This is a genomic window from Turicimonas sp. TL08 (genome assembly GCF_054660695.1).
Genome location: NZ_BAAGDP010000003.1, coordinates 113,770 through 171,440, shown reverse-complemented (window position 1 = coordinate 171,440; position 57,671 = coordinate 113,770). Strand labels below are relative to the sequence as shown.

42 protein-coding genes (2 of these 42 only partly in view) are annotated in these 57,671 nt (G+C 45.5%); 30 read left to right on the top strand and 12 right to left on the bottom strand.

What is annotated here, in order from left to right; translation table 11 throughout:
- Positions 1-2,090, bottom strand: the 5' portion of a protein-coding gene (locus ACYQ4O_RS02855; protein ID WP_277030478.1) for a DNA topoisomerase III. It extends 439 nt beyond the left edge of the window; only the first 2,090 of its 2,529 coding nucleotides appear in the window; it begins with the start codon at positions 2,088-2,090; its stop codon lies beyond the left edge, outside the window.
- Positions 2,091-2,351: 261 nt separating this feature from the next.
- Between ACYQ4O_RS02855 and def the strand changes: the two genes are divergently transcribed.
- Entirely contained in the window at positions 2,352-2,882 is a 531-nt protein-coding gene (def, locus tag ACYQ4O_RS02850) for a peptide deformylase (protein WP_066594509.1), read from the top strand.
- Here def and ACYQ4O_RS02845 read toward each other — a convergent pair whose 3' ends face one another.
- Positions 2,883-3,779: an alpha/beta fold hydrolase gene (locus ACYQ4O_RS02845; RefSeq protein WP_460174685.1), complete on the bottom strand. Its 897-nt coding sequence runs from the start codon at positions 3,777-3,779 to the stop codon at positions 2,883-2,885. It lies immediately after the preceding gene.
- Positions 3,780-3,891: 112 nt separating this feature from the next.
- Here ACYQ4O_RS02845 and fmt point away from each other — a divergent pair, with 112 nt between their 5' ends.
- The 10 genes from fmt (at position 3,892) to ACYQ4O_RS02795 (ending at position 14,156) form a co-directional block, all read left to right on the top strand.
- A complete protein-coding gene (fmt, locus tag ACYQ4O_RS02840; protein WP_277030480.1) occupies positions 3,892-4,863 on the top strand; it encodes a methionyl-tRNA formyltransferase in 972 nt (323 codons plus the stop codon).
- Positions 4,860-6,161 (top strand): 16S rRNA (cytosine(967)-C(5))-methyltransferase RsmB, encoded by a 1,302-nt coding sequence (gene rsmB / locus ACYQ4O_RS02835; RefSeq protein WP_282196229.1) that lies wholly within the window; start codon positions 4,860-4,862, stop codon positions 6,159-6,161. The genes fmt and rsmB overlap by 4 nt, the downstream gene beginning before the upstream one ends.
- Positions 6,161-6,739 (top strand): DUF4390 domain-containing protein, encoded by a 579-nt coding sequence (locus ACYQ4O_RS02830; RefSeq protein ID WP_277030484.1) that lies wholly within the window; start codon positions 6,161-6,163, stop codon positions 6,737-6,739. The genes rsmB and ACYQ4O_RS02830 overlap by 1 nt, the downstream gene beginning before the upstream one ends.
- Positions 6,740-6,741: 2 nt before the next feature.
- Positions 6,742-9,009: an ATP-binding protein gene (locus ACYQ4O_RS02825; RefSeq protein ID WP_308512948.1), complete on the top strand. Its 2,268-nt coding sequence runs from the start codon at positions 6,742-6,744 to the stop codon at positions 9,007-9,009.
- Positions 9,010-9,073: 64 nt separating this feature from the next.
- The gene (locus ACYQ4O_RS02820) at positions 9,074-9,826 is read left to right on the top strand and encodes a response regulator (protein ID WP_217983968.1); all 753 of its coding nucleotides are present in this window, start codon (positions 9,074-9,076) and stop codon (positions 9,824-9,826) included.
- Between the two features lie 23 nt (positions 9,827-9,849).
- Positions 9,850-11,265, top strand: coding sequence for a Trk system potassium transporter TrkA (gene trkA, locus ACYQ4O_RS02815; RefSeq protein ID WP_304703171.1), 1,416 nt, complete (start codon positions 9,850-9,852; stop codon positions 11,263-11,265).
- A gap of 33 nt (positions 11,266-11,298) precedes the next feature.
- Positions 11,299-12,750, top strand: a complete 1,452-nt coding sequence (locus ACYQ4O_RS02810) for a TrkH family potassium uptake protein (protein WP_460174684.1) — start codon at positions 11,299-11,301, stop codon at positions 12,748-12,750.
- Positions 12,751-12,820: 70 nt separating this feature from the next.
- Positions 12,821-13,438 (top strand): thioredoxin domain-containing protein, encoded by a 618-nt coding sequence (locus tag ACYQ4O_RS02805; protein ID WP_304703173.1) that lies wholly within the window; start codon positions 12,821-12,823, stop codon positions 13,436-13,438.
- Between the two features lie 170 nt (positions 13,439-13,608).
- Positions 13,609-13,875, top strand: a complete 267-nt coding sequence (locus ACYQ4O_RS02800; protein ID WP_304703174.1) for a type II toxin-antitoxin system RelB/DinJ family antitoxin — start codon at positions 13,609-13,611, stop codon at positions 13,873-13,875.
- Positions 13,875-14,156 (top strand): type II toxin-antitoxin system RelE/ParE family toxin, encoded by a 282-nt coding sequence (locus tag ACYQ4O_RS02795; RefSeq protein ID WP_304703175.1) that lies wholly within the window; start codon positions 13,875-13,877, stop codon positions 14,154-14,156. The genes ACYQ4O_RS02800 and ACYQ4O_RS02795 overlap by 1 nt, the downstream gene beginning before the upstream one ends.
- A 193-nt stretch (positions 14,157-14,349) precedes the next feature.
- Here ACYQ4O_RS02795 and ACYQ4O_RS02790 read toward each other — a convergent pair whose 3' ends face one another.
- Both ACYQ4O_RS02790 and ACYQ4O_RS02785 read right to left on the bottom strand, forming a co-directional pair.
- Positions 14,350-14,706, bottom strand: coding sequence for a DUF1840 domain-containing protein (locus ACYQ4O_RS02790; RefSeq protein ID WP_304703176.1), 357 nt, complete (start codon positions 14,704-14,706; stop codon positions 14,350-14,352).
- 254 nt (positions 14,707-14,960) lie between these two features.
- Positions 14,961-15,833: a hypothetical protein gene (locus tag ACYQ4O_RS02785; RefSeq protein ID WP_460174683.1), complete on the bottom strand. Its 873-nt coding sequence runs from the start codon at positions 15,831-15,833 to the stop codon at positions 14,961-14,963.
- A gap of 775 nt (positions 15,834-16,608) precedes the next feature.
- On the opposite strand from ACYQ4O_RS02785, the gene ACYQ4O_RS02780 reads away from it, so the two are divergent.
- Together ACYQ4O_RS02780 and ACYQ4O_RS02775 are read left to right on the top strand one after the other, a co-directional pair.
- Positions 16,609-17,703, top strand: coding sequence for a HEAT repeat domain-containing protein (locus ACYQ4O_RS02780; protein ID WP_304703178.1), 1,095 nt, complete (start codon positions 16,609-16,611; stop codon positions 17,701-17,703).
- Positions 17,704-17,758: 55 nt separating this feature from the next.
- The gene (locus ACYQ4O_RS02775) at positions 17,759-18,547 is read left to right on the top strand and encodes a Sir2 family NAD-dependent protein deacetylase (protein ID WP_304703179.1); all 789 of its coding nucleotides are present in this window, start codon (positions 17,759-17,761) and stop codon (positions 18,545-18,547) included.
- 149 nt (positions 18,548-18,696) lie between these two features.
- Here the strand turns inward: ACYQ4O_RS02775 and ACYQ4O_RS02770 are convergent, their stop codons facing one another.
- Positions 18,697-19,674: a helix-turn-helix transcriptional regulator gene (locus tag ACYQ4O_RS02770; RefSeq protein WP_304703180.1), complete on the bottom strand. Its 978-nt coding sequence runs from the start codon at positions 19,672-19,674 to the stop codon at positions 18,697-18,699.
- 348 nt (positions 19,675-20,022) lie between these two features.
- Here ACYQ4O_RS02770 and ACYQ4O_RS02765 point away from each other — a divergent pair, with 348 nt between their 5' ends.
- The 4 genes from ACYQ4O_RS02765 to ACYQ4O_RS02750 are packed head-to-tail and all read left to right on the top strand — an operon-like array spanning position 20,023 to position 23,147.
- Positions 20,023-20,412 carry a PTS sugar transporter subunit IIA gene (locus ACYQ4O_RS02765; RefSeq protein WP_304703181.1) on the top strand — a complete coding sequence of 130 codons (390 nt, stop codon included), beginning with the start codon at positions 20,023-20,025 and terminating at the stop codon, positions 20,410-20,412.
- Positions 20,399-20,668, top strand: a complete 270-nt coding sequence (locus tag ACYQ4O_RS02760) for an HPr family phosphocarrier protein (RefSeq protein WP_304703182.1) — start codon at positions 20,399-20,401, stop codon at positions 20,666-20,668. Before ACYQ4O_RS02765 ends, ACYQ4O_RS02760 begins: the two co-directional genes overlap by 14 nt.
- 3 nt (positions 20,669-20,671) lie before the next feature.
- Complete coding sequence (ptsP, locus tag ACYQ4O_RS02755) at positions 20,672-22,489, top strand: phosphoenolpyruvate--protein phosphotransferase (RefSeq protein WP_304703183.1); 1,818 nt, start codon at positions 20,672-20,674, stop codon at positions 22,487-22,489.
- Entirely contained in the window at positions 22,479-23,147 is a 669-nt protein-coding gene (locus ACYQ4O_RS02750; RefSeq protein WP_304703184.1) for a UPF0149 family protein, read from the top strand. Before ptsP ends, ACYQ4O_RS02750 begins: the two co-directional genes overlap by 11 nt.
- On the opposite strand, the gene ACYQ4O_RS02745 is transcribed toward ACYQ4O_RS02750, so the two are convergent.
- Genes ACYQ4O_RS02745 through ACYQ4O_RS02735 form a run of 3 tightly spaced genes read right to left on the bottom strand, consistent with a single transcriptional unit; the run spans position 23,144 to position 26,011 of the window.
- Entirely contained in the window at positions 23,144-24,535 is a 1,392-nt protein-coding gene (locus ACYQ4O_RS02745) for an AmpG family muropeptide MFS transporter (RefSeq protein ID WP_460174682.1), read from the bottom strand. The genes ACYQ4O_RS02750 and ACYQ4O_RS02745 overlap by 4 nt on opposite strands.
- Positions 24,536-24,540: 5 nt before the next feature.
- Positions 24,541-25,233: a pseudouridine synthase gene (locus ACYQ4O_RS02740; RefSeq protein WP_460174681.1), complete on the bottom strand. Its 693-nt coding sequence runs from the start codon at positions 25,231-25,233 to the stop codon at positions 24,541-24,543.
- The gene (locus ACYQ4O_RS02735) at positions 25,223-26,011 is read right to left on the bottom strand and encodes an exodeoxyribonuclease III (protein ID WP_460174680.1); all 789 of its coding nucleotides are present in this window, start codon (positions 26,009-26,011) and stop codon (positions 25,223-25,225) included. Before ACYQ4O_RS02735 ends, ACYQ4O_RS02740 begins: the two co-directional genes overlap by 11 nt.
- 62 nt (positions 26,012-26,073) lie before the next feature.
- Between ACYQ4O_RS02735 and pyrE the strand changes: the two genes are divergently transcribed.
- Positions 26,074-26,745 carry an orotate phosphoribosyltransferase gene (gene pyrE, locus ACYQ4O_RS02730; RefSeq protein ID WP_460174679.1) on the top strand — a complete coding sequence of 224 codons (672 nt, stop codon included), beginning with the start codon at positions 26,074-26,076 and terminating at the stop codon, positions 26,743-26,745.
- A 147-nt stretch (positions 26,746-26,892) separates the two neighbouring features.
- On the top strand, positions 26,893-27,123 hold the full coding sequence (locus ACYQ4O_RS02725; protein ID WP_460174678.1) for a hypothetical protein: 231 nt from the start codon (positions 26,893-26,895) through the stop codon (positions 27,121-27,123).
- 121 nt (positions 27,124-27,244) lie between these two features.
- Here the strand turns inward: ACYQ4O_RS02725 and ACYQ4O_RS02720 are convergent, their stop codons facing one another.
- A complete protein-coding gene (locus ACYQ4O_RS02720; RefSeq protein ID WP_460174677.1) occupies positions 27,245-27,535 on the bottom strand; it encodes a hypothetical protein in 291 nt (96 codons plus the stop codon).
- 170 nt (positions 27,536-27,705) lie between these two features.
- Here ACYQ4O_RS02720 and ACYQ4O_RS02715 point away from each other — a divergent pair, with 170 nt between their 5' ends.
- Positions 27,706-28,086 carry a winged helix-turn-helix transcriptional regulator gene (locus ACYQ4O_RS02715; protein WP_460174676.1) on the top strand — a complete coding sequence of 127 codons (381 nt, stop codon included), beginning with the start codon at positions 27,706-27,708 and terminating at the stop codon, positions 28,084-28,086.
- Positions 28,087-28,820: 734 nt separating this feature from the next.
- Here ACYQ4O_RS02715 and ACYQ4O_RS02710 read toward each other — a convergent pair.
- Complete coding sequence (locus ACYQ4O_RS02710) at positions 28,821-37,955, bottom strand: autotransporter outer membrane beta-barrel domain-containing protein (RefSeq protein WP_460174675.1); 9,135 nt, start codon at positions 37,953-37,955, stop codon at positions 28,821-28,823.
- 1,052 nt (positions 37,956-39,007) lie between these two features.
- Between ACYQ4O_RS02710 and ACYQ4O_RS02705 the strand changes: the two genes are divergently transcribed.
- The 10 genes from ACYQ4O_RS02705 (at position 39,008) to ACYQ4O_RS02660 (ending at position 54,701) form a co-directional block, all read left to right on the top strand.
- Complete coding sequence (locus tag ACYQ4O_RS02705) at positions 39,008-40,453, top strand: amino acid permease (protein ID WP_460174674.1); 1,446 nt, start codon at positions 39,008-39,010, stop codon at positions 40,451-40,453.
- A 662-nt stretch (positions 40,454-41,115) separates the two neighbouring features.
- Complete coding sequence (locus tag ACYQ4O_RS02700; protein WP_308512930.1) at positions 41,116-41,826, top strand: 4Fe-4S dicluster domain-containing protein; 711 nt, start codon at positions 41,116-41,118, stop codon at positions 41,824-41,826.
- A 21-nt stretch (positions 41,827-41,847) separates the two neighbouring features.
- The gene (locus tag ACYQ4O_RS02695) at positions 41,848-43,941 is read left to right on the top strand and encodes an aldehyde ferredoxin oxidoreductase N-terminal domain-containing protein (protein WP_460174673.1); all 2,094 of its coding nucleotides are present in this window, start codon (positions 41,848-41,850) and stop codon (positions 43,939-43,941) included.
- A gap of 18 nt (positions 43,942-43,959) precedes the next feature.
- A complete protein-coding gene (locus ACYQ4O_RS02690) occupies positions 43,960-44,793 on the top strand; it encodes a hypothetical protein (protein ID WP_308512928.1) in 834 nt (277 codons plus the stop codon).
- A gap of 22 nt (positions 44,794-44,815) precedes the next feature.
- Entirely contained in the window at positions 44,816-45,895 is a 1,080-nt protein-coding gene (locus tag ACYQ4O_RS02685; RefSeq protein WP_460174672.1) for a cytochrome c3 family protein, read from the top strand.
- Between the two features lie 45 nt (positions 45,896-45,940).
- Complete coding sequence (locus ACYQ4O_RS02680; RefSeq protein WP_460174671.1) at positions 45,941-46,609, top strand: 4Fe-4S dicluster domain-containing protein; 669 nt, start codon at positions 45,941-45,943, stop codon at positions 46,607-46,609.
- A gap of 1 nt (position 46,610) precedes the next feature.
- Positions 46,611-47,537, top strand: coding sequence for an NrfD/PsrC family molybdoenzyme membrane anchor subunit (nrfD, locus tag ACYQ4O_RS02675; RefSeq protein ID WP_460174670.1), 927 nt, complete (start codon positions 46,611-46,613; stop codon positions 47,535-47,537).
- A 668-nt stretch (positions 47,538-48,205) separates the two neighbouring features.
- Positions 48,206-50,872 carry an autotransporter outer membrane beta-barrel domain-containing protein gene (locus ACYQ4O_RS02670; protein WP_460174669.1) on the top strand — a complete coding sequence of 889 codons (2,667 nt, stop codon included), beginning with the start codon at positions 48,206-48,208 and terminating at the stop codon, positions 50,870-50,872.
- A gap of 178 nt (positions 50,873-51,050) precedes the next feature.
- The gene (locus ACYQ4O_RS02665; protein WP_308512923.1) at positions 51,051-51,707 is read left to right on the top strand and encodes a carbonic anhydrase; all 657 of its coding nucleotides are present in this window, start codon (positions 51,051-51,053) and stop codon (positions 51,705-51,707) included.
- 297 nt (positions 51,708-52,004) lie between these two features.
- Positions 52,005-54,701, top strand: a complete 2,697-nt coding sequence (locus tag ACYQ4O_RS02660) for an autotransporter outer membrane beta-barrel domain-containing protein (protein ID WP_460174668.1) — start codon at positions 52,005-52,007, stop codon at positions 54,699-54,701.
- 54 nt (positions 54,702-54,755) lie between these two features.
- Here the strand turns inward: ACYQ4O_RS02660 and gatB are convergent, their stop codons facing one another.
- A complete protein-coding gene (gene gatB, locus ACYQ4O_RS02655; RefSeq protein ID WP_460174667.1) occupies positions 54,756-56,204 on the bottom strand; it encodes an Asp-tRNA(Asn)/Glu-tRNA(Gln) amidotransferase subunit GatB in 1,449 nt (482 codons plus the stop codon).
- 14 nt (positions 56,205-56,218) lie between these two features.
- On the bottom strand, positions 56,219-57,671 hold the 3' portion of the coding sequence (gatA, locus tag ACYQ4O_RS02650; RefSeq protein WP_308512920.1) for an Asp-tRNA(Asn)/Glu-tRNA(Gln) amidotransferase subunit GatA. The gene runs 5 nt beyond the window's last position; the window shows 1,453 of its 1,458 coding nt (coding positions 6-1,458); its start codon lies beyond the right edge, outside the window; the stop codon is at positions 56,219-56,221.

Genomic DNA, 57,671 nt, shown 5'->3' with positions numbered 1-57,671 from the left:
GCCGGACCAAGTTTAAGAACGGCAGAGAAAGGACGTCCCATCTTGCTGATAAATCCGTCGAGAGGTCCGATGCTTCCTTTTTCAAAGAGTTCATCAACTTCTTTGGCTTCCAGCATGCGTCCGCCCGGATGTTTAGCAATGCTGTAATCACAGTGAGAGCAGGCAAAACGCTTGTAATGTTCAACCATCGGTGAGTGGCACTTCGGACATTTAGCATGAAGCAGCATCGGTTGTTCAATAGGTACAGTGTCAGCACCATAGCTCTTTGCTTTATCAACGATCTGTGTTGTCAACTCGGCAATGCCCTTCATGAATTCATTGCGGGAAAGCTTTCCTTTTTCAATCTGAGAAAGCTGATATTCCCATTCACCGGTGAGTTCGGCCTCAGATAAGACGTTGATGTTTAAGCCGTGAAGCAGTGTTAAAAGCTGCTGAGCTTTCGCTGTCGGAACAAGTTCACGGCCTTCGCGAATCATGTAGCTTTGCAGAACCAGCCCTTCGATAATAGCTGCTCGTGTAGCCGGCGTACCGATGCCTTTTTCGCGCATTGCGTCGCGCAGTTCTGCTTCTTGGATTTCCTTGCCGGCGTTTTCCATTGCGCTCAAAAGAGTCGCTTCAGTGTATCTTGCAGGCGGTTTTGTAGCGAGTTGCTGAGATTCAATGTGCTCGACGGCAGCAGGTTCATTCTGTTGAATCGGAACCATCACTTCCTGTCCGACGGCATCCGCGCCTTTACCATAAACGGCTAACCAGCCCGGGCTTTCTAATACTTTTCCTTCAGAGAGGAAAGAGTACTTTTCTACCTCGGTGATGCGGGTAATGTTCTTGAACTGTGCCGGCGGGAAGAAAATGGCTAAGAATCTCTTGACCACTAAGTCATAAATCTTCTGTTCGGCTTCGCTTAAAGAAGCAGGAACTTTCTGTGTTGTCGGAATAATTGCAAAGTGGTCGCTGATCTTGGCGTTGTTGAAGATCTTTTTATTGAATGTGACCCAGTTGTTCTTCAGAATTTCTTTTGCAAATTGCCCCCAAGGAGACTCCAGCAGCATGTGCATGATTTCTTTGACGGAAGGGATGTAGTCTTCCGGAAGAGCACGGGCATCGGTTCTCGGGTAGGTCAACACTTTATGTTTTTCATAAAGGGCCTGAGCAATAGCTAAAGTTGTCTTAGCAGAGAATCCGAATCGCTGGTTAGCTTCTCTTTGCAGAGTGGTCAAATCATATAAGAGCGGACAGCTGGTTGTAGAAGGCTTGAACGTTTCGGTTACGACACCGGTCTTGCCCTGACAGGCATTGACGATCTTCTGAGCTTCTTCTGCATTCCATAAGCGATCTGCTTTTAATGTGTTGTCATCGCTTTTCTTAAAGTTAGGGTCAAAATACTTACCGTGGTAAGAGCCTGACTTAACACCGAAATCAGCATGAACTTCCCAATAATCTTTAGGAATGAAGCTTCTGATTTGGTTTTCGCGTTTAACGACCAGGGCCAGAGTCGGGGTCTGCACCCGGCCGACGGTGGTTAAGAAGAAACCGCCGTCCTTGCTGTTGAAAGCAGTCATGGCACGTGTGCCGTTGATGCCGACAAGCCAGTCTGCTTCAGAGCGGCTCTTGGCGGCGTCTGCCAAAGGCTGCATTTCTGCGGCTGTACGCAAATGATGGAAAGCCGTACGGATGGCTTCTTTGGTCATGGATTGAAGCCAAAGTCTCTCCGTCGGTTTTTTAGTCTTTACTGCTTCAATGATGTAACGGAAAATGAGTTCGCCTTCTCGTCCCGCATCGCATGCATTGACAATTTTGTCTACATCTCTTCTCTTAATTAATTTGGAGAGCGTTTTGAGCTTGGCTTCGGATTTCTTTATGGGCTGAAGTTCAAAGTGAGGCGGAATTACAGGAAGATGCGCAAAACTCCATTTTCCTCGTTTGACTTCATACTCTTCAGGAGCTTTGATCTCCAATAAATGACCGACTGCAGAGGCGACGATGTATTCGTCGCCTTCATAATAATCGGTGACCTTTTTGAGGCCGCCTAAGGTTTTTGCAATGTCAGTCGCTACGGAGGGTTTTTCCGCGATAACCAATGTCTTGCCCATCTTTTATCCTGCATAAATGTGGTTTCTTTTTTCTAAATTAGCACCTTTTCAAAGAGTTGTCGAAAATTCCATGGACCCATAACTCTCAATTAAGTCAGGAAATTCAAGAGGTGTGATTGTTTGTAAGAATTCTTCTTTTTCTGATTAGATCTTGTTTCTTGGCCAACGACGAAAGGCTTTTTTGCTTAATAGAGGCGGATCAAAGCTTTTTTCTATCTCGTACCTAGTATGATCTCGAGAAAAATATTATGGAGGCCTTTAATGGCAATACTTCCTATTCTTAAATATCCGGATGAGCGCCTTAAAACGAAAGCCGCTACCGTCACGGAATTCAATGAGGAACTGAAAAAATTAGCTGCCGATATGGCAGAAACGATGTACAAAGCTCCCGGTGTTGGTCTTGCAGCCACCCAGGTTGATAAGCACATTCGTCTGATCGTTATTGATATTACGGAAGAGAAAAACGATTTGAAGGTTTTGATTAACCCGGAAATCGTCTCAGCAAGCGAAGAGCTAAAACCATGGGAAGAGGGCTGCTTGTCTTTGCCCGGCATTTACGACAAGGTTAAAAGACCGGCTGAGGTCGTCGTCAGAGCTCAGGATTTAGACGGCAATACTTTTGAAATGGCCTGCGACGGCTTGCTTGCCGTTTGTGTTCAGCATGAAATGGATCATTTGAACGGTATCGTATTTGTTGATCACTTGAGTTTGCTCAAGCGCAGCCGTATCTGCACAAAAATTAGAAAACAAAGAGCAGAAGAAGCTAAAGCGGCTAAGCACAAAGAAGATTAATCAGTTCTCTGCATCCCAAACATGTTTGGCGATGGCAGAAGAAATCTCTTCGTAGTGTATCGGGGGAAGGTCATGACCCATCAGAGGCATGACCTTTAATTTTGCGTTCGGAATAAGGTCTGCCACCTCTTTACCTGCGCTTAGCGGCAGCAAAGGATCATCCTCGCCGTGAATGACTAAGGTCGGAGTACTGAGGCGGGACAACTGAGCTGATCTGTCTCCGCTGGCTAAAATGGCCAAAAGCTGTCTTTCCGCTCCCTTCGAGTCAAAAGGAATTTGACTGGAGTCGCGCAGGAGTTTTTCTTGTTCTTCTCGCGGATATTCATATTTTGGACTCTTAAGAGTATTGAATACGCGGCAGAAATGCTCGAAGAGCTTCTCCGGATTATCAGGTTGCTCCGGATGCATAAACAGGGAGTAGATGGCTTTGACCTTGCCAGTCCCGGTTCTAGGATTTCCGGAAGCCGACATAATGGAAGTTAAAGATTTCACGCGGGACGGACGGATGGTTGCCGTTACCTGTGCAATCATGCCTCCCATGGAGACACCGACCAAGTGGGCCGAATCAATCTTCAAATAGTCCAGCAGCTCAACCAAATCCAAAGCCATGTTCTCTAATTTATAAGGGGCTTTGACAGGAAGCCTTAATAACGCTCTGCCGATGGCAATCGGAACGGATTGAAAATTCTTATCGGTTGGGAAATATTGCGAGTGACCAACGTCTCTATTATCAAAAGTAATGACCCGAAGTCCTTTTTTGACTAATAGGCGCAAAAGTTCTTTCGGCCAAGAATGATCACTCATGCCGAGTCCCATAATCAGGACGACTGTGGGAAGGTGCTTATCTCCGTACTCGTGGTATGACAAAGTAACGTTTTTTAATTTAGCAACCGGCATGAAAGTAATCCAAATCGAGCCATACTTGATGTATTAAGCTTCCATTGTCCTACAATCTGAGAACAAAATCTCTGTCGGAAAGAAATTCTTTCCTTTTCAAAAGGTGAACTACATGAAGATTGTTTTTGCAGGCACGCCTGAATTTGCCGCTTATGCCTTAAATAAATTAATAGAAGAAGGGCACGACATAAGAATGGTCCTGACGCAGCCCGATCGTCCCTCCGGCAGAGGACGTAAATTAAAAGCAAGCGCAGTCAAAGAAGTTGCACTTAAGGCTGGCATTCCTGTTGAAACCCCTTTGACATTCAGACGAGCCAAAGGGGGAGAAGAAACCGCTGCGGTTTACGACAAACTGCGCGAAATCGATCCGGACTTATTAATCGTTGCTGCTTATGGTTTGATCCTTCCTCAAGAACTGCTTGAACTTCCGAAAGGAATTTGGAGCGAATATCCGAATCTGAAAGCGGTTAATATCCACGGCAGCTTGCTGCCTGATTGGAGAGGAGCTGCTCCCATCGCCCGAGGTCTTGAAAAAGGCGATAAAGAAGCCGGTGTAACGCTTATGCAGATGGATGTCGGCCTCGATACCGGTCCGATGCTTTACAAAAAAGCTATTCCGATCACCGAAGAAGATACCGCCGGAACACTGACTGAAAAAGTTGGAAAGCTCGGTGCGGAGATGCTTGCTGAATATTTGAAAGACCCGACAAAATATCCGCCGGTAGCTCAGCCCGAAGAAGCTTCTTATGCCAGCAAGCTTGAAAAAGCCGAAGGCGTTATTGATTGGAATCAGCCGGCTCAGGTCATCGTTAACAAGATTCGCGCTTTTAATCCGTTCCCCGGGACATCTTTCAAACACGGTGAGACTGATTTGAAGGCTTGGTTTGCCGTATGCGAAAAGGACAAAGAATATAAAGAACCAGCAGGAACCGTGCTTTCAGCGGACGCTAAAGGAGTTCGCGTCTGTGCCGGCGACGGCAAAGTTGTTTGTCTTAAAGAATTGCAGAGACCGGGCGGAAAGAAATTGCCCGCGAGAGAGTTTTTAGCCGGTCATCCCATTAAAGAAAAAGAACTGTTGCAATGAGTAAAGTAGCGTTGTCGACGGCTTTAATGGAAGCCGCTAAAACTTGGCAGAAAATTAAAGAAGGCTCCTCAATTGACGGTGCTCTCGGACAAATAAAGGGCGAAATCAAACCGGCTGTCCAAAGCTTGGTATACGCCGTTGCCCGAAGAAGAGTTCTAACTCAATGGATACTTAGGAAGTTAGCGTCTAAGCCTCCTAAACCCTTGCTCTCTTCACTGTTAGAGGTAGCTTTTGCTCAGGCCGTGCTTGGTGAGAAGAAGCCTTTTACCGTTGTTGATCAGACAGTTCGGGCAGTTAAAAAAGATCCGAGTCTGGCTAACGCGGCAAATTTCGCTAATGCGGTTCTTAGAAAGTTCTTAAGAGAGCAGGAAGCCCTCGTTGCTGAAGCAATGAAGAACGATGAGGTTAAATTTAATGCGCCTGCTTGGTGGATAAAAAAATATCGTTTGATTTTCGGTAAAGATGCCGATGCAGTTTTAGCTTTACAGCAGAAGCATCCTCCGTTGGTGCTTCGAGTTAACCGTAGAAGAATCAGTCCCGAAAACTATCTAAAGAAATTAGAAGAAAACGGGATCAAAGATGCGCTTCGCGTTGGCCAAGACGGCATAGTTTTGCTTTCGCCCAGACCCGTTTCCGATATCCCCGGATTCTTAGACGGAGAGGTTTCTATTCAGGATGCGGGCAGTCAGCTTGCGGCTCAAATCTTAAATCCTTCGGACGGCATGGTTGTGCTCGATGCCTGTGCTGCTCCGGGAGGCAAGACGGGACATCTGTTGGAAATGGCCGATATTGATTTAACGGCGATAGAGAAGGACCCGGTGCGTGCAAAACGAATCGGAGAAAACTTAGGCCGATTGGATCTGAAAGCAGAAGTTCGAGTCGCTGATGTCGGTGATGTGGCATCTTGGAATGTAGAAAAGAAACTTTTTGATCGCATCCTTTTAGACGCTCCTTGCTCAGCTTCAGGGATTTCAAGACGTCACCCCGATATTCCTTGGCTAAAAGATTTGAGCGATGTGAAGAGCTTGGCAAAGACTCAAGCGTATTTGTTAGATAAAATGTGGTCTATATTGGCAAAAAAAGGCAGACTGCTTTATGCGGTTTGTTCTGTTATGCCCGAAGAAGGGATCGACCAAATTAAGGAATTTGCGGCTTCACATCCGGATGCAAAACTTGTACCTTTTAAAGGAGCTCCTGAAGGATGGATAAGACTGTCCCCGCATGACGACGCTCCTGATTTGGAGTTTATCCCTTGGGTAAGAGACGGTTTTTTCTACGCACTTTTTGAGAAAATTTAATGAATACTTTACACAGGCGCTTTGTTCGACTAACAGCTGCGGGGCTGATCGCAGCTGCTATGGCCGTTAGTGCCTGTGCAGAAGGTATTGTGCCCGTGCATGCGGAGGTGTCTGCCATTCAAGATTCCTCCAAAGCCATTTACTTTGACGGCTCCTTTGAGTTGGAGCTGGCTCCTGAGGTCAAAGAAGTTCTTGAAAGAGGAGTTCCTCTTAACTTCAATCTGGAAGTAGAAATCTTTAAAAATCGCTGGTATTGGTTTGACCGTGAGATCAGTAAGGTCACTGAAAGAATTCGTCTCAGTTATAACCCGCTGACCCGTCAGTATCGTGTCAGTCTCGGCGGGATGACGCAGAACTTTGACAATCTCGATCAAGCCATATTTTTCATGACTACGATTTCCAAGCTGTACGTTGCGCCGTACAGGGATATCAACCCGGATGACTATGAGGTCCGGGCCCGCTTCTATTTGGATACGGAAAGACTGCCCAAGCCTTTCCAGGTAACGCTCAAGAAAGATGACGGATGGAATCTAGATTCCGGATGGTTTGATGTGACGATAGTTTCCACTAAGGAGTAACCGTGTCCAAGTACTTGAGGCTTGCGCTCCTGATTATGGTGGGAGTCAGCTGTATCCTGCTCTTTTTGCTTGTGAACGCCAGCCGTAATACCGGCTTCTTTGAAAAGTACTATCAGCTTCTTTTGTGGGTCAATACCGGGGTCGCTGCAATTTTTCTAGGGCTCGTGGCCGTTCTTCTTACCCGTCTCTATCAAAGGGCCCGTAAAAAGAGATACGGCGTAAAAATCCTTTCTAAATTTGCTTTTGCTTTATGTTTGGCAGGCGTTCTCCCGGGTGTTCTTATCTTCTTAGTTTCCGTACAGTTCCTCTATGGTTCCGTAGATTCATGGTTTGACCGAAAGGTTGAGCGAGCTTTAGATTCCGGGTTGACGCTTGGTAGAGAAGTTCTTGAGAACTATCAGTCATCATTATTGAATCGTGCCCGTAATCTCGCGGTTGAATTGGCGGAAAGTCCTCCCGCAGAATGGGTGTCGCGTCTAGACAGTCTTCGCGAAAGAGAAAATTTATCCGAGGCGATGATTGTGACCTCCCGCGGCAGATTAATAGGCGTCAGCGGAGCCTCATTCAATACCTTAGCACCCGTGGTTCCTTCGATAAGAAACTTACAGACCGCACGATCTGAGGGGCACTGGGAGGGGCTGGAAGAAAAAGAAGGCGGCACTATACAGGCAAAAGCCATTGTGCTGATTCCGACGGTTGAGCTGCCGGCTGCTGCTCCGCTGTCTTTGCTTCCCAATGCCAGTTCTCCGAGAAGCGAACGTTTTACGTTCAGCAGAAACGGTTTTGAATCTTCCAGTCAGACAGGAGAAGCAGTTTTTCTGGAGGTGGTAGACAACATTCCGCCTTCTTTGGCTCATAACTCTGAAGTGCTGATGAACGGTTACCGCGACTATCAAGAAATGGTTCTGGCCCGCGGAGGGTTGCGTTCCATTTATTTGATAACGCTGACCTTGGTTCTTTTGATGTCTATGTTCGCTGCGATTGCCTTATCCGTCATTATTGCGACGAGAATCACGAAGCCGCTGATGATTTTGCTTGAAGGTACCCGAAGACTGGGAAGCGGCCATTATGATTTATTGCCGGAATCCAAGACTAACGATGAAGTCTCGGAGTTGACGCGGTCTTTTAACATCATGACCACGCAGCTGGCAGATGCCCGCAGAGACATTGAAAAGCGCGGCGAGGAACTCGAACAAGCCAAGGATTATCTGGAAAGTATCTTGACCAAGATGTCTTCCGGCGTAATTGTCGCGGATGAGTGGTGGAATATCGTTTCTGTTAATGCCAGTGCCTCTTCAATCCTTAAAATCGATTTGGCAGGCCGTCTCGGCGAACCTTTGCAGGAGGTTCTTCCTGATTTTATTGAGCCGATTAGAGAAGAAATCGGCAAGCCGGTTAACGGTAAATATCCGGATGTTTCCGTTCAAAGCGAACTTGTTGTGAAATCCGGTAAGAAACATCAGCGTATTTTCTTGTTCACTAGAGGATCGACCCTCTCCCTCGGAAGCCGTGAAGGTTACCTTTTGTTGTTTGACGATATCAGCTCCTTGGCAGCCGCCCAAAGAACCGAAGCCTGGGCTGAAGTTGCGCGCCGCTTGGCTCACGAAATTAAGAATCCGCTGACGCCGATACAGTTAGCTGCTGAAAGACTTCAGATGAAACTTGAGACCAAAGTCTCGGGTAAGGACGAAGAGATTCTTCAGAAGGCTACGAGAACCATTGTGAACCAGGTAACGGCTATGAAGCAGATGGTCGACGACTTCCGTTTGTACGCGAAGATCGGCTCTCCTCGATTCGAAGAAATCAATTTGGCCGAGTTTGTCCAGGAAGTCACCAACCTTTATTTGGCCGGAGATATTCATCTTCATTTGGACTTGGATCCGACGGTGCCTCTGATCGAGGCCGATGCCAACATGCTCAGACAAGTACTTCACAATCTCATTTCCAATGCGATGGAAGCAGCTCCTGATAAAGAGGCCATGCGTGTGGAAATCAGAGTCGCAAAAGAATATGAGCCCGGAACAAATGTTGTGGACGGCGTAAAGCTTGAAGTCATTGACAATGGGCCAGGATTTGCCGCTCAAATTCTGGAGCATGCCTTCGAACCTTATGTTACGACAAAGACCTCGGGCACAGGGCTTGGATTGCCGATGATAAAGAAAATTGTGGCAGAACACCGAGGTACTGTCGGGGTGGAAAATATAGTGGATGAACAGGGCCAAATATTAGGAGCAAGAATAACGATTATCTTCCGACAGCTTGCGAACTGAAGGAATTAGGAAAATAGTCATTCTTTGTTTAGAATGCCTTATAAATAGTCGAAAATAAAACGATATGGCAGTAATTTTAGTAGTTGATGACGAAGTAGGGATTAGGGAACTTCTTTCTGAGATTTTGTCTGATGAGGGTTATTCGGTGCTCTTGGCAGAAAACGCCGGCGCAGCGAGAATTGCTATCAATAATCGTCCCGATTTAGTATTGCTGGACATTTGGATGCCGGACAATGATGGAGTTTCACTTCTGAAGGAGTGGAGTTCAACAGGCAAGCTGACAATGCCCGTGATTATGATGAGCGGACATGCCACTTTGGATACCGCCATCGAGGCAACAAAATTCGGCGCCGTAGACTTTTTGGAAAAGCCGATCGCTCTTTCCCGCTTAATCTCCTCGGTTAAAGCAGCTCTCGAAAAGAATTCCGTTGAACCCAAGATCGGTACAAACCGTGCTCCTCAGCCTCGTCAGCCGCTTCAGCCTCGTCCTCAGCCCGGCTACGGTACTTATCAGCAGCCAAGACCTGAGCCTCAGCCTCAGCCGGTTCAACCTAGAATTATTGAACATAAGCACGACTCTCTTACTTCTATGATGGCGGCTATTAATTTCAATGATCCGCTAAGAGAAGCAAGAGACCAATTTGAGAGGATTTATTTTATGAATCTTCTTAGAAAAGAAAATAATAGTATGACCAAGGTTGCAAGCGCTGCAGGTTTAGAGCGTACGCACCTTTATCGTAAGTTGAAACAACTTGGTTTAGACATTGGTCGGGCCGGAAGATCTAAAGAGCGCAACGACGAGTTTTCTGAAGGCTGAAGCCAAAGCCATTTGAGGACAACATGAGAATACTGATCCTTGGAGCGGGGAAGGTTGGTGCTTCAGTAGCTGGAAACCTAGTTTCCGAGTCTAACGACATCACTATTGTCGATAAAGACAAAAACAAAATCAACGAAATCCAAGGAATGTATGACCTGCAGGGGATTGTTGGAGACGCGACGTCCCCGTCGGTTTTGGCGGACGCCGGCGCGGCAGATGCCGATATGCTCGTGGCTGTGACTGCGAGCGACGAAACCAATTTAGCCACAACCTTAATTGCTGAACAGCTTTTTAATATTCCGGCACGTATTGCCCGCGTTAGAAACGAGGAATTAAGAGAGTATCCGGCACTTTTATCGACTTCCGGCTTCAGAGCAACTTCCGTGATTTGGCCGGAAGAGGCGGTAACCAACTCTATCGTTCAGCTCATTCATTATCCGGAAGCTCTTCAGGTTATTGATTTCTCAACGGCTGATTTGATTTTGGTCTCCGTCAAAACGGATGCCGGCTCCAAAATGGCCGGCAAGACCGTGGCTGATATTCATCAGGTTCTGCCTGATGCCAAGGTGCAAATTGTCTCTATCAGCCGTCAGAAGTTCCGTGTTACCAACATTAGGCCTGACACCGTCATTAATCCGGGAGACGAAGTTTTCTTCCTGACGCTTAAATCCGAGGCGTCGAATATTATTCGTGTATTCAGACAGAAGGTCAGAAGATATGACCGAATCATGATAGCCGGCGGCGGCTCTCTCAGCCTGCAGTTGGCACGGGCTCTCGACAGCTCCGAGACTGCTAACGGAGATAACTACAACATTAAAATTTTGGAGGGCGATCCTGCACGCTGTCAGTATCTTTCCGAGCATTTGTCGAGTTCCGTTCTAGTCTTAAACGGCGACATGACCGATGAGACGCTTTTCATTAATGAAGGCATTGCCAACATCGACGTGTTTATTGCAGTCAGCAACGATGATGAAGATAATTTCATGAGCTGCTTGCTGGCTAAGCGCCTTGGTGCCCACTGTACTATCGCACTGATCAACCGTTCGAGCTACATTGACTTGATTGACTCGACCGATATTGATATTGCTTTTTCACCGACAGAGTCAGTACTCTCTGACTTGCTTCGCCATATTCGTCAAGGAGACGTAGTTTCGGCTCATACCTTGAGAAGAGGAGCCGCGGAAGCAATGGAGATAGTTGCTCACGGAACGCCTAAAAACTCTAAGGTCATTGGTAAGCCTGTCACAAGACTAAACCTGCCGCATGGGGTGACTATCGGCTGTATTGTTAGAAAAGAGAATGACACTCAAGAAGTCTTGATGGCTTCTGAAAAAGATTTAACCATTGAGGACGGCGATCATGTCATTATTTTTGCTGACAGCCGCCAACAGGTGCCGGAGATAGAAAAGCTCTTTGCTCCATCTGTAGGATTCTTCTAAAGGGAGTCACAGATGCATCCTATCCTCCGTCTAATGCTCTTACCGGTCCTGAATGTTTTAGGTCCGATTATTGTGGGATTTTCCTTTGCGATGCTGATCCCGCTCATCTTGTCTTTTTGGAAACAAGACGGGGCATTTAACGGATTTTTGATTTCTTTTCTTATTACATTTTTTTCCGGTGGACTTCTTTGGTTATCTACAAGAAGTTTTAGAAGAGAGCTGATTCCTCGAGACGGATTCCTGTTGGTGACAATGGCGTGGGTTTTCTTAGCCTTTTATGCCACGCTGCCCGTTTATCTCACTATTCCGGATTTGCCTTTTACGCATGCTTTCTTTGAAGCCGTTTCGGGGATTACGACCACTTGCGCGACGATTCTTCGAGGACTTGACGATCTGCCGATGAGCGTGAATTTCTGGAGATGTTTCCTAGCTTGGTTGGGAGGCATCGGTATTCTGGTGATGGCCGTGGCAGTTCTTCCGCTGTTGGGCGTCGGTGGTGCACAGATCTTCAGGGCGGAAAGCACGGGGCCTTTGAAGGAGGGGCGCCTCACTCCAAGAATCTCGGACACAGCTAAGGCCTTCTTCAATATTTATTTTGCGATTTCCGTTCTTTGCGCAATCTGCTATCACATGGCCGGAATGGACTGGGACGATGCCATTATGCATACGTTCACCACGGTGTCTTTGGGAGGTTTCTCCAGCCATGATGCCGGGTTCGGATATTGGTCAACCAGAGCCGTTGACTATGTGTGTGTAGTCTTTTTGCTTATCGGCGGCATTAACTTCTCCATGCACTTCCTCGTATGGAAAAAGCTGTCTCCGATGCTCTACTTCAAAGACGTTGAAAGCTGTGCATGGCTTTTAACAGCGTTAGTCCTTACTCTTTTATCGACGTTCTTATTGGTTTCTTTTGAGACCTACGTCAATGTCGGAGATGCTTTTTACTATTCGGTGACCAACGTCATTTTCGTGATAAGTACCAGCGGTTTTGCGAACACAAACTATGGCGACTGGCCTTTAGTAGTTCAGCTACTGGCTTTGTTCGGCTCGAGCTTTGCCACTTGTGCCGGTTCTACCGGCGGCGGCATCAAAATGATCCGTGCGATTGCTTTGGTAAAACAGGGCGGTCTCGAATTTAAGAAGATTTTGCATCCCCGCGTCATTGCTCCGTTGGTGATTGGGAACAAACCGATTAGCAACCAAGTTATATTTGCGATTCTGGCCTTTTTAATGCTCTATATTGCGATTGCCTTCTTGAGCACGATGGTCTTTCTGTTAACAGGTTTTGACGGTCTTACAGCGTTTTCTACCGCAATTAGCTGCTTAAATAATCTTGGTCCTGCGTTAGGAAATTTGGGGCCCGCCTATAACTTCTCGTCTTTGACGGATTTCCAAGTTCTCTTCTGTACGTTTTTAATGATTATCGGACGTTTGGAACTATTTACGGTACTCGTTCTCTTTACCAGAGGTTTCTGGCGAGCCTAAACTTGAGTTTGGTGCTGGTGAAGATAATCAATGCAAAAACCGGGTACGGAAAACACAATCAGGAGTAAGCATGCTTAGGAGAAACTGTTTAGCTATGGCCTTAATGTCTGTTTGCGGACCGATAGCTCATGCAGCGGAAAAAGTTGGAATCAAGCCGGAGACTGTTCCGGGACGTGCAGATTATCCGGAACTACGTGCCGGTACACAGCTCGACCATCTCTATGAATCTATGTTGGCTAACGGATTCGGAATAAGCAATCCGAATGTCGGTAAAGATAAGCCTGTAGTCGTCATTGTCTCTGACACGCAGTGCCCGTGGTGCAGCAAATTGTGGAGTGCAGCAAAGCCGCTGCAAAACCAAGTGAACTTTATTTGGTTCCCAATTCCTGTCCTACGTGATTTGAGTATTGATCAAGCCGCTCTCATTCTTTCCTCTGAAGAACCTTGGGATGTCATGCAGCACCACGAAGATCACTTTAAGGACAAAGATTTTCGAGGCATAAATCCTGCCGGAACAACGGTCGATAAGAAATATAGAGACGAAGTTTGGACCAATGCCAAAATAGCTCGTTGGTCCGGTTTAACGACTGTACCTCTCGGGGTATTTAAAAATTCCTCCGGCAAATATATTCCGATACCTTCTGGAACCGACACGGAGCAAATAAAAAAGATCATAGGTATTGAGTAACCAAAATAAAAGGATTTATATTGAAAACGCAATACGAACAGACTCTATTCTGAAGTTTTTCTTCTATAGCTCGTTAGTTACGAAAGTGATCTAATTTTCTTTTAAATTGCTTGTTCATTTACATCAGATTGTTTACACTATGTAGCAACATTGTTGCAATGGTGAATTAAATGCCTACTACTGTTTCTGATGACTCTATTCGAGTCAGAGTCAATAAACAGCTCAAAGCTGATGCCTCTGAAGTCCTGAATGCGATGGGATTAAATTTTTCAGATCTCATCCGGCTAACTCTGATCAAGCTGGTTAACGATCGTAAACTCCCTTTCGCAGTTGAGGTACCTAACAACGAAACTATTGAAGCCATTAAGATGGTTGAAAAAGGAGAGGTAACCCGGCATGAAAGCGTTAGCGGGTACTTTAGAAATCGAGGTAAGTGATGCTTGCCTTCAGTACAACGAACATTTTTGACAAAGATTTGGACCGAATGGAGAAGCGTGGAAAAGCTCTTTTCAAAATTGAAAATATTTTGACACTCCTTATAGAAGAACAAGATTTGCCTAGAACGCTTTGTGATCATCCTCTTAAAGGCAATTGGGATGGATATCGGGAACTTCATATCGAGCCCGACTGGCTCCTTATCTACAAAAAGACGGAGAGTGACTTAATTGCGGCGCGGACAGGAACCCATTCCGATCTTTTTTTCAAACAACGTCGTTGACACATTTGAACTTCCTGCCCAAGAGCGATTAACTAATGGTCTTTTGAGGGCGGAATAGCTTCTTGCTACTTTAATCCGCCTTATCTCATTCTTGTCATAAATTGAAAATTTCAGGGTCGGGAGTTCTTATTCAGAAATGATTTTTCTCTGGTTGTGATTCTTTCTAATGAGAATACAGAAAAGTCAGACCTATCTACGGAACCCCCCAAGTAACAGGAACATCTTCCTTAAGGGAGCGCTCAAGCATTTCGACAAAGGGGTAAGCTCTTTGAGTGAAATAGACGGTTTGTTCCATTGCCGGTTTCTTCTCTTTATCTAAATCTTTTCCTTCTCTGAAGGCCTTGTTTTCCTTGGCTTTAACTTCTTTAAGAAGTTCTTTTTCTTTTTCAATTCTTACCTGAAGGGCCTTAAGGGCGGCAGGGATCTCTTCAGGAGTTAAAACTCCGCGAATGCCTAAAGGTTTGCCGAATACTTTAAAAATTTCCTCAGCTGTTTCGCGAAACATATAAATTTCGCCTGCAGCTTTAGAACGGAATGTGACGATTGCCATTCGGAATCCTCCGTAAAACTAAAAATTTTAGGTAGTGCTTCTCGTTTAACGAATTTCCTGAGACGGAAAGCGCTTAAGTGTGTCAGCCCGATTTTACTAGAGGCTAAAGAGGACAATCAAACACTATGAGCTGTTTCAGGTCGTTGTCAGGCATAAAGCATCGTGGAATCACTGCTTTTAGAGAAATCATTTCTTTCGTTTTAAAGAATTTAGGAGATTTCAAAAATCGAAAACTAAGGAGCATTCAATTATTCTTACCTGTAGAAGCCAATAAGCATTGAAAGATCTCCGTCTGTAATTTCTTCCAATATCACTCCGAGCTCTTGAGCGAAGATTCTAGGCTGGCTGCTGCACATTAACTCACAAAACGCTTCCGCAAAAAATTCATAACAATTTTTTCTTGCATACTTGCTTAAACTATTCTCTATGTTGTAACCGTGCTTGAGAACCACTCTTCTGCGCACAGCGGTATTGAAAATAGAAGTCAAAGCAAAAGATCCTTTTCTATCCAAAAGGTTAAAGAGAGCAAAATGCACAGCATGTCCGAGCTCGTGCGCCATAATTTGGTAGACACCTCCTTTGTCAGAAAAAGAAGTCCAGAAATCTTTTTTCACTGCGGCCTCGATTTTGTCCGTGTGATTACCGCAGAAGTATCGCGGATTTAAAGAAATCATTCTTTCTTTGGAACAAGTAGCAATGGCGGCTTTCAGTCTTGAATTAACTTTTATTCCTCGGATCTCTCCGAAAAGTAACGGATATTTTTCACAAACGTCAGCCACTGCTCTGGCGATAGATATGGTTGTTTCGAGCGTACATGCCGTTAAGGTCTGCGGTTTTTCCTGAAGAAGTCCGCAAACAAAAAAAGCTCGCAAAATGTCCGTCGTACTGCGGGCTTTTTCGATTTCGTTCCGAAAAGTCAATAAGTTTTCTTTTTGATTGGCATGAGATTTTTCTCTGATCTCTGCGGCTACTTCTTGCATTTTCGTGAGACGACTTTCGGCAAGACACAGATTAGAGCTAAGTGGTTCACCTTCTTGATTAAGGTGAATATCTTTACGGTGAAGGTGGCTCTGATCACAATAATTCAGTACGGGGGAGGTGGCCAAGGTTATCGTTTTATCGCTCATTTTTCAAGATGGAAAAATATAGAAGAATTTGAATTGCACTGATTTAGTTGTTCTGTAAGTTATTGGATGCTGCTGTTAGACACCTTGAATTTCTGCTGAGAGTTTGCGGTCAGAAGAAAAACAGAATTGCCTTTTCGTGCCGGTCGTTCAGATAACAGACTTCGAGTCTGTCAAGAACCCTCTTTGTCCCATTTCTAGGCTCCGATTAACAGGTCTCCTTAATCTCTTACATAGAACTATTTTGATTCATAACGCGACAGAAAGAGTCGTCAAAAAGGCAGCTATTCATTTGAAAAACGCCTTTGAACAAGTGCTTATGAACTCAAAGTGAAGATCCATTGGAATTGCAACCGAGGAATTCCTTTCTTTTCTTGTTCTGTTTCTCTATTACGGCCTGGGCTATTAAGGCTCTAAGTATTTCTGACAAAGGATAGAAAGCGAGCTTCAAGAAAAACCGCACTGACGAGAAGGAGATAGAAATAGCTTAGATAGTTTCGAAGTTGGTTTCTATTCAAGTAATGTTCATGGATCAAAAGCAATATAACTTATTGAATTGTAGATAAGTTTATCTGTTTCCTTGAGAGAGAAGTAAGCGAAATATGCGGCGTATTTTGTCGCAACAAATCTTAAACTGTTTTTAGTAAGACATTGGAACGGCAGTCAATGTCGCTGCTTATTCCCGTGAGAAGAGATACTGCTGGTGCCAAAGACGCGATGCAATAAAGGTGCCGCAAGTTAACGTTGAAAACGTAGTTGGTTTAAAAGGAAGAGGACTATGAAAGTTATCTTTGACAGAGATGAAAGTAAAAATGACGCTGGAGAAAATGAGTTTTTTGTTAATCTCGAGACTATTTTGCTGGCAGATGGTCTTTGGGATATTCCAACCGAATTAAGTGCGAAGCTTCTTTGTAATGATTCGCGCAAGATAAGAGCAAGAGCTATCAGCAATCCGATTTCAGACTTAAATGCTCTTGAAAAATTTATTGAGAAAGAAACTTGTCGGAATAACTTAAACGAGGTTGTAGGACAAGAATTATTTGAGAAGCTGTCAATTCATTCTTTGTCGCTCTTGTTTAATAAATCCCCGGAGGCGTTGCTGCGGGCCAGTGGTTCTGAGGTTATTGCTCAAAAAGAATCTGAGCTTCTACCTCTCATAAGAAATCCCGAAGTCAGATTTTGGTTGTCTTATTTATCATCCGGCGGCAGTGAGGAAGACTGTTTTTGCGAGTTCCGCTCCAAGGGCATCAGTTGGGAACCAACAAAAGAAGATTTAGATGAAATTATCCGGAGTGTTGACAAACATGGGACTCGTACAGAAAAACAGCGATTACTGGAAGAATTGCTTTCAAATCGGAATCCTTACGTCCGTGCGCTTGCTCTTCCTTATGTGCGCAATTCTGAGTTATTGAAAAATCTCCTAAAGGATCAGTTCTTTTTTGTGAGAGAAGCTGCGTTAAGAACAAAAGCATTTGCTCAAGGTAACTTTTGTGCGCAAGAGCTTGTGGAAATCATCGGCAATGACCCAGAATTAGCCGAGCTTGTTTTAGATAAAGTAAGAGAAAAGAGCGTTCGCAAAGAATTGTGCGATGCATTGAGTAAGAGTGATGTAACCGAAATACGGACGCTTGCAAACGGCTGGGAAAAGATCCCAGAGGAGGAGGAAGATCCATTTCTGGAAGATATTCTAGACAGTTCCGAAGACTTCGATGACATCGGAGAAGACGAAGAAAATGATGATTTCGACGATGAATATGTCGACGAAGACGAAGAATTGGAGGATTCCGCACTAGAGGAAGATTTTTGGGATGAACTCTCGGACCGCGGATCCGTTCCTTTTGGAGGAAGGTCTGGAAAGAAGCCAAGATCTTAAAGATCTTCCACGGGCCTGAGACCTCAATACAAGCTCAGGCCCAGGAGTACTCACTATGGAAAAATACTTTAAAAATTTAAAAACAGAGAAAACGCCGGTCATCTTTGTTCTCTCAGGCGCAGGTCTGTCGGCAGAAAGCGGTATCGCAACATTTCGTGATAAGAATGGCCTATGGATCAAGAACAATGCAAGAGAGCTAGCCACAATGGAAGCTCTGGCCAGAAATCCTGATAAAGTTTTTGAGTTTTACAACAAAAGGTTTGAAACCGTATGCCGCTGTCAGCCAAATTCGGCGCACTATGCATTGGCAAAGTTTGCACGGGAAACGGTTGGCTTTTGCGAGTTTGTCCACGTAACACAAAATGTTGACTGGTTAAATGAGTTAGCCGGGGCACTTCAGGTCTATCATCTCCATGGGTCATTGAATCAGGCACGTTGCAGTGCTTGCGGAGCTGTCTTTCCTCGTCCAAATTCATTTCGGAAAGACAATACCTGTCCTTCGTGCGGAGCAAAAGGCTACTCGGTCAGGCCCGATGTAGTTCTTTTTGGCGAGCGGCCATATTTCATGGACTGGATTCCAAATTATTTGAAGAGGACAGATGTATTTATTGCTGTAGGAACTTCCGGAGAGGTTTATCCCGCGGCATCATTTTCTCGGCTATGTAAGAAAGCAATAAAGATCAACATCAATCCTGCGGAGGCAGGTCATATAGAGAATTCTTCATCTTTCCATTTCCATATTTCGAAAAAGAGTACTGAGGCGCTTCCAGCATTGCTGGAGGCATTGACATTAACAATTAAAGAAAGCGCTTCATGTGGGGAAGAAAAATCTTGTTCTTCCTGATTAATCAGCTAATTAAATTGACTTTGTGCGATGTAATCCAATAAATAGCGTAGTGTGTAAGGTAGGCACCTGATAGAAGCGCGTTAAAAGCAAAGCTACTCCGAACAGTGGGAAGAGGGGGAGGAAAAAGCAACCTCCCCCAGCTCTCGTCAGAGAGGATACCTTCTTTCTTTTGTGATGTGATAGAGGTCTCCATAGGTAGCAATCCAGCCATCAAGTAAACGTGAGTCTTGAAGGACGACCTCGAGACGGTATTTGCCGTTATCTAGTTTTTTCAATACCTGATCCTTGGCAAAGGGAGTCTCTTCAAAATTTCGGGCCGAGTCTTCTCCGGTAAATTCCAATACCCAACGTACTTTTTCCCCGTCACTGTAGTTGAAATGCCGAGAGTTAAGGTATTCGGAGAGGCGGAAATCTTTCGGCACTTCTCTTGAGAAATCTGTCATCTTGGCGCTTTTGATTCGATGAAGCGCCAAATGAAAAATTTTGTCATCGTTTTCATAGGTGCACACTAAATAAAGGCGAGATTGTTGCTGTACGAGGCCTAAAGGATTGATAATTCCTGTTCTGCTAACTCCATGCATATTCTTATAGCTAATTCGAAGTTTTTTCTCTTCGAATAATGCGTTAGAAACCTCATCAAAAATCCTCGGCAGAATTTTGGCAGGAAGTTGGGGAAGGGCCGGGGAGACAAGGGCTACCTTTTGCAGCCAGTCTTTTTCTTTCCGGTTGGAGTGTTTTTCATTTAAAACCTTATCGGCTTTGGCAAATAGGAAGTCAAGAGACTTAAGGATAGAGCCTGGAACTTGATTTTTGATATATTCCTGAGCTAACTTCAAAAGAAGACACTCATTAGGTTTTAGTTCTAAGGTTTCCCATTTATTTTCCGAACGGTTTCGACTGTAGCCGAATTTTCTGTCGCGTGAATCACGTTCAACTCCGAAAGAATCTGACTCTGATATTCTTTTCAGATATCTTTGTACAGACCTCTTGGACAGATGGATACTAGCCGCTTCTAATGATTCGATGATATCTTCAGCACTGGTTTTATTCGGCCTGTAAGGAATCCGGTTTAAAATTTCAAGAACTATTTGGGCTTCTTCCAACTTATTGGGTTTTTTATCCATATTTGAACTCTTTGTATTTTCTATGTGCGTGGGCCGGATGCGCCTCTTTGTGCAATCGAGAAAAGAAAACTTAGACGTAATTTTGTAGCCGTTCACAGAAAATGACAAGACAAAAACCTGGCTATTCAGAAGCTTCTCCCTCATATCGACGAAGAGATTTTTTCTGCCCAAACCTTTGTACTCATAAGATCTCAAGCCTTACGCTTGAACGGAGAAGGATGAATACGCAGAGAATTTCTCATACACAGCGCCCTTGAAGGTACTCAAGATTGTTCTTTTTCGGTTTTATGCAGCTCCAGGATTCGAAACTTTGGCTAAAATTAGTGGGATTCTGAAGGAGTATTCTTTGTGAAGACAGGTTTTCTACTCGTGGCTCATAAGCCCTTAGCCTCGGCGTTTAATTCAGTCGCTGAAGAAATCTTTGCCGGACTGGAGGCCGTGGAGGCAGTGGATATAGATTCCGACGAGGATCGGCAATTGCAGCAAGAACAGCTCGAAAAAGCTTGGAATGCGATAGATGCGGACCAGAAAGTCGTGCTGGTCGATGTTTTTGGTGCAACACCCGGCAATGTCGTTTGCGCATTTGCAAAAGAAAAAAATTGCGAATGCATCGCTCCGTTGAGCCTCCCTCTTCTGATGAAACTCCTCTGCTACAGAAATCAGCCTCTGGAAGTATTGTTGGAGAAGGCTTCTGAGGCGGCGCAAATCGCAACGAGAACAACTAATGAAAACAATTAAAGTTACCGTGTTGAATAAGCTTGGTCTGCATGCCCGACCGGCGACTAAATTAACTCAAAAAGCTAACGAATTTCTCAGTTCTTTGAAGATCACCAATGGCCGCAGAGAGGTCAACGGTAAGTCCATCATGGGAGTGATGCTGATGGCCGCTTCTAAGGGAACTGAGCTGACTTTAATCGGAGACGGAACCGATGAAGAAGAGATGCTTTCGGAACTCAAACAGATGTTTGAAGATAAGTTTGGTGAGGCTCAGTAAGCCATGACGGAAAGCAGCGCAACAGGCAGAAAGGAACTTAGCGGAATAGGCGTATCGAGCGGACTCGGTTTCGGCAGAGCACGCGTAATGGCGATGGCTCCGCTACAGCTTCCTCAGTATTCCATCGCTCCTGACCAAATAGAATCAGAAAAAGAAAGATTGGTTAAGGCAATTGCTTCCGTTAATAAAGAAATTAACCGCATGCTCTCCAGAACCCCGAAGAGAGCCCCGAAAGAGCTGAAGTCCTTCTTGGAAATGTTCAAGATGCTCATCAATGATCAAACCATGAAAGAAGAGGTTGATCATATTATTGCCGAGCGCTTGATCAATGTGGAATGGGCGCTGGCACAGCACTTGGAAGAGGTAAAAGCGGTTTTCGAAAATATGACCGACTCTTACCTGGCAGAACGCGGTGATGATATTGAACATGCCGTCAATCGTCTGCAGGAAGAGCTTCTCGGAAAGGGCAGACGTCTCCAGGCTGAAGTTAGAACAGCCTTAGAAGAAGTCATCCTTGTTACGAACGACCTATCTTTGGCAGACGTGATTTGGCTGACCGAATATGAAGACCTTGACCTTGTAGGCATTATCACAGAGAAAGGCGGACCGACATCTCACACTGCGGTTCTGTCGCAGACATTGTTTATACCGGCAGTTGTTGGGGTTGCAGGAGCTAGAAGCCAGATTCAAGACGGGGATCAGCTCTTCGTAAACTCTAATACCGGAGAAATAATCTGTAATCCCTCGCCGGAAGAGATTCTGGAAATTACAGCTCAAGTCCAAGAGCAGGAAGAGCTTTACTCTGAGTTCTACCGTGCCCGCAGACGTGTCGCAGAAACAAAGGACCAAAAGCATAAGGTTAAGCTTCTGGCTAACATCGCCATGGTTGCCGGCTTGGATGAAGTCTTGCATCAGGGCGCTCAGGGCGTGGGGCTCTTTCGCAGTGAATATTTGTTCATGGGAAGAAACCGACTTCCTGACGAGGAAGAACAGTACGAAAGCTACAAAGAACTTATCGAGTCGATGGGAGGCAGGCCCGTAACTATTAGAACCTTGGATGTGGGAGGAGATAAACTTCTGACTCACGAGGCAAAAGCGGCCAACCTTCCCCAGACTGCTCTAAATGAAGAGGAAGAGAATCCGGCTTTGGGTTTGAGAGCCATTCGTTTTACCTTGGCTAATCCGTCCCTTTTCTTAACTCAGATAAGAGCCATTCTCCGTGCAGCATATAAAGAAAACGTCAAGATTCTGCTTCCGATGGTAACTTCCATAGAAGAAATCATTGAGGCAAAAAGATATATCGAGACGGCAAAGGCACAGCTTGCTGCAGAAGGAAAGCTCTTCAATCCTGAAGTTCCGGTTGGAATTATGGTAGAAGTTCCGGCCGTTGCTATTCGTCCCGAGCCTTTCCTTCGAGAGGTAGATTTTGCATCATTGGGAACCAACGACTTGGTCCAATACACGTTGGCTGTGGACCGCGGAAATCCATCCGTCGCTCCGATTTACAGCGAATACCACCCGGCAGTCCTCCATTTGATTGCCAATACGGCAAAGGCGGCTCAGAAGCTTAATAAACCGCTTTCCGTGTGCGGCGAGATGGGCGGAAAGAAAAATTTAGCGCCGTTCTTTGTCGGTTTGGGATTCGAAGAACTTTCGATGGCGGCAATGCAGATTCCTTCCGTCAAAAAACAGATTAGGAAATTGACACTGGAAGAGTGCCAAAAGTTTGCCAAAAATCTGCTGAGAAAAAATACTTCTGCTGAAGTAAAGACAGCAATAAACAATTTCATGACTAAACACGAGGATAAAAATGTCAATTAAAAACGATGCCCTGACGATGGAAGAGTTCGAAGAGATGGAACGCCTGACCGAAGCAGTGGCTCAGGAAGTCGGACCGCATGACATCGATGCTTCTTTTTTGGACGGCTTTTTAACCGGATGGGCTCTTTTACCGGATGCTCCGGGACATCGTGTTTGGATTGAAGCAGTTTTTGCCAAAGACGGGAAGCCGATTGCCGAGACTGAAGACTTCAAGAAGCTCAGAAAGCTGCTAATGAAGAGATATAAAGAAATCAACGAACAACTTAAGAACTCTCAGGTTATTGATCCGGTACGCTTTGAGCCGGAAACTGAAGAGCTTCTTGCCGAACCTCTGGAAGAACAGCTCAGCTACCTTAGTCCCTTCGTTAACGGTCTCTACTGTGCTGTTTACGACATCCCGAATAACTTGAACTTCAATGATCTGGATTCCGTTTATCCCTTAGTTGTAGGCACGTCTAATTTGGAATCGATCTTAGGCAAACCGCAGAATGAAGCCGGAGAAGAAGTCGAAGAAACGGCTGTCACCTATGACGATTTCTACGATGCTCTTGAAGCGGTGGTGAATAACGTGGCTATTATGGCAAACGGTATGAAGGGTTATCCTCTTCCGCCGGATGTAGAAGAGAAGTTGGCCGAGGAAGAAGAACCTGAAAGTTAATTCGGCGGATTTTTCTTTTGCAAAAAAGCAATAAGAGGAATTAAAACCAGGACGGGGAGGCCGAGCAGCGCAGTACCGATAAAGAAATTGCTGTAGCCGACGGCTTCCACGATTACTCCCGAGAATCCTGCCAGGAATTTCGGCAGGATAAGCATGATTGAGGAGAACAGCGCATACTGAGTCGCTGAATAGGCGACGTTCGTAAGTCCGGAGAGATAAGCCACAAACGCGGCGCTGGCCAACCCACCTGCAAGGTTATCGGCACTGATGGTAAAAATCAGGAAGGTTACGTCATGGCCGACGGTGGCTAGCCAAGAGAACAAAAGATTTGTAGCTGCAGATAGAACTGCACCTAAGAACAAAGTTTTAAGAACACCAATCTTGAGGACGACGGCGCCTCCTAAGAAAGCCCCCGCCAAAGTCATGATGACGCCGAAGATCTTAGAAATGGCGGCAACTTCTTCCTTTGAATATCCTAAGTCCCGATAAAAGGGATTGCTCATGACTCCCATCACAACATCGCTGATGCGGTATGTTGCAATCAGCAGAAGAATTGCAACGGCGTGCCAACGGTAGCGAATGAAGAAATCATAAAGCGGAGTAAGACAGATAACTTTCAGCCATCCGATAACTTTGGAGGCGGGAAGCGGAAGGTTAGGATGTGCTAGGCAGAATGCATCGATTGCTGTTTTGGTTTGAGCCAGTTGCTCTGCTTTATGTTCTTTGTCGGCCTCATTGGGGGGCGGAGATAAAAGTGTTGTACAGAGGCCTACCGCCATAGAAGCCGCCATCACTGCATAAGCCACTGTCCAGCCGAATTGATCGTAGGTAAGGGCGTCGTCAGCTCTTGAGGCAAAAGCAGCAATAGCAAAAGCTCCTGCGCCGGCCCAAATCATGGCTAAGCGATAGCCCGTTTGATAGGAGGCTGCCAGCGCACCCTGATATTCTTCAGCGGCACTTTCGATTCTATAGGCATCCAATGAGATGTCTTGAGTAGCGGAAGCAAAGGCCGTTAGTCCGGCAAAGATGCCTAATTGAAGCAGTTGGGTTTGCGGATTGCTGAAAGCCATTCCAAGCAGACCGATGACGATGAGAACCTGAGAAAAAGAAAGCCACGCTTTGCGCTGACCCAATTTTGCGGTCAGGTAGGGAAGGCTGATATTGTCAACGAGAGGTGCCCACAGCCATTTGCATCCATAGGCTAGTCCGAGCCAAGACATAAAGCCGATGGTTTTTAAATCAACTCCTGCTTCTCTAAGCCAAAAGCCAAGCGTTCCTAGCACCAAAAGAAGCGGAAGGCCGGCCGAAAACCCAAGCAAAAACATCCTCAGACAGACAGGCTGAAGATAAATCTTAAAGAGGGATTTCCAAGAAGCAGAGTCAGACATAGGAACTAATAAATCTCTGAAGGAGTGTCAACCCAGGTCCATTCTCCGAGAGGCAAATCCTTTGGGAGATCTAATTTCCCGAATTTGATTCTTTCTAAAGCTTCAACTCGATTGGAGACAGCGGCAAGCATTCTCTTTACTTGATGGTATTTGCCTTGAAAGATTGTCAGATCCAGGACTTTTTCTGAAATTAAAGAACACTCATGGGCTTTAACAATCTCGTCGGAGTCATCGAGTTTTACGCCTGCCAGAAGCTGCTGAATCATTTTCTCGGTAATCGGATGCTTTGCTGTGACTCTATAGACTTTGGGCACTTTTTTCTTAGGATGAGTCAGGCGATGATTGAGCTTACCGTCATCTGTCAGAAGGAGAAGTCCTGTTGTGTCTTCATCAAGGCGCCCGATAGGCTGCACGCCTCTGACGCGCAAAGGCGGCGGAAGAAGAGAAAGTACGCTGGGATGATGCAGAGGCTTCAAAGAGCACTCGTAATGCTGAGGTTTATTGAGAAGGATGATAGCCTTTTCAAAGAATCTCCACGGTTTACCGTCAACCTCAAATGTGAGATTGTCGGTATCAATCTCTTCATAGGGATCGGTAACGAGCTCGCCGCTTGCCTTAAATCTTCCGTTGGCGATGATTCCGACACATTCATGGCGAGTGCCGAAACCCTGAGAAAATAGTACTTGTTCAGCTTTCATGTTCAGGTGAAAACAAATAGTCGATGATGAGCGGAGCGTGATCCGAGAATCTTTCCTCCTTATAAATCGATGCATTCGCAGCCGCATCGCAGATGAGAGGAGTACCAATCTGATAGTCAATGCGCCAGCCGACGTTCTTTGCTCTGGCTTGGCCTCGGTTGCTCCACCAGGTGTATTGCTCCGGACGTTTATCTAGTTTTCTGAAGATGTCGAACCATCCTTCGTTATCAAAAAGGTTTGTCATCCAAGCTCTTTCTTCAGGAAGGAAGCCGGAATTTTTTAAATTTCCTTTCCAATTCTTTATATCGATTTCTTTGTGAGCAATGTTGACGTCTCCGCAAACGAGAATCTCTTTTCCGGTTTTCTTAAGTTCACGAAGGTGAGGCAGGAATACGTCCAAGAAACGGAATTTAGCTTGCTGACGTTCATCCGAGGAACTTCCTGAAGGGAAGTAAACTGAAATCAAAATAAAATTTTTGAAGGAGAGTTCAACGTAACGGCCTTCGTTGTCAAACTCTTCAATGCCGAATCCTAAACGGACTCTGTCGGCTTTTTCTTTGCTGTATACGGCACAGCCTGAGTAGCCCTTTTTGGCAGCATAGTGTGCATAAAAGTTATAGCCCGGGCAGTTCCGAATATTTTCGGAAATATCAGACTCTTGAGCTTTCAGTTCTTGGATGCAAACAAAATCCGGATTTTGTTCTTTCATCCAATTAAAAAAACCTTTTTGAGAGGCACTTCTGATGCCGTTTGTATTGATGGTGATAACTCGTAGCACTTTTACACTGGAAAAAATTCTAAAATCGTAAGATTAATCGTTTAACTTTTTACTTACCTGAAATGTCCACTCTACAGCAAAACTTTATCCAATTTTGTATTGATTCAAAAGTTCTCAGATTCGGAGAGTTTAAGACGAAAGCAGGCCGTTTGTCCCCGTACTTCTTCAATGCGGGCCTTTTTAACACCGGCTCCATGCTTCATACTTTGTCAGATTTTTACGCGAAGACTCTTATCGCCGCAATCGATACAGGCCGAGTAAAGTGCGATATGGTTTTTGGCCCTGCTTATAAAGGCATTCCTTTGGGCTGTGCCGTTGCAATCCGCATGGCCGAACTCGGCCGAGACCTTCCGTTTGCATTCAACCGAAAGGAAGCTAAGGATCACGGTGAAGGAGGCTCTATTGTCGGTGCGCCTCTTCAAGGTAACGTAGTTATTATCGATGACGTGATTTCTGCGGGAACTTCCGTTAGAGAGTCCGTTAACCTTATCCGTGCCAACGGTGCTGTCCCGTCCGGCGTTCTCATTGCGTTAGACAGAATGGAATGCGCAGGCAACGCAGAAACAGTTAAAAAACAATCTGCAGTCCAAGAAGTAGAAGAACAATACGGAATTCCCGTTTGTTCAATTGCTAGTTTGAAAGACTTGATGAGTTATCTGAAGAACTCAGAAGCTTCCGAACTTAAGCAATACGAGAAAGCCATCGAGGCCTACAGAAAGGCTTACGGAGCTTAAGACTACACAGCACTTTCCAAAACCTAGCAATTGATTAGGTTTTGGAGTGCGCCTCACAGAATGTTTAGTAGAGTAGAAAACCGGGCTCTTCAGCGGAACCTAACTTTGAAAGGTAGCTGCAATTCGGCCGCTTTGTCCGTCTAGTGATTGGCAGAACTCTTTTCTGACCAAACGCTCCAATGTTACTGGCAACGTGTCATAACACCTGGCCTGAACAACAAGATGGAGGAAGAGAAGTATTGGCGTCAGCAAGACAGAGTCTTCAAAAAGGATGATAAGGTCGGGGATAGAGCATGCTCTTTGGAAGCTGACGGCGTAAATGAAATACAACTGTCTTCTACTCAAGTGACATTTACTTTGGACAAAAAAGTTTTATAGGAGGTGACTCTCCTAAAGCATTTTCCGAGAACGTGTTTAGGAATGAGTCACTTCTTTTGAAGACCGGTGGAAACTTAGCAAGGAAATTGTTCTACAGCCACGCTACCGCAGTATGTGACACTTAAGCAACAGCATAAATTTTTACTTCCGGAGTTGCGTGCCAAAGTGGTTTCAGACCTACAAAAACGTCCTCTTTGAACATGGCGCTGTCAAGATAGGCTTTTGCGTTTTCCACGTTGTCAAAGCCATGGAGAACCTGAACATCTTCCTTACGAATTAACAGTTCCTTTGTTAAGGCACCCTTAATCGTGTCAAGGAAGGGCTGTCTGAAATCGTTATAAACCTTTGCGGCAGCCGGACGGTTTTCTTCATTGATTTGCATAGTGATTTCTAAGTAAGCATTTACTTTCATTTGAATTACTCCTAATTTGAGTTCGTTCCTCATGGAACTTGACTAAATTATACGAACGTAACTCTAAAAATGAAATATATAAATAAATTTATTAGTTACTATCAAATTTGATAGTAACTTAAGAGTTGTGGAATATGTTTTATACTTTGACTTGAAAGGAGTGCAAGACTGTGTATACACCAAAGTTAGAAAAAGATATTCGCTGCCCATTGGAATATGGTTTAGATGTTTTTGGGGGAAAGTGGAAGTCCAGAGTGTTGTGCGTATTAGCAGAAAAAGGTACTTTGCGATACAGTTCTTTGAGAAAAGAAATGTCAAATATCACGGATGCCGTGCTCGCTGCAACCCTAAAAGAATTGCAAACGGATAACATGATAATGCGGCAACAGTTTGATGAAATTCCACCCAGGGTTCAGTATTGTTTAACTGATAAGGGTTCTTCGGCAATTCCTATCCTGCAGAGCATTTGTAAATGGTCGGGAGCCTTCCATAAAGAAGATAACAAAAATGCGCTGCCGCAATGTCAAAAGTGCAATTATACGAAACGGTGACGAGAGATAAAGAGAAAGTTTCGGCAGAAGTTTGATGCTAGTTTGGGATTTCTACCGGCTCAACCGAGGGCGATCTTATTTTCTCAAATACAAAGAGTAGCAATGCTTTCGAGCTGACCAACACCTTGAGCTAATTCAATATTTAAGGCCTATTTAAATTTTTTTCTCTTGTCTGCCTTAAAGCTCTCGGACTTCTTTTCTTAGGCATTGGACTGTTATTCTTTTCTGTTGATTAGTGACGCAGCCGAAGCATCCAAATCTCTCATCGACTCCGGCCCATCCTTATTGGCTTGCCGTTTGACACCAGATGGTTATTAATTTAAACAAGAGGGGCGCCGTTCTCGCCGATGGCAGTCTTCTTCCTGAACTTATCACCCCGGACGTCCTCTTAAATTTATCTATCTGGCGTCTGGATTCGTAATAATTGTTGAAAGAGCTCACTGTCTTTTTTAGGCAGGTCAAGCCATTCTGTAAAGAAGGAGCAGTTACAAAATAGTCAAGAGAGTCCTTGGCTTCTACAAGCTTTTATAGGAATACAAGCGTAAAAATTAAAAAATCATTCGAGGCCTTGAGCACCAAGATGTCGAAGGAATTTTTATTACCTTTAACTTCCAAACACGGATTTTAGAATGAGGCTTTTTTATTACAAGATTACTTCTGTGGGAGAGGCTGGAGTCTCCGGTCGTTAACCAGAGACTCCATCCTGTTATTTTGATCCGTGATAAGGCAAGCACTTAGAAGAGCAGCTTGAGGCCAACTTGTGCAGATTCGGTGTGATATCCGGACTGTCCAGCTCGGAATGATCCGCTGACCCAGCCTTTCAGGTTGCGACTGAGGGAACCTTCCGCACCGACTCTGATTTCACCGGTATTTTTGCCCCCGCTCATGTAAACACCTTCGGTTCCCATCTGCACACCGGCCTTCTTCATGTTATGTAGCCAATTGCCTTCGACAAACGCCGTTAGCTTTGTGTCCTGCTTAACCATGAATCGGGCTCCCAGACGAACCGTGGCATTATTCTTACCAAGCTGTTTAAATTTATATCCATGCGTATCGCTGACAGAATTGTTCTTTAAATCTGTGACGATGAGCTGAGCTTGCGGCTGAATAATGAAGTCGGTTTCTTTCTGAGCGCCTGTCTTGGCAAGTTTGAAGCTATAACCTGTTTCGACGGAGAAAGTGAATCCGTGAGAGCGGAATTTGAGCTCCGGATCTTCTCCGGTAATCCGGTTGTCATAGCGTCCGTACTGCAGCCAAGTATCAGTATAGAAGCCGTCATCTGCATCTGAGCCGGTATAGAAGGTCCCGTAAACGCCAAAGGCGAAACCATCGATTTTCCCTTTGGAGAAGGAAGCTGCTCTTGTCTTAGATTTTCCGTAAAGACCGCCGGCATAGAAACCAGCGACAGCATTGGTTTCAGCAGAGGGTTTGAAGCGCAGGGCGTCCATACCCAGCTGAGTAACGGAGGTAGAAAGACGAGTCTTTTCTCCTTCGGTACTGAAGCGAGAGTGAGAAGCAAGCTGACGGACCCATCCTGCAGCCTGACGGAGCTCACCTGATTGAGGATCGACCACGTAGGCCTGACCCATTCTGTCGTGCAGGCGCATATTCATCTGTTCGGCAGCTAGTGCTAAGCCGATGTACGTACCGGCCTCAGAGCGTACGCGTCGGTTCACAGAGTTTAAGTACCAGCGTTTATTGTCGGCAGAATTCATCAAGAGATAATCATAGGCACCGGCTTTGGCTGCCCCGTCGAGCAGGAAGCTGACATTAGAGTCGCCCTCGATGCTGACCAAGGTTATGCCTTCTTGAGTTTGAGCACCTTTACCATCCAAGTTATTAACTCGAATGAATCCGTTTCCTGTTGCGTTTCCCTTGACGAGGAGAGTGTTTTGATGCGAGTTGGTATCTGAAGCCAAATCAGCATCAAACACTAAAGTACCTCCTTCGCCGACAAAGTCGCCGTTTACGGTCAGCTTACTTTCCGTGGTCTTCTTTGCATCAATGCCGTTAAGGTATACGGTACCGGCATTTGTCAGGTTGTTTATCGAACCGAAAGCTTGTAAATAAGCACCTTTTCGGACATCAAAGGAAGCGGCAAGATTTAATGGATCTTCTGCTGTTCCGGAAAGTGCTCCGCCTTGTTCGATAGTGGTTGTGCCTTCAGAAGCGTAATTCGAATGAAGCGTGAGGACACCTTTTCCTGTCTTAATGACATTGCCGGATCCAGTAAGTTTTCTGCTTCCAGCTGAGCGAGTTACCAGTGCGACCTCGTTCCATCCTTCATCTGCGTCAAGGTTCAAGTGTAGAGTACCTTCATTCTTAATCTCTGAGGCTCCTAAAGCATCAAGTTTTTCCACAGCCAGATGGGAAGGAGAGTCGAGAACGATTGTTCCGGTAAATCCAGTGGAGGATTTGGAGAACTTTATATCGGACTTAGACAGATTGATCGAACCATCTCCATGGAAAGTGTTGGAAACGGAGGAGCCGTCAGTAATGTCCTTGAAGGTTAGGCCGCCTTGTTCTTCCAGAGTAACGTCCGAAGAACCCAAAGATTGAGAGGATAGAGCGAGGACGGAAGCATCGTTGGCGATTTCCACATTTCCTGTGAGTCCGGCATTAGAGTGAGAGACCTGTAAAGTCTCAGATTCGACTTTAAGGGTGCCGGTTCCTGTCAGGGCATTATGTCCGTTGGAAAGTCCACCTTTAGCCAGAGTCAAAATAGCATTCTTATCCACGAATACAGAGCTTTGTCCGGCGAATTGGTTGAGTTTTCCGATAGTTTGAGTTGTTCCGGCGGCTTGTTCATATGAAGAACCGGCATCCAGGATGAGTTCACTTGTCTTGCCAAGAGCGCTATCTGTCGCAGCTACAAGCTTCATGCCTTGAGTAACGGTTGTTGTACCTGTGTAAGCATTGGCACTATTTTGCAGCCGAATAATATTTCCTTCTTGTTGGCCTTTTGCAATGACAAGGTTGCCGCTTGAACCGGCTTCGTCTTTGATCCATGCAGAGAAAGTATCTCCACCGGCTAATCGTCCCGGTGTTAAGGTCAGAGTCTTACCTCCTTTAATTTCTACGCCGACAAGACCGTAACCGACGTAAATACCTGCCTTTTCTGCGGATTGTTCAGAGGTAAAGGCTGAGAGACTGAAGTTATAGTGTCCTGTCCCTATTTGGTTTTGATCTTCCTGATCACCAGAATAAAGCTTGTGTGTGCTGTCCTCGATTTGGCGTGCATTTCCGCTTTCATCAAAGAATTCGCTGACCAGTTTGTTTTTGTCAAGGTCGCCTACAACGAGTGATGTGTTCTTCCAAGTATCTTCATTGTAGAGTCCGACAATTTTTGCATGAAGAACGCCATTTAGGGTACCTTCGTCTTGGTCAAGTAAAGAGAAGTCTTTAATGGCCTCGTAGTAACTGTCTTGAGAGTTGACGGCACTTTCGGATAGGCCAACTTGGATTTTGCCTGTGCCGGAGAGCTTTAACTCATGCGTGCCTGTTTTGTCCCCGGATTCGAGATAGCCGCTGATATTCAATAAGGTCTTGGCATCTGCTTTGCCCGGAGTGACGATAGCATTCGAAGCATCCAATGTTCCTCCGTTAAAGCTCAGACCACCGATTTTGTAGGGAGTATCGCTTGAGGGGACCTGGATTAGGGCTTTTCCGTTTTTATCTAAGACAAGTGAGCCTCGGGTCAGGGCTGCTTGGGCATTTGCCGTGAGATCGACGTAGGCATTTTCAACATGGATGTCACCGTAGAATTGTTCTCCCATCGTCTGAGCGACATCGGTTGTGAACATGATTCGATGGGCAGTATTTCCTGCTCCAATAACAATCGTTCCACCGCCGGAGATGACATTCTTTAATTCCCATTCTTCGTCATACTTCAAGAGAAGGGAGGATCCTTTCTCAACATTAGCACTAACGTTTTTTGCATTGGCAAATCCGGCAAGTTTGCCAAAAGAAAGTGTGGACCCATTGTTTATTTCATAACTTCCATGGAATTTGTCGCTGTTATTAATTTTGAGGTCAGATTTTGAAGTGACTAAGATATTGCCATTGTTGGATTTCAAATTATTGTCAAAGTTCTCATTTAAACCTTCCAAGGTCAGACGAGATTCTTCTGCAATTTCAATATCCATTGCTCCGATAGAATCGGTCTTCGTCAAAATAACTTCAGCCTTAGTTTTCTGAGAACCAATGTCTAATTTCCCTTTTAGGTCTTTATTAGAACTTTCGATCCTGAGTGCGCCTGCGTCAATAAGAATGTTGCCCTCACCTCCAAGGCTGCCTTGAATCCATGAAGAAGTGCCTTCACTCCAATTGCCGATGCTTCCACCTGCATTAACCAGATGTAGGCTAGAGGAGGAACCTTTTGTTAATTGCCAGTTCCCTTTTCCGAAAATTCTATCGACGTATGTTTGCTCGGCAATGTTGATAGTTCCGGAGTTTTCAATTACAGAGACATGACTATCCTGGGTTCCTAAGCCTTGGGCATTTTCTAATGTCAAAGAACTGTCAGGATTAACCTTTAATATTCCTTCGAATTTAGTAGCACCTTCGTTGGCATTAAAAATTAGATTATCCGTAATAATAATTGTGCCTTTACCTAGGATGCCAGCCGAAAAATCATCGCCTTGGGAGCCAATGCCTTTTTCAAAAGTTACAGTCTTATCTTCCTGTACATCCAATAATGTGAGGATTGAAGTAACGAAGGCACCGATTTCGTTATCTTTTGTATTTGTGTAGTCGATGTCGAAGGTTCCCTCAACACCTTTAGCCAGCTCAAGTTTCTTTTCTGCATTAGCCACGGAATAAGTAAACTGTGGATTGGGAGTTGAGGTGTCTTTAGGGCCACTAACTAGCGTGATATAAGCTGTCTCATCCAAATCAAGAAGTTTTGACCATTCGCCATTTATATCTGCAGTAAATCTGTCTAGACTAATCTGGCCGTTGATGGTTCCTAATTCATTAACCTGCAGACTGCCCGCGGCTTTTTGATTGACTAAGTCAACTTTCCCTAACTTCAACACTGACCCGGAGGACATTTCAAGTTTGAAGAGTTCCCTGTCTCCTATTACCAGTGCGGAAGAATTGTTTACCAGTTTTAACGTGGCGTTTTGCAATGCCGTCACATTTTGCTTTTGCTCTTGCTTATCAGAAAGTTCTATGTGTGCCTGCTGAAGCTCGAGGGTACCCGAAAACTCTCCTTGTTTTTCTTTAAAAGTAAAAATGTTGGCTTTGCTGTTCTGTGCTTCGTAAACGATGCTGCCTGAGCCCTCGAAGATGTTAGAGGAGCTCCAGGAATTAGGGCCACTGTATTGAACCGTGCTGTTCTGATCCAGCTTAATGAGAGAACTTCCGAGCGAGGATACCTTTCCAAGCGTCAAGGAAGTGTATTCCAAAGAAACTGGGGCTCTGAATTGATCATTAGAGGAAGAGATTGTGACGTTTAGGACGGAGCCCTCTTTTCCTTCAAAATTAAGGTTTTTACCACCAGTTAAGGTTCCTTCAACTGTAGAGTCTCCTCTAATCGTCAGGCCAGCGGCCGCATCCATTACAACTTTGCTGGAGCTATCAGTATTGAGGCTTCCGATGGTATGAGAACCATCCTTGAGAGTAAGCGTGGAAGCCTCTTCAAGCGAAACTTCGGATGCAAACAATCCATATTTCTGACCAAGGGCTCCGGCCACGGCTGTCAAAGCAGATTTGGAGGTAAGAATCAGTGCACTATCAAAGTTATTGTCACGATTATCAAAGATTAGGTCTCCGTGAATTTCGACTTTGCTGCCGCTTCCCTCGTTGCTGGTTAACTTCGCCGACAAAGTTGAATCGAGACCATTTTCGACAGGTCCTAAAACCAAGGTCTTCCCATCATTGACATTAACTGTTGTGAGTTTGTAACCTAATCCAAAACCTTCAGAGGTGCCGAATAGAGGAGAGCTGGAAGTATCGGCAGTAAGTCCCCAAGAGTAGGTCAGTTCAGCAGTCCCGTCCTTATAGTCAAATTTTTGTGATCCTAAGTCTAGGTCTGTTCCGTCGGCATTGACTAATTTGATATTGGCCAAACTTCCAGTGACATTGCCGAATCCAAAGTAAAGTTTTACAGGACCATTGTCTTGATCTAATAGAGGCAAACCCAAAGAGGCATCGCCTGTGCCTACCTTACCGCTGAGGTTAACTTTTATTTTCCCTTGAGGGGAATTCGAAAAGTCAAATCCTTTGGTGGCGGTAATGGTGTTGGAAATTTCTTTGGCCCCAAGGTGAGTTTCAACAGAGGAAAAATCCAGTGTGGCACCGGCTAAAAAGGTGACTTTTTCCGTGGTTTCAAATTTTTGGGTGACAATGGCCGTGGATTTATCACCTAGCTCCAGTGAAGCCTTTGCCATTGCGGTCGCATTTTTATCGTTAAGTGAAATACCGACGTTGTTGAGAGCAAGGGTGCCGGTAAAAATACCGGAACCGTTCTTAGATCCGAATTCAAAACTATCTTGATTTGTCCCGGAATTAATGAGGCTCAGAGTTCCACTTCCTGAGAGTATCTTGTTTTTAAAAGACGCACCGGTTGTCTCTTGAACGTTTGAATAATAGACCGTGAGAGAAGAGGTTCCGTTTAAGGCAATGTCGCCTGAACCCACTCTCTTCCAACCGTAGTTGCTATCCTTGTCAGTAGAAACTGTGGTATTTTCGAGAGTTAGACCACCTGTAAATGTCTCAGTAGAGTCAGTATAGGTGCCAGCCAAAATTAAGGACTTGCCGCCATTTACCAACAGGGAACCGGCTCCTTGGAAAGTATTTCCTGAGGTTCCATTCGGAGACTCAAACATAACCTTTGAGTTGGCGGCAAATGTGACGGCACTTGTTCCCAGACTGTCTGCTTTGTTAAGTTTTAAGGTTGATCCAGTCAGATTTGTAGGACCGGAGAAGGTGCCGCTGGCCAAAATTTCAAAATTAGCGTTTTCAATGCTTAGCTTTCCTGCTCCACTGACAATTCCGATTTGGCCTTCTTCAGTAGATCCCAAAAGTTTTAGAGAATTACCTTCCTCTATAATCAGTGAGGTTTTGTCGTCGGTTCCACTGATATTCTTTATCGTCTGAGAAGTGTAAGTCGGATTATCTTCGCTGGAATCAGTGCGTTTGGAAATGGTAAGAGTAGCCGCACTTCCAAGCACTACACTTTCGGTATTTCCGAGAGCTTCTGTAGCGACTAAGGAAAGTTTTCCGGATGCTCCGACTTCCGTCTTACCAGAGAAAGAATTTTGCTTGTCCTCTCCTCCGATGAAAACAGTATTCGAAGCAGGAATATAAATCCCTCCGTTTCCCGTTAGTTCCATCTCTGCGGTGTAGGAATCCGTAGAGATGTCAGTTTGATCTTCGGTCAGTCCATTCAGAACCACTTGATCCAAGAGCTCGAGTTTCATAAGACGCGAACCTAAGGCAAGACCACCGGCTTCGGCACTGGTTCCGGATAGATTGGTGACGCTTACAATATCTCCGGCTGAAGCTACTTCTTCGTAGAAATTACCGTCTTCGTCGCGATAGTACAGTTGGGTTTCATCAAAATTTCCCTTAAAAATATTAGTAGTGCCGTCAACATTATTTTTTGATACAAATAGATCGGCGTCTGTCTTCAGCAAAGGGGTCAAAGAGAAGATATGGCCTTTAAAGTTTTTTACGCGTCCGTCGGTGTCTTCTTCTTTAACTTCATAGAGTTCTCCGACACTGAGGTACGGAAGAAGAACGTATTGAGCCGTTGCAACATTTTTCCCATTTTGTTGAATGTTTACTTTATTTATCTCGGGAGATTCTGCTGTTTGAGTCTGGACCTTTTTCAGAAAAGCGATTTTGTCTGTGATTAAGTTTTGGTGTTCCGCATCTTCGTACCAGTTCTTGTCGTCGTCAACCCAAACATAAGTTTCAGAGGGAGAAAAAATATTCTCTCCTCCCCGGAAGACTTGAAGTTGCGGAAGCGGTACGGCAGCGTTGGAGTATGACGGGGCAACTTGGCCGACAATGGGTTTCAGTTCTTTGTTCTCGTCTTTCGAGTATCTTCCGCCGGAGGCGTAAGAGAGACGATATTCAAGAATACGAGACCAATTCAAGTTAAGAGCACGGACGGGTGTGTTGTCAAGAATTTTTCCATCAGAATCCGTGTGGTAACCCGAAGAAATTGCCAGGAAGGTACTTGAGCCTCCGACATTGTCTTGCGCGAGCAGGGAGAATACCGTGTCTTTTGCCTCAACATATGAATTTCCATCTCTCTCCTTTTTTTCAAAGACAGGAACGGTAGTGTCCAAATGCTTGCCGTCACCATTAATTGTAGTGATATTGCCTAAATTCACTACAACGTTAGTCCAGTAATTGTGTTTTCCGTGTGTGATATCACTTTGGTCTTCGTTCAAGCGTGTCAACGTTGAGTGGAAACCGGCGGAGGTTCGGATGTATGACTCTGAAAGACTGTGGCCGAAAGTGACGGTAAGAGGGTTAGCCTCAGTGTAGCTATCCGTTAAAAGTTTTTTCCCCGAAGAATCGGATGTTGCTGTCAAGTCGATTCCTGAAGCATCAAAAACCTTACCAAAGTACACCGTATCTGCATAAATCGAGGAGGCTCTGTTTGCACCGTTTAAGTAAACGGTTCCTCGTCTTAGGTTAACAAGCTTAGAATCGACAAAAGATATATACTCGCTGGGGTTACCGTCGGTTTTTTTGATAAGACCGCCGGAGCTGGCGTATACGGCGGAAGTCCCCTCGAGCACAGCCTGGTTAAGGTAGACGCTGTTGTGGTCTTCGGTCAGACCTATGTTAAAGGCTCTTAGCACTTGATCGGCATTGAAACTGTCACTAGAAGTGTTTGAACCATAGACAAACTTGTGGTAAGAGTTCTTGTCGAACATTACATTATCTAAGAAGCTTAAGCCTCCCGAAACATTGCCTAAGATCTTGGTGTTGTCTATAACTACAGTATTATTTTGTGCAGAAGCATAGCCCAGTCCTCCGTAAACATTGGTACCTTCGCTCTTTTCTCCATCAACACCAATAATAGAGTTTTGAATCAAGACCAAATTGTTTCGGCTGTCTGCCCCAACGGATGTCGAGCCATTTACTGCAGTGCCGTCTTGAGCTCTTCCTCCCACAATGCCGAATTTGCGGGCGATCCCGTCTGTATTAACATTTTTTAAAAAGACAATATTGTGATCCGCCTGAAGGGCATCTCCTCCGAAAATGGAGGGATTCAAGTAAAACTCTCTGTCTACAGCTTTGATTGAAGCAGTGCCTCCCTCTGCTTGCTGGTCATAAACACCGATAAGATTAATTTGATTTTGAGAATTTTCTGCGCCTTTTATCACAACTAGGTTATACGAGGCCTGGGTAATAGGCTTGAGGTTGTTTGAGCCTGTGAGTTCTCTCCAGCTAACTCCTTTGCCTCCTTTGATTCTCTTGAAGTTCAAAGTATTGTTCTCTAGATTAATAAGAACAGAATTATTATTGGCTTTTACGAAATCGCTGTCTTTAGGCGTAGCCGTATTACTTACGGCTCTTCCGGCAAAGTCATTGTTTGCCCCGAAAACGTCCGAAACATACAGGGTATAAGGTTTTTTGCCTGGTTCGAGTGTAAGGGAAAGAGTCCTTTGGCTAAAGTATTTGCTTAAAAGCTCACGTTTGTCTTCAGTTGGAGTTTGACGCTTAAGACCGTCTGTACCATCTTTTGTTCCATTTTTATTGTCTCCGTCATAGTAAGCGCCGAAAATCGAGAATCTTTTTGACTCATTTTCCCCTGCCATATTGCTTTCTTTGGCAGTAATGGAGAGTTTGGAATTCTTGTACGTGGGTTCGCTCAAAGAGCCGTAATCAGCTTTTCCGCTCAAAGTGCTCCAGTTCGGATCCGTGACAAACAATGCCCATCTTTCAGTAGAGAATTCCGGAAGTCTTTTGTACTTCTCTTTTTTTATTTGGTCAGCTATTGACGAAGACGTACCCCCCCCTTATTTGACGTGGCAGAAATTTCTCGGATACCGTCTGCTGGGAAGGCAGCGTTTGTGTCGGCGGAGTACCCATCAGATGGTATTACAAGAGGGAGGGCGACGAGCGCGCTGGCTATGGCAGCGACGAGCTTATTTCTGCCGCTTTTCGGGCATACGGAACGTGCATGTATATACATTTATCTCAGGCTTAAGGTTATTTATATAATTTGGAGCAAATCATAGCCCGAAGAAGGAGAAAAAATGGCAAATCGAGATAGGATTGAAAGTTGGCGAGTTGGCTGAAAGTTTAAGCTTTTAGGGAATGTATCGAGAACGACAATCATTACGTACAAAGTGACTACTTCCAAGAAAAAATAAAACAAGTGCTTAAATTGGGCACGAGTATTGATTTTTACAGCTCCTTTTAAAGAGAGAGTCGTGCGAAGAAAAATTCTCCCCGGTAGCGCACATAGAAAAGCAAATTACACACCTATCGAATTAACCGTCTAGTTGAGGCCAATTTACCCTCGAGAGTTTTGAAAAAATTCTTATGTATTTATTCAAGAAAGTACCTTTTGTTCGGTTCTAAAAAATTTGAATGCAAATAGCTCAAAAATGTATGAGGCTCACAATTTCAACAATAGGCCTTTTGCAGTTCGTCAACTTTTCGTAAGAAGTAAACCGATGTAACTTATTGGGCCAGGGTTTGGCTTTTCGCAACCATCTTTAACGAATTGGGGTGTAATTCCCTAAAAGGACTCCAACTTTTTGATATAAAACACGATTTTTTAGGACTTTATTCTGAATGTTCGACATGTATGGGACGATTCTGCCTCCTCATAAAAATTAAATATAGCTAACGTTAAAGCGGAATAGTTCTGTTTTGGGATCTATAGAAATCTGCATTCGAATCATGGGGCTATAGTCAGAAGTTGAAAGTTGTGGGAGGGAAGGCTGTGGGCGCTACCGATAGAAATAAAACAAGTTTTACGATGAGCATCGGTGCCATGGCTATGCTCACAGTTTGTTCGGTCTTCTCTTTGAGAAATTTGCCGAGCATGGCCGAGTACGGTTGGAATATTATCTTTTTCCTCGTTGCTTCTGCTGTTTGTTTCTTTGTCCCTTCGGCTTTGGTTTCAGCTGAGTTAGCTAGTACATATCCGGAACGCGGCGGTGTTTTTGTTTGGGTGCGTGAAGCATTCGGCCCTAAATACGGATTCCTTGCCATCTTTATGGAGTGGGTTCAGAACTTACCTTGGTATCCGGCAGCAGCGACTTTTGTGGCAACTTGCTTGGCATACACCTTCAGTCCTGAGCTCGCGCATAACCGCTGGTACGTCTTCTTTACCACTATCGCCATCCTTTGGGTTGCGACGGTTCTAAATTTCCGAGGCATGAGGCTTTCGGTTTTTCTCTCCAAATCCGGCGTGCTGGTAGGTACGATTATTTCCGGCTTCTTTCTTATAGCGATTGCATCCGCCTATATTCTCACCGACAAACCGATCCAGATCCCTTTTAACGGAGGCGCAGCCCTTATTCCGGATTTGTCCACTCCAAAACAGTGGATGCTGCTGGCGGGGATGATGGTTTCATTGGCGGGTATGGAAATGAGTTCCGTTCACGTGACCAATATGAAGAATCCGACATCGGCCTTCCCGAGAGCTATCTTCTTGGCCTCGCTTATTATTCTTTTCTTCTCTATCTTCGGTGCTTTATCCGTTGCTTTAGTGGTCCCCGGTACCCAGCTTTCCATGTCTGCGGGCGTATGTCAAAGTTTTGAGACCATGCTTAAAGCTCTTGGTTTTTCATGGTTCACTCCTATCCTTGCTGCTTTTCTGGCCTACGGCGCCCTAGCTTCCATCGTAACGTGGATGAACGGACCCTCCCGCGGCCTTCTAGAAGTAGCCCAAGAAGGTTACCTGCCTAAGTACTGGCAGACCCGGAATTCATTCGGTATGCAAACCAGCATCCTGATTCTTCAGACAGGATGTGCCACATTCTTGGCTTTGAGTGTGTTGGTAATGCCGTCCGTGTCAGACGCCTTTTGGCTCTTTTTAGCCCTTTGCGGAGAGCTCTATATGGTGATGTACCTTCTGATGTTTGCAGCTGCCATTCGTCTTAAGCTGCGGTATCCCGATAAGAAAGGCTCTTATCAAGTACCCGGCGGCAAAGTCGGATTGTGTCTGATGTCAGGGGTTGCTTTCGTTACTTGTTTTATTTCTATTTTGTGCGGATTTGTTCCTCCGGAACAAATTCTCTCAAAGGGAGTTTGGGCGAGCCTTGGGTATATCTTTTTCTTGATTGCCGGATTGGTTATTTTTATTTCAACACCTTTGTACTTCTTCAATCAATATCAGCGCCAACAAAGAAATTCCATTGAAACCGTAGCAAAGCCGCAATAGAGTCCTTTCAAGCTCCAAAAAATGTTTGAAATCTCATGAAAACGTATGAGGTAAGAACCGGTTTATTGACGAGTGAACCTTCCGACACAATACAGTCCAATAATTGTCAAAAATTACAGCTTTTGCGCATACATAGACATCCTTTTCAATAACTTAGCGTGCTAATTTGATGTATTTTTTGTGAAAATCCAACAATAGATCTCAATTTGGGTGTAACAAAATATTTATAACAAAGTGTTAAAAATCATTGATTCCCAGCAGTTATATTCATCCTTTCGGATGAGCTGATAGCGTATTTGAGTGATTATTGCAAAATTTGACGATCTTTAATCGGGTTAATTCTTAGGGATATACTCTGAAACGAAATGAAACGAAACAATTTCTTTCGCCCCAACTAATGGTTTCGTAGCAAGGAGCTCAAAATGCTTTCCGCCCGGATAAATAGAAAAATTACCGGTAGACAAGTTCTCTCTCAATCGTTTTGCTCACTCGTAAAGCAAAACGCGACTCTGCCTTTCTCTCTCCCTCCTCCAAACTAAGAGGATCGTCCATTTTCCGGACGTGAATCCTTATAAATCTGCTTCCCTTCGAAAACCATAAGTTCATTAGTGCGAACTAATGAATAAGCACCCCCATTTACTTTGCAATCAACGGAGTCTTTAATGTTAGATCTTAAAGAACTGCTCTCTAAGGCACGTTTGCCGTTAGATATTACCCGTCGTGGCTTTTTAGAGGTGTCGACAGTTGCCGCTGCAATGGCTGCTATGAATACCGTAAAAGCCCAAACAGGCGCCCAGCCCTATATCATTCTCTCAGCACCAAAAGGCATCCTCATTGCAGATCCGAGCCTTTGTGTAACTTGCCAGCGCTGTGAATTAGCCTGTACGGAATTTAATGACGGAAAAGCCGACCCCAAGCTTGCCAGAATCAAGATTAACCGCAACATGTGGTACGGTCCGCAAGGCACGGCCCTCGTCAGCCCTAATAACGGAGCTTTCGGTTTTGACCCGATTTGTATCCAAGACACTTGCCGTCAATGCGACCACCCGGTTCCTTGCGCTAACGCTTGCCCGCAAGGTGCTATTCGTGTAAATCCGAAGACCGGCGCCCGCTATGTAGACGAAGAAATCTGCATTGGCTGCGGTCTCTGCCAAAAAGCTTGTCCGTGGAACATGATGAGCTTTGATGTTGAAAAAAATGTCGCCAGCAAATGCTTCCTTTGCGATGGCGATCCGAAGTGCGTAAAAGCCTGCCCGACAGAAGCTATCCGCTACGTTCCCTGGGTTGATCGTTCCAAAGAACCGAACCGCAGTCCGCAGCATGGCTATCTGCCCCAGAACAACAACGACCAATGCGGTGTTTGTCACGGCTGATTTTCTCTATAGGTTACGCATATGTCTGATACAAAAAAATACGGTTGGACCGGTCAAGGTCTCAGAATCAATCTTTCTACAGGCGAAGTCTCTACAGTTCCGACAGATAAACAATGGATTGGCGGCACTGCACTCGGCTATAAGATCTTTTGGGATGAAGTGCCTCCTAAAACTCAGGCTTTCGATGAAGCCAATAAACTCGTTATCGCTCCCGGACCTCTGACAGGTACAGGCGCTGTCTGCTCCGGCAGAACATCTATCACAACGATGTACCCGACTACTTATCCGAGACATATGGTCGGAAGTGCTCACTTGGGCGGTGATATCGGTGCAAAAATTAAATATGCCGGCTACGATTTCATCATCATTGAAGGTAAGGCTAAAGAACCTGTTTATATCTACATCAACAACGATGACGTTCAAATCCGCAATGCGGGGCACATCTGGGGCGAAGGGACACGCCGCTCCCATGAATTGATTAGCCAGGAAACTTCTCCGAACGCATCCGTTACCGTTATTGGACCGGCCGGTGAAAACCTTGTCCCCATGTCCATTGTGATTAATGCCAAGAGTCATACAGGCGGCGGTATCGGCGGCGTCTTCGGTTCCAAGAATTTGAAGGGTATCGCGATTGACGGTGACCAAGCTATCCATATCGCAGCTGATAAGGAAGACTGGGAAAAACTCGTCAACCGCCATAAAGAATTGCTCGGCGCTTTGACGCAGACCGTCGTTTCCCGCTATCCGCACCCGCTCTTTGAATACCATTCTTTGAACTCCCGCTGGTCCGGTATGCCCGGAAAACAATGGGGAGCCGCTAATCCTCCGATTAATGTTCCTTTGGATACGCGCCGTCTCTCTAAGATGGCCTTCCGTACCAACGCCGGAGAATTCTTCTTAGGTGATAAGGAATGGGGTCTGCATGTCCGCAACAACGGCTGCTTTGCTTGCCCGATTCGCTGCTATCCGGTTATTAAAGATGTAAAGACTGCGGCTAAATTCAACGTCAGCCCGATTACTGAACAAACTTGCGGCGGTTTACTCTTCCCGGTCTTTTTCTACCCGAATCTCAAGCTGCATCCGGAAAGAAACATCGAGATCGCAATTGTCGGCAGCCAGTTAATGGATGATTTAGGTTTGTGGTGCAACTACGGCCAGATCCAGCGAGATATGGTCATGATGTACACAGACGGTTATTGGAAGAAACTTCTTTCTAAGGAAGAATACGACTCCTTGCCATGGAAGAAGATCGATGACGTTGACGCTTCCGCTATGCAGGAATTTCTTCCGAAGATTGCCTACAGACAAGGTGAATTCGGTAAGTGGATGGGAGAAACAACTCCTGTCATGCTCGAACATTTCGGCATCCCTTTGAAGACATGGAGTGATGACCATCGTTCACTGTATTGGTCCAACGGTCACCCGAAACATCATACCAATGAAGATGATGCACAGCTCGGCTGCGTTTTGAACTGTATGTGGAACCGTGACCCGATGGCCCACGCACACGTTAACTTCACCCGCAGCGGTCTTCCGATCAAGGAAATGAAGCACATCGCTAAAGTGACATGGGGCGACGAAAGCGCAGTTGACCAAATCGGCGATTACACGCCGGTTAATGAATACAAGATGAAGCGTTTGGCATGGGTTATCGCCCGTACGGAACTTCACAACATGTTGGGACTGTGTTCTTGGATGGGCCCATGGGAATATTGCCCGGATGAAAAGAACCAGTATGTAGGCGATCCGAACATTGAAGCCAAGGTGTTCTCCGCTGTAACCGGCGTTAAGAAGACCGGCGACGATTTGGATAAAGATGCAACTCGCGCATGGCTCCTGCAGCGCGTTTACACAATGCGTCAGCTCGACAGCTCTAATATGCGTCAGGATCACGACACCGTCCCGGGTTGGATTTACTGGGATCCGAAGGATAAAAAGCCTTTCACTAAAGGTACTGTCCGCATGGATCCGGCTGATATCCAGAAGAGCTTCGATATCTTCTTTGAACAAATGGGATTTAATAAGCAGACAGGCGTTCCGACTGTCGATACGTTGAAAGAATATCAACTCGACTTCGTCATCCCGGCTCTTCAAAAAGAAGGTCTCATCAAGTAAATCTGAAAGATATTAATTATGAGTAAACAGGAAAATATCTACGATCTGCCTATCTTCAAAGTACACGTTTTACTTTTGGCCGATATCGTTGCCGAATTCAGCGGCAGAACTGAGCTGGTTGACGGCGAGAAGTTAAGAGAAATCTTCCTTCGTAAGGTTCATACAGCCAAGGCCCCGACAGCCGAAGAAATTAAGACTGCCGCAGAAATCACTACGGACGCGGTACTCGAAAGGGCTCTTGATCGTAAAGAGCGTCAGGCATTTGAGGTTCAATTGACTCCGGAGGGAAAGGTTGATCTCTACGAAGCCGAACATCCGAATCTGCGCCCGAGCCGAAAGGCTCTCAGCCGCCGTGAAATGCTCCGCTCATTAGTTCACGGAGATATTCATCCTGCTGATCTGAAAAGTGATGAAGAGTTGGATGCCGAGTTGCCGGGATACTTCGAAGCGGTCATGAAGGCAGCTTTGGAAGGAGATCTTGGCGTAATGAGCATTAAAAAGCCGGACGGCACGGAGTTCTTTTACTTCAAGCCTCTGCTTTCTAACTCTTATGCACGCTTGTTATCCGTCAAAGATGACGATGAAGCGCTTATCTCCGATCAGATAAGAGAAAACTCCCGCATCTATCCGAGACCGGTGCCTGCGCAAATGTTTCTTAAAACTCCCTTCAATTTTGAAAGCCAGCGCCTTGCTGAAATTTTAGACGTGATGGGAAATAAAGAAGAATACAGCGACATCAAGGTGACCAAGACCTCGAGCGGCGTTCTCTTTCTTTACTCAGATAAATATTTGGAAGACGACTACGCTGATTTCCTTGCAGAAGAGCAGGAAAGAAGACCGTTCAATCCATAATTAACGAATTCAAAGGCTAAAAATGTTGAATATCAAAACTTCCGTCATTCTTACCGTATTCGCTTGCCTTGGTTTCAGTTCTATCGCAGCGGCGCAGGACAACGTGCCGGTCCCAGTACCTGAATCTCTTAAGAATGTACCGTTCAAGATCGAAGGCGTCGACGGCTTTCTTCAGTCTCTCGGCATCGATCCTAAAGCTGAACCTAAGAAATTTTCTAAAAAAGAACTTCGCAATCTTGCTGAAGCCAATTACAACGATAAGACAGCGCAGCATTTCATGAGCGTTCATGCTAAACATGGCGTCGGCTGTCTCTCCTGCCACGATCAGACTCAGATCAAAGGTACCGCTTGGATGGCCTACATCAGTAATCCTAAGATGAAGCAGGATTGCAAGGACTGCCATACTGTCCAAGCTGACGTATTCAAGCACACCGATACACACAGCGAGCTTGATTGCATCGCTTGTCATATGCCGACAATGCCGATGCCGGAGCAGTATACGGCTGATCAATCAAAAGCCGCTTCCGTTGCTCTGTATCGAGCCCATATGTACAAGATCAAGCCTTCTCCGGCTCAGACTTCCTATATTCCCCAGGAAGTTGAAGTCGACGGCAAGAAAGTCACCAAGTACGTTTTGGCTAAAGACGAAAAAGGCCGAGACTATGTTGACTTGATGTGGAGCTGCGCACGTAATGCACCGGCTGACTGGACGGTATTTGAAGGCAAAGGCTGCCATAGCCAATACACTTCCAAACTCGAAGAAGGTCTTGTTTACAAAGATCAGAAGCAGATTTACGGTGAATTAAACAAGTGGCAGGATCCGATTAAGAGCGGCTACGAAGAAATTCGCGGCGCTACCGAAAGAATCAACAAACTTCTTGAAGTCACGCGTCTTGATCGAGATCAGAGAACCGAGGTTCTCTCCTATGTCGACTTGGCAACGCAGATTGCCGACATGATCGAAAAGGACGGCTCTTGGGGTGCTCACGCACACAACTACCTGACCCAGCGCTTATCCGCAGCCCAGAATTATATTCGCAAGGCTCAGGGTATCCTCGACAAAGGAAGTTTCTCCAAGACTCCCGTTAATCCACTCAAGTAACCGAGTCAACGCTGTCCTCCATAAAGGGACAGCGAGGAAAATATCATGACAATAGACCGTAGAAAATTTTTAACCACTGCCGCTTTGGGCGCAGTCGGAACGATGATTCCGCTCGACAAAGAAGCAGAAGCCGGAAATGTCAGCGGGTATAAGCCTCGGTTTGTGATGATCTTTGATCAGAACAAGTGTGTCGGATGCGGCGCATGTAAAGAAGCTTGTTCAGAGACTAACAACGTTCCGGCCGGTCAGCTTCGTATGACCCTTGAACGGCAGTCTCCTCTGGACGGAACCCCCGGCAATCGGAAGTATGTACGTGTCTCCTGTCAGCAGTGCTCTGAACCGCCTTGTGTCAGAGTCTGCCCGACCGGAGCGGCCCATATCGACCCGGCCACCAATATCGTTACGATGGACAATGATCGCTGTGTAGGCTGTAAGTACTGTATCGCCGGCTGTCCATACAATGTACGCTTTATCAACGAAAAAACCAAAGCGGCAGAAAACTGCGACTTTTGCCTGCATACCAAGTTGGCTATCGGTGAATTGCCGGCTTGTGTCCAAGCCTGCCGCTATGACGCTTTGATTTTCGGGGACGCTAATAATCCGAATTCATACGTCAATAAGGTGCTCGCCGTTAAGGATACAGTCCGTGTTCGTGCAATGTTAGGTACACAGCCGAATTTGCACTATATCCCGATTATCAAGAAAGGAGTCTGATATGCAACCTACTGACATTATCATTGACTTCACGACCGGATTATCCGGGAGCGTTGCTTGGCCGTGGCCGATTGCCGTGTATCTGTTCCTTGCCGGTATTTCCGGCGGTGCAGTGGCGCTGGCAGTCATTCTGAATTTATTCAGCCATTCTCATGCGGATACTCCTCAGATGAAGGCGGCTAGCCTTGTCGGTTTAGTTACCATCTTGCTGGGGATGGTCTGCTTGGTTCTGGACTTGACCGATCCATTCCAGTTCTGGCGAATCCTCATTTATTACAACCCGACTTCTGTGATGAGCATCGGTGTAATGGCTTTGCTCTTTTACATTCCACTGCTTTTCGTGCTCACGCTGTTGGTTTTCAAGGATTTGAAGATTCTGGCTTTCTTAAAGCCGGTTACCGATTTCCTTGCCGGCTTCCGTGCGCTGTTGGATTGGACCGTGATGATTTTAGCGATCGTGATTTGTGCTTACACCGGCTTCTTGATTTCCGCATTGATTCGCTTCCCGCTTATCAATACGGCCGTTCTTCCGGCGCTGTTCGTTGCATCCGGTTTTTCTGCCGGCGGCGCTGCGGTCCGTCTGGTGGCGATGACATTCGGTGCCCAACGCGAAGATGCTCCTATGCATCAGCTGCATGTGGCCGAGTATCCGATCATTTTGGTTGAAGCCATGTGCATCTTCATGATTGCCGTTTCGCTTATTACCGGAACGGAGGCTGCACAGCTTGCATTTACTGCATTTACGACGGGAATTTGGGCTTGTGTGTTCTGGTTCGGCGCATTCTTTATCGGTATGGTAGTGCCCATTACACTCAGCTTCTTCCGTTCAGCATTTTGCTTCTACACCGGATGCACAGCTGCGATTGTGGGCATGATGTGTTTGCGTTTGTTCATCCTTTACGCAGGACAGCTCAACGGATTGAATTAAAAATAATCTATTAATTTTTAAGATCTAATTGAAACCGGGACGGTGCAATCCAGGCCGTCCTCTTTTTTTGCGGAAGACAAATGAAAACTCCGGTTTTGTTGAAAGTCAGTTTTTGTCATCCTAACTATTGATGGGAAATAACGACTTCTGGCTTAAGACAGCATTGAATACGCTTTAACAGTGTCCTATTTCGGCCCAAATTGGTCTCATTGAAAGTTCTTGAGAAGACTGAAGCAGCAATTGTCGTTGCTTAAATGCAACAAATTGTGTTTGAAGCAAATACTGATCAAAACATGTCGGTCTGGAGATTGTTGCCTTTTGGAACGTTGCGTCGAGTCTTATGCAACCTATCGGTTTAAACCAGCCTATCCATTGAGACGCAAATCTTTAGAAAGTTTTCTTTCTAAAAAAGCTTGGTCTGAGAAGCATAAGTTAATTTGCTAAAGATTAGTAAGCAAACTATAAATTTTACAAAGATTGTGATTTCAATAGTAGAAAATTAACCTAAAATGGGCATAAGCGCATTTTTCCTATTCTCATCTATCCTGTAAATTCTAGGTACTTTCACTTAAATTTATAAGTATAGCTACGCTGTTTGATAACTATTACATGTTATCCCATTTAGGGTACACACTTGTGGGTATGCTATGCTATACCAGTACCAGAAAATGAAAAAAGAATTATTACTTTCGAGCTTATTTTTATGCGCTCTGCCGGCTTTTGCTTCCGGCTCTCAAACGATAAATACCGAGCAAAACTTACCCTCTTGGCCAAAAACACTGGAAACCTGGAGAAAGTACTTTCCAGGCTTAGAAGAGGAAGTAAAGAAAGCCTTCGAAGAAGCAAAAAAAAACGGGATTTTCAAGCTGGAAACTAACCTTTCTCCCGTAGACTGGAATATCACGGCGGAAAAAGGGGTCATCATTAACTCAGTCAATTCCGGTTTTTATCGTTGGTTCAAAGATCCTAAGACACTCGAAACCGTATTTCCGGAATTGGAAAACGCCAATAATGATGTGGTTATCAAGACTCAAGGAGACATTATTGTTTCTCCTAAATCAACGGATCACTCAGGATATGGATATGCGGTGGCAGTCAGCCCAGATACATCAACTACTTTAGAGGCAGGAAAAAAGATTGTACTGAAAGCTCTGGATCAGAAATCCGATTCCAGCTATCAGGACGGGCTCTCTATTGCGGTAGCCGAAAAGGGAAAGCTAAATCTAAAGGCTGAAGATGTGTATGTTTACGGAGGTGTTGATGCGCAATACGGTGCCTCCATTACTATCAATGCTTCAAACAGCCTCTACTTCTTGAAACCTACGGATCCGGTGATCGGCACTAAAAACGTGAATGAAATGCCGATTAGCTTGATTGCCTCCGGAATGACTCTTAGCGCCTCAAATATTTTTTTCAACCGACAGGTAGATATTGGCAAGACGTTTCTTGATACGCCTCATCCCAGTCAATTGACCATCAAAGACAATCCCGATGAAAACATCGCCGTAGAAAATGTCTGGTTTTATTTCCCCGTGATGGTTGCTGACTACTCCAACCTGGAGGTCGATATTGCAGGGTCCGTTGTTTTTAATGAAGAGCTGGCGCTTTCAAACAACAGTAATTCCGACATTTCTGCTGCCGGAATTCGAGTCAAGAATATTTTGATTAACGGCACCGACTCTAAGGCAAGCTTCAATGTTAAAGACAATGGGGTCATGCAGGTCGATGAGATTATCAAAGTCGGGAACCGCTCTCATGTCGATATTACTCTCGGGCAAGGCAGTACTCTCAGAGCGTATATAGAGTCAGATCCGCTCGGCTCAGCTTCCGTGACCATGGGACACGCCAGTTTTTGGTTCCCTATTTCAGATTCGAAAGTCAATACACTGACGATGTCCAAGACCAGTGTCTTGGAGATGGGCTCACCCGGTGAATCCATTACGGTTACTACCGATACCTTGCAAGGAGACGGCGGTCTCTTATGGTACCAACCAAGGTCTCAAGGTACGCTGAAGATTAATAATAAGAGCGAAGGGACTCATTTTGCTCTTTTAGGATCTACGGGAAGAAGTATCCAAGACACTCACTACCTTTTTCAGGCCGTTGCAATTGATGCATCGGGCCCGGAAAACAGCAAAGGTGAATTTTATTTAGCTAATGGCGGTGTGGTAGAAGCAGGTCCTTATCAGTACAAGCTTCAGCTCGGAGAATATGCCGACGGATCAGATAAGGTTTGGTTAGTCACTGCTGCTCAGAATCCAAAGCCGGTTGCTCCTCCTTCTAACGGCCTACCTCCGGCAGATATTCCTTCTGAGCCGCAAGACCCAATTCCTCCTTTGCCTTCGGAACCGAATAATCCCGGGACGTATCCGGACGATTTAATGCCGAAGCCGGAGGGCTTGTCATGGAGTGCCAAGCTGGCATTGGCTGCCATAGGACAAGGTACGCAAGTTACCCAATACCTTGGAGCTTTGAGTGAGCTGCGGGAGAGAATGGGAGAAATTCGGAATCATTTCGATGAGGGACATGACAGCACCTATGTCTTATTTCGCTATGACAAATCACGTCTCTCTTTCCATGAAGGAGTAAGTGGACGACTCAAAAACTTCGGGACAGCTATCGGCATCAACCGCCAGATTTCTCCGGAAGTTATTATCGGGGGCGATATAGATTTTGCTCATGCCAAATTGAAAGTTAATGACGATGAAAAAGGAAAGGTCAAAACTGATGCCGTGGGAGCGAGGGGTTATTTAACCTGGTTTAATCAAAAAGGCAGTTATGCCGATGTTGTGCTTACCTTTAACCACTATCGCCATCATCTTTCAACTCAAATGATCGATGGAGTTCCCACCAGCGCAAAATATTCTAATTTCGGGGCAGGCGTTTCTGCGGAGGTAGGCCACCAGTTCCGGTTCTTGAACCGTGGGGAGCAGGACTACTATTTCGTTCAGCCTCAGATCCAACTGTCTTCTTACTGGCTTAAAGGGAAAGATTTTTCTCTGGATAACGGTATGAACGTTTCCGTAAAAGACGGGAAGAGTCTTACCGGGCGTATTGGTGTTGATATCGGGAAAAACTTTTTGATTGCAGATAAGAAACCTGCTCAAGTGTATGTGCAAGGGGGCGTAATGCATGAATTTCTCGGCAAAACCAAAGCGCGCTTAAATGAGTTCAGTTTTGAAGATAAGTCCTTGGGAACTCGAGCTTATTACGGCCTTGGATTTGAAGTTAAAGCAAAGGACCGAGTCAAATTTTTTGCTCAGGTGAATAGGGAATCAGGGCATCGAATTAAAAGTGATCTTCAATTCCGAGTAGGCGCCAGTATTCTCTTTTAACTTTTAGAAACCGGCTTTCCATATGGAAAGCCGAGACGTTTCGGCATCCTGTCATTGGAACTCTCTTTCATTAGGATCCAAAGAGGTTTTCAGTTTTTTGCGTTTGTTCAAATTACAATCCGACCAATAAGTTAACTTTGATTCGGATAGTTCTTCTTTGGCCTGAAAGGAAAAGAGATTGGAAAATTTTCACCAACTGCTTGCCGGTTTCCACCATTTCAAACAAAAATATTTTCTGAAAGAACGGGACTTCTTTGAGTCGCTGGAGAAGCAGCAGAACCCAAAAACATTGGTAATTTCGTGCTGTGACTCGCGCGTTGATCCGGCACTGCTTTTGAACTGCAAACCGGGAGAACTTTTCGTCATCCGCAATGTTGCGGCTCTCGTACCGGACGTCTCTCAGGTCAAAGCACCGAGCTCTGTGATGGCGGCGATAGAGTATGGTGTGAAGCATCTGAACATTGAACATATTGTCGTCTTGGGACATTCCAATTGCGGCGGAATCCACGGTCTTATCGAGCCGGCATCGATTGCTTCGGAAACCTATATTCAAGATTGGGTGGCCATTGCGTCCCCGGCCTTAGAAAGACTCAAAAATCTGACGGCCGATGAAACTCATATATGCAGAACAAGGCATTGTGAGGAGGGCGCCGTCTTAGTGTCTTTGGATAATCTTCTGTCTTATCCATGGATTTTTGACCGTGTAGAGCAAGGAACATTAAAGCTGCATGCTCTCTATTACGATTTGAGAGAGGGAGAGCTGTTTCGGTTCAGTCCGGACCGAGAAGATTTTCTTCCGCTCAAAAGAGTTCCGGGAGAAGGATTTCTTCCTTAATAATTCCGTTTTCTAGTCTAAGCACCTTTCGAGTTTTGCTCCAAAGGTGTTTTTTCGTTTTCAATCCTGAAGAATGTGAACAGTAAAAAAGGGTGATTCTATCGAAGATCCCCTCTCTTGCAGAGACTGAATAACTCAAATCGTGCACTTCACTTCTTATGGTTTTCTCTTGTCCTGTAGAGTGACAAGTAAGGGTATCAATAAGAGTATTAGTACCCAAGCTAATTCGTTACCCCTCTTAAGAATCCGGTTTTTGGATTTGGCTTAAGGATGGGTTAGAGCAATACGGAAAAGGAAATGAAGACAAAATTAACGCTGCTAAGCTTGGCTTTCCTCAGTCTGCCGGTTTTTGCAGGGCAGTTTGATCATGTTTATGCGGGAAAGAGGAGCGCAACCTCCAGAGACCCGCTGGAACTGAATTGGGAACGTTATTTCCCGGGTTTGCAAGCAGAAATAGAACAGGCTTTTGAACAGGCTCGCAAAGACGGAGAGTTTATTTTTAACTCGAACCAAATCCCTGTTGCGTGGAATGTGACGGCAGCAGGCGGCGTTGTTATCAATTCAGTCAATTCCGGTTTTTTCATGAATTATCGGAATCCGGACAACCCTTCCAAACTCCTTTTCCCAGGGCTGCAGGCAGATGAACAAGGGGTCAGTATTGTGACCGGCGGAGACATCACCATCAGCCCTCGTCCGACAGAACAGGAAGGGTTCGGGTACGCTGTTTCAGTAGGGTATGACACGACCACGACGCTGCAGGCCGGTGGAAAAATTGTTTTAATGACTCCGTATTCCGACCAATATAAAAGTTATCAAGATGAGCTTGCTATCGCAGTTGGCGATGATGGTCAGCTGAAAATGAAAGCCGAAGATATCTATATTTTTGGAACGGTTGACGCACAATACGGCGCAAAAATTGATATCAAGGCTACTAATAATCTTAATTTTCTGCAGCCGACCGACGCAGGTGGAAACGTGGAGATAAAGAGTCCGCTTCGTTTACTTACTGCGGACATGGAACTGAGCGCAAAAAATATCCTTTTTAATCGTCCGGTAGCTGTAGGTGTACTCTTTCTCGATATTTCTCATCCCAGCTCTTTAATTATCCAAGACGATCCGGATGCAAACATTAAAGTTGAAAACGTTTACTTTAATAAGCCGGTTTTAGTAGAAAAAGACTCTGATTTGAAAGTAGATATTGCGGGGAACGTGGTTTTCAACGAAGGCTTGAGCCTGCTTTCTAACGGCCAGTCAGAGGTGACTGCCTCCGGGATCCGTCTGCAGAGCCTTACATTAGGAAATCTTGGGGCAAAGGCAGATTTCAATGTCAGAGATAATGGGGTCATGTATGTCGATAAGAAGATAGAAGTCGGCCACAACTCTCATCTGAATATTAATTTGGGAGAAAAAAGTGCACTGCGCGCCCAGATTGTTACTCACCATACTCAAGTAGTCAAAGAGCTTGGTACTGCCTCTTTGACGATGGGTCCTCAAAGTTTCTGGGCCTCGCTTGGCGATTCAAGACTTACTAATTTAACTTTGTCTAAGGGCAGCGTAGTAGACATGGGTGACCCTAATACCGCCCTGACAATAACAACTGAAACATTAGGAGGCGACGGAGGTCTTCTCTGGTATAGGCCGGGTGCGAAAGGAACATTAGAGATTCTTGTTAAAAGTGCAGGTTCTCACCAAGCTTTATTAGGCTCAACCGGCAAAGATATCAGCTCTGCCGATTATCTATGGCGCCCGCTTGTGATAGAGAGTTTGACAGACAAGCATGGACAAGCAGTGTTTAGCTTAGCAAACAACGGCATTATCGAAGCCGGTCCTTATCAATACAAACTGGGACTTTACAATGCCGATAAGGGAACTCGTACCTATTGGTTCGTAGGGGCCAAAGACATCAAGCTTGCCCCAGCCGGCGATACTCCTTCCGAGCCGGAAACTCCGGACCAGCCCGGCGAGCCGGATCAACCGGAAACCTTTATTCCTCCCCCAAACTTTGATGTGGAGGATCCTTCCACTTATCCGGATTATTTAATCCCGAAACCGGAAGGTTTGTCCGAAAGTGCCAAACTTGCCTTAGCAGCCGTAGGCCAAGGAACACAAGTAACTCAATATCTGGGTGCTTTGGCTGAATTAAGAGAGAGATTGGGAGAAATTAGAAATAATTTCGAAGAAGATACTGACGGCGCATATGTGTTGTTCCGGTATGACCAGTCGCGCCTGAGTTTCTTCCAGGGAGTAAATGGCAAACTGAGAAACTATGGAACGGCTGTCGGTGTAAATCGTAAAGTTTCCCCAAATCTCATTGTCGGTGCAGATATTGATATTGGCTATGCTAAGTTAAAAATTAACGACTTTGGAGAAGGTAAAGCCCACACAAATTCTCTGGGAGCCAGAGGATATTTGACTTGGTTTAATCAAGCTGGTACTTATGCCGATTTAGTGATGAGTTTCAACCATTACCGTCATCGTATGTCTACCAAGATGCTTGATGAGGATTCCACAAGTGCAAGATACTCCAATGTCGGCGCAGGTGTTTCTGCTGAGGTCGGGCACAGGTTCCAATTCTTAGAAAAAGGACAATACGACCATTACTTTATCCAACCGCAATTACAGCTGTCTTCTTACTGGTTGAAAGGAAAAAGCTTCTCCCTTAGCAATGGTATGGATGTCTCCGTGAAAGACGGTAAGAGTTTAACCGGCAGAGTTGGTGTCGATATCGGAAAGAATTTCTTGATCGGTGATAAGAAACCGGCTCAGGTGTATTTACGCGGAGGCATTTTGCATGAGTTTCTCGGCAAAACGAAGACTCAATTAAATGAGTTTAATTTTGAAGATGAGTCTTTAGGTACTCGTGCATATTACGGGGTTGGATTTGAGGTTCGAGCTAAAGACCGAGTGAAGCTGTACGCTCAGTTGAACCGTGAATCCGGTCATCGGATTAAGACGGACGTTCAGGTTCGTTTCGGTGCAAGTATCTTCTTCTAAATCTCAATAAAACAACAGCTTCCAACCGGAAGCTGTTGCATAAAAGTCTGAGAATTAAGCCTGCAGTTTCTTCTTCAAGATGGCGTTCACCTGAGCAGGATTGGCTTTGCCTTTAGTTGCTCTCATGGTTTGACCAACGAGAGCGTTAAAGGCTTTTTCTTTTCCTGAGCGGTACTCTTGAACCATCTTTTCATTGGCAGCTAAAACGCTGTCGACGATTGCTTCAATAGCGCCGGTATCCGAAATCTGCTTAAGACCGAGGCTTTCAATTAAAGCATCAACATCGTCGCCTTTCTTTTCCCAAATGGCTGTAAAGATTGTACGGGCGCCTTTCTGGTTGATGGTGCCGTCAGTCATCTTGTTGATAATGGCGGCTAATTGAAGCGCAGAAACGGGGCATTCAGAAATGTCTGTTTCAGTAGCGTTGAGCTGAGAAAGAACTTCGCCTCGAATCCAGTTAACAGCAGCTTTCTTGTCTTTAACAGCATTTGCTGTCGTTTCAAAATACACTGCAAGCTCTCTGGAAGAAGTCAGCTGCTGAGTATCCGCTTCGGAAAGATCCATTTCTTTCTGAAGTCTTTCACGCATGGCGTGCGGCAATTCCGGCATGCCTTTCTTAGTCTCTTCGATCCATTCGTCGGAGATAATCAGCGGAAGAAGATCAGGATCCGGGAAATAACGGTAATCCATGGAATCTTCCTTGCTTCTCATCTCTCTGGTCTCATCCCTGTCCGGATCGTAGAGGCGTGTAGCCTGAACAACCTTACCGCCCTCAGTAATCACTTCGATCTGTCTTCTGACTTCATATTCGATAGCTGCCTGAAGGAACTTAAAGCTGTTAAGGTTTTTAATTTCAGTACGGGTGCCGAACTCTTTCTGACCCTTCGGACGAATAGAGACGTTGGCGTCGCAGCGGAAGTTTCCTTTTTGCATGTCACCGTCGCTGATTCCAATCCAAACGACTAAGTCGTGAAGGGCTTTGGCATATCCGACGGCTTCAGCAGCACTTCTCATTTCCGGTTCGGTAACGATTTCCAGAAGCGGTGTGCCGGCACGATTAAGGTCAATGCCTGTCTTACCGTGAACAACGCCGTGCACGCTCTTGCCTGCATCTTCTTCCAAGTGTGCGCGGGTAAGGTTCACTGTCTTGCTATAAGTAGTGCCGTCAGCGTTTTCAACCGGGAAGGTCAGGCTGCCGCCGATCACTACCGGGTGTTCAAATTGGCTGATCTGATAGCCTTTCGGCAGGTCAGGATAAAAGTAATTCTTACGGGCAAAAACGCTCTTGTTGGCAACTTTTGCGCCGATAGCAAGACCGAATTTGATTGCTCTTTCAACGGCACCTTCGTTTAAAACCGGAAGGCATCCCGGAAGAGCCAAGTCAACCGGGCATGCGTGAGTATTCGGTTCGGCGCCGAAGGCCGCAGAGGCACCTGAGAAAATCTTGCTTTTTGTAGATAACTGGACGTGTGTCTCAAGTCCGATAACAACTTCCCATTCCATTTCTTTTTCCTTTCTTAGTATCCTGCGGGGACTTTCTTATGCCAGTCAGTAACTTGCTGGTATGCGTGAGCAACACCAAGCAGCTGAGCTTCGCGGCATTTTGCACCGATTAGTTGGAAACCGTATGGACGGTTATTGGAGCTGATTCCGCAAGGAACGCTCATGGACGGCAGACCGGCAAGAGATCCTGGGACCGTGAAGAGGTCGCTTAAGTACAGAGAAAGCGGATCACTCTTATCATCGAAACTGAACGCGGCATCGGTAGAAACCGGACAGAAGATGACATCGCAGCTGTTCTTGAAAGTGTTGTCGAATTCTTGAGCAATCAAGCGGCGTACCTGTTGAGCTTTGATGTAGTAAGCATCGTAATAGCCGTGGGAAAGAACATATGTTCCGATAAGAATACGGCGCTTAGGTTCCGGCCCGAATCCTTCGTCGCGGCTGCGTTTGATCATGTCGAGAAGATCATCATACTTCTGAGCTCGGTGACCGTAGCGGACGCCGTCAAAACGGCTGAGGTTGGAACTGGCTTCGGCAGGGGCGATGATGTAGTAGACGGGAACGCCTAAGTCGGCGGTAGGCAAATCAATGTCGACAAGCACTGCGCCGAGTTCTTGATATTGACGCAAGGCATCGTTAAGTGCTGCCTTAAGGCCCGGAGCCACTTTGTCCAGCCACTTTCTAGGGACGCCGATTCTTAATCCTTTGACGCCGTCGTTTAAAGAAACCGTCAAATCTTCCGGAGGAAGTTCAATGCTGGTGGAATCGCGTTTATCAAAACCGATGATATGTGACAAAACCAGAGCGCAGTCTTCAGCGGTTTGAGCAATGATGCCTGCCGTATCAAGACTGGAGGCGAATGCAATCATGCCCCAGCGGCTTGGACGGCCGTAAGTCGGCTTGATGCCGGTTACGCCGCAGAAAGCAGACGGCTGACGGATGGAGCCTCCGGTATCGGTACCTGTAGCAACCGGTGCAATGCGAGCTGCCACGCAGGAGGAAGCTCCGCCGGAGGAACCGCCGGGAACTGCATTTTTGTCCCAAGGATTGTAGGTTTTGCCGTAAGCGCTGTTTGCTGTGGTAGAGCCCATGGCAAATTCATCACAGTTGGTCTTGCCTAAACAAACCATGTTGATCTCTTTAAGCTTTTCAACCACTGTAGCGTCGAACGGGCTCATGTATCCGTCAAGCATCTTGCTGGCAGCTGTGCTTGCCCATTCTTTTGTTACGAAAATATCTTTGTGGGCGATAGGAACGCCGGCTAAAGGACCGGCTTCGCCGGCGGCGATTTTCTTATCAGCTTCTTTAGCTTGGGCGAGGCTGACTTCAGGGCGAACGTCAAGGTAAGCATTAAGTTCTTTTGTATCTTCGATTTTTTGAAGGTATGCTTTGGTGACTTCTTCTGAAGACACTTTTTTAGCAGATAACAGGGAACTGAGTTCTGCAACCGTCGCTTGTGTTAAATCC

Bases quoted from the DNA above. Each gene is read 5' to 3' on its own strand.
- pyrE (WP_460174679.1), top strand. From the start codon at position 26,074: ATGTCCACTCTACAGCAAAACTTTATCCAATTTTGTATTGATTCAAAA.
- ACYQ4O_RS02720 (WP_460174677.1), bottom strand. From the start codon at position 27,535: ATGAAAGTAAATGCTTACTTAGAAATCACTATGCAAATCAATGAAGAA.
- ptsP (WP_304703183.1), top strand. From the start codon at position 20,672: ATGACGGAAAGCAGCGCAACAGGCAGAAAGGAACTTAGCGGAATAGGC.
- ACYQ4O_RS02800 (WP_304703174.1), top strand. From the start codon at position 13,609: ATGCCTACTACTGTTTCTGATGACTCTATTCGAGTCAGAGTCAATAAA.
- ACYQ4O_RS02790 (WP_304703176.1), bottom strand. From the start codon at position 14,706: ATGGCAATCGTCACATTCCGTTCTAAAGCTGCAGGCGAAATTTATATG.
- ACYQ4O_RS02745 (WP_460174682.1), bottom strand. From the start codon at position 24,535: ATGTCTGACTCTGCTTCTTGGAAATCCCTCTTTAAGATTTATCTTCAG.
- ACYQ4O_RS02785 (WP_460174683.1), bottom strand. From the start codon at position 15,833: ATGAGCGATAAAACGATAACCTTGGCCACCTCCCCCGTACTGAATTAT.
- ACYQ4O_RS02770 (WP_304703180.1), bottom strand. From the start codon at position 19,674: ATGGATAAAAAACCCAATAAGTTGGAAGAAGCCCAAATAGTTCTTGAA.
- ACYQ4O_RS02760 (WP_304703182.1), top strand. From the start codon at position 20,399: ATGAAAACAATTAAAGTTACCGTGTTGAATAAGCTTGGTCTGCATGCC.
- ACYQ4O_RS02700 (WP_308512930.1), top strand. From the start codon at position 41,116: ATGTTAGATCTTAAAGAACTGCTCTCTAAGGCACGTTTGCCGTTAGAT.
- ACYQ4O_RS02750 (WP_304703184.1), top strand. From the start codon at position 22,479: ATGTCAATTAAAAACGATGCCCTGACGATGGAAGAGTTCGAAGAGATG.
- ACYQ4O_RS02740 (WP_460174681.1), bottom strand. From the start codon at position 25,233: ATGAAAGCTGAACAAGTACTATTTTCTCAGGGTTTCGGCACTCGCCAT.
- def (WP_066594509.1), top strand. From the start codon at position 2,352: ATGGCAATACTTCCTATTCTTAAATATCCGGATGAGCGCCTTAAAACG.
- ACYQ4O_RS02805 (WP_304703173.1), top strand. From the start codon at position 12,821: ATGCTTAGGAGAAACTGTTTAGCTATGGCCTTAATGTCTGTTTGCGGA.
- ACYQ4O_RS02810 (WP_460174684.1), top strand. From the start codon at position 11,299: ATGCTCTTACCGGTCCTGAATGTTTTAGGTCCGATTATTGTGGGATTT.
- ACYQ4O_RS02775 (WP_304703179.1), top strand. From the start codon at position 17,759: ATGGAAAAATACTTTAAAAATTTAAAAACAGAGAAAACGCCGGTCATC.
- ACYQ4O_RS02660 (WP_460174668.1), top strand. From the start codon at position 52,005: ATGAAGACAAAATTAACGCTGCTAAGCTTGGCTTTCCTCAGTCTGCCG.
- gatB (WP_460174667.1), bottom strand. From the start codon at position 56,204: ATGGAATGGGAAGTTGTTATCGGACTTGAGACACACGTCCAGTTATCT.
- fmt (WP_277030480.1), top strand. From the start codon at position 3,892: ATGAAGATTGTTTTTGCAGGCACGCCTGAATTTGCCGCTTATGCCTTA.
- nrfD (WP_460174670.1), top strand. From the start codon at position 46,611: ATGCAACCTACTGACATTATCATTGACTTCACGACCGGATTATCCGGG.
- ACYQ4O_RS02780 (WP_304703178.1), top strand. From the start codon at position 16,609: ATGAAAGTTATCTTTGACAGAGATGAAAGTAAAAATGACGCTGGAGAA.
- ACYQ4O_RS02820 (WP_217983968.1), top strand. From the start codon at position 9,074: ATGGCAGTAATTTTAGTAGTTGATGACGAAGTAGGGATTAGGGAACTT.
- ACYQ4O_RS02690 (WP_308512928.1), top strand. From the start codon at position 43,960: ATGAGTAAACAGGAAAATATCTACGATCTGCCTATCTTCAAAGTACAC.
- ACYQ4O_RS02670 (WP_460174669.1), top strand. From the start codon at position 48,206: ATGAAAAAAGAATTATTACTTTCGAGCTTATTTTTATGCGCTCTGCCG.
- ACYQ4O_RS02695 (WP_460174673.1), top strand. From the start codon at position 41,848: ATGTCTGATACAAAAAAATACGGTTGGACCGGTCAAGGTCTCAGAATC.
- ACYQ4O_RS02830 (WP_277030484.1), top strand. From the start codon at position 6,161: ATGAATACTTTACACAGGCGCTTTGTTCGACTAACAGCTGCGGGGCTG.
- ACYQ4O_RS02795 (WP_304703175.1), top strand. From the start codon at position 13,875: ATGCTTGCCTTCAGTACAACGAACATTTTTGACAAAGATTTGGACCGA.
- trkA (WP_304703171.1), top strand. From the start codon at position 9,850: ATGAGAATACTGATCCTTGGAGCGGGGAAGGTTGGTGCTTCAGTAGCT.
- rsmB (WP_282196229.1), top strand. From the start codon at position 4,860: ATGAGTAAAGTAGCGTTGTCGACGGCTTTAATGGAAGCCGCTAAAACT.
- ACYQ4O_RS02680 (WP_460174671.1), top strand. From the start codon at position 45,941: ATGACAATAGACCGTAGAAAATTTTTAACCACTGCCGCTTTGGGCGCA.
- ACYQ4O_RS02845 (WP_460174685.1), bottom strand. From the start codon at position 3,779: ATGCCGGTTGCTAAATTAAAAAACGTTACTTTGTCATACCACGAGTAC.
- ACYQ4O_RS02685 (WP_460174672.1), top strand. From the start codon at position 44,816: ATGTTGAATATCAAAACTTCCGTCATTCTTACCGTATTCGCTTGCCTT.